The organism is Paenibacillus solisilvae, from assembly GCF_042656405.1.
In the GTDB taxonomy this organism is placed as follows: domain Bacteria; phylum Bacillota; class Bacilli; order Paenibacillales; family Paenibacillaceae; genus Paenibacillus_Z; species Paenibacillus_Z solisilvae.
In genome coordinates, this window is sequence record NZ_JBHSOW010000008.1 from 1 (window position 1) to 57,671 (window position 57,671).

Below are 57,671 nucleotides of genomic sequence, written 5' to 3' on the forward strand. Positions count from 1 at the left end.
GTACAGGACTAAGGCCGCCTAATTGCCTTTATTTATTTGTACTGTCTACTTGACGGGGTGCAGTTCAGTCTTAGACTGCTGCTGTTTACTGAACAAAAGTACCCGTTAGCATCATGCCGCCAGAGTAAAGGCAACCGATCATTCAAGTCAATTACTCATCCCATTTGGAATGAAGTACATGATGGCAAAAGTTGGGGCGCTTATATCCCGGAAGAAGCAGTTCGCATACGTCGGCGTTAATCGTTCCATATGTTGTTTCCGGTTTGTGTTTGAAGCCTTCCAAGAATGCATGTAAGATGTTGTGTTTGAACCGGTTGCGAGGAAAAGCCTCGACGACTTGCTGCCGCGCTTCTGCTGAGATAAGATCGAAGTTCTTCCCGACCACATCATAACCGACGCCAAAATTCATAAGCGCCGCTTCGGTTTCCTTATACTCGACGATTCCGATGGTTGTATGCAGGGCAACAGCATCCCATACAAGGCGAATGGAATCTTCCGGGACGCCGCGACTTTTAAGAAAATCGCGGGCAGCGTTAGCCCCATCGACCTCAAAGCGTTTGTCCGTGCTTCGGAATGCGGGAGTAAGGCCGAGATCGTGGAAAAGCGAACTGATATAAAGCAATTCAGAATCGTATTTCATTTGATTCAGGTTACCCTTCATAGCCGCGAACAGAAATACCCGGTTCGAGTGGTTCCACGGAAGGTCGTCGCCATGCTCACGCAATAATTCAGCAGCTTCAACGGCTAGTTTACTATCGGGAATCTTTATATCAGCGATTAAATTCGTCATCGATAACTTCCTCCTTAAACTTTGTTTTTAGTTTGTACATCAAAGAAGACAACTGAAGGAACATATTCAGCGATTGGTGACAAGTTTACAAAGATACGCTTTTATATTAACGATTTCACAAGTATTCTGTTGTTGTAATGCTACGAATACGTCCTGAACGATATCTTCGGCGTCCTGAGACAATCCGAGCATCCTGTAGGCGATAGAGAAAAGCAACGGGCGATATTGGTCATAAAGGGCATGGTAATCAAGCATTTCGTCTAGTTCCAATCATTCAGGATTTAAAAGCCTTTGTGTTTGAAGCGAGTAGTATCGCTCACGACTGAGAATAACACGATTCAATATAGAATTCCCAATTTTAAGGTGATTATTTTATAATAAAAACGCAGCCGATCAGATGCAGGCCAAGAATCCGTATGGGAACGCAAGCGGTGAAGGAGGAGTAGTTCAGGTGTATTTCATTGGTAATTTACTTCATAAAAAGGGTGCCTGGCAAAGAATTGTATATATAAAAATTCTCTAATACTACAAATTTCGACATACCCAGCAGAAATAACTTACTATAATCAGGTTATTACCTAAAGGAGAGGAGCGATTCCTATTACTGGAAAGGAAACACCAGTTAAACTTGATGTATTAGAAGTTGCTCAATCCATCGGTCTTGACATCGAACGTATGCTCGAATTTATTTCTAATGAAACAGCCGTTAAGGCTGGGCAACAAACCCCGCCGATTCGCAAGCAGCTTCCTTTCATGTGACGAATATCGTCTGAAGGAAGTACAGTGCTCGAATCAGGAACTGCGTACCTTTCAACTGACACACAGCTCGAGCACGCATTGTCTCCAGGCAGATGTCTACGTACATAAAAGCCCAACATAAAAGGTTTTAAAAAAGCTTGTTCTATCAGGCTTATGGCTGTCGAGAAACCTCGACGGCCATTTTTATTTTCATTTCGTTTAATCCATGACCCACCCAACGATTGGCCGCAGATCGCAGGTATCTACCCTCTAATGGATCTAAGTGAGGATACCGCCAATAACAGCAGCGGGATAAACAGCCCAAAGGTGAGGGCATAAAAAGGCCAAATTTCGGATGCGAAAATTCGAAAATAAACAATATTGGGGTAGACAATAATGGATAATACCGCCAAAATCATTCCGCATGGCACGATAATCGGCCGATAGGAGCTTAAGTTGAAGATCTGGGCCAGCCCTAGTACAGAGGCGTAGAAACAAACGGCAAGCTTGAAAAATATCGTTAAAAACCAAATGATTGCAACCAGCACCTCAATTCGCTGCAGAAATTCGCCGACATGTATCTTTTTAGCTAAGGTATAGCTTGGAAACGTGTGCCTGGAGGTGAAGTCCCAGCCAAGGACAAGAATACAGCAGAGGGTAAGGATTACAATGATGCCGCCGCCAAGGAGCCCGCCTTTGATGAGTGCTTTTCCAACCTTTTTATTTTGCCTGATGTAGGGGTAGAGCATAAGAAATACAACCATTTCTAAATACGGAATGGAAAGAACAGATAAACTGCCATGCAGGATCGACGTCATTTTGGCTTCAAAAACAGGCTGGATTCTATCGAAATCAATCTGCGGAATCAAAAAGGTAATCAAGATAAAAATAAGAAAGATAACCCAAGGAAGAAAAATCTCTGAAGCGCGTCCGATGACTTCTAATCCAAGACTGATACCCATCATGATAACAATCAGAAAGACGAGATGCACAACCTGGATAGGTGTCTCAGGCATGATGATAGTCGTTATAAAATCGCCAACATTGCGAAGAACCAGAGCTGCCAGAAGGAAGAAAAAAGAGAAAAACAGCAGTCCGACGAATTTACCGGCCCACTTTCCGAGGATCCGCTCACAATACTCCATTAATGATTGATTGGGAAATCGAGTCCCTAGGGCGATGTAGATAAGTAAAGGCAAAATGCCAAGCACGATCCCGACTATTGCAGCGATCCATCCATCCTGCTTGGCAACGGATGCAAGCGCTGACGGTACGATTAATATCGTACTCCCCAAACTGAAGAGAATGACTAATATTGTGAACTGACGTATATTGATTTTACCTTTCTCAATCATCCTCCGGCGCCCCCTTTCCATGAGCTGCTCTAGGCAGATAATATCATTCTGCTCATCGGTTTAAATATGGCGGTGATCCAATCTAACGGATTTGGGATCGGAATTTGCAAACCTTGCAGGATGCTTAACAGTAGTCCAAAAGCGATCAGGATGGAAAATACCCACAGCTCTTTATGAAGCTTTTTCTTCAAGAGCAGGGGGAATTCATATCGAATAACAAGAACAGCCGCGATGATCGTTACCAAAAGCACTTTAGGATCCTCCCATTCTCTCGAGGAAGGATTCAACTACGGAGCCGGTACGGCGGATTTTCACACGGACGGTAATATGAACAGGCAGATCGACAAACTCCTGCTCCCAATGATCCTGCAATTGACTCCATACTTTGTAATTGGCACGATGGATGGCTGTTCCAAATCCGAAGATATCGGATTGATACTTCTTTGCTTTACGAACGGCCTGCTGCATCGTTCCTTTGATTTCTGCACGTACTTTTTTCTCAATAATAGAAATGGACCGATCCGTGCCTAATTTCATCATACATTCTACTTCCCCGATGTTGCCCTCCGCGCGGACGCTTACATCTACCTCAGGATGACCGTTTACGATCCTGCCTTTTATTTTATGATGCGTCTTAAGAAGCTCAACGTTGAGATTGCCCCCATCCGGACAACTAACCCGGACGATTGTGCTCTTGATGTTTCCTTGGATGTAGTTATAGCCTTTGCTCTCTTTCGAATTGAGCCATCCAACCAATTTATCTTTACGGAAGACTGCTAGATTTTGATACTCCAACACCGTTGGAGGAGTTGCTGAATCTAAGTTGGCCCGCGTATGTCCCAGCCGGGGATTCCCTTTAATTCGAATGCCTGCCAGCACGGGATCCTTGCCTTTATCGACCAGATCAAATATGAGCTGATGCAAATCGACTTTGGAGCTTGCTCCCCAGCTATTCTCGGTAGTTTCAAGAGAGGAGAACAGTTTATTTGCAGGAATTTTTTCAAGAGGAGTTAAAATCTCTAACACTTCATTAGCAGTCGTATTCTTAGCTACTATGATGTAGAAATCCGTTCTCATTTCATGATCTCTTGAAAGTCCGTCCAGCACCTTGGCGATCCCCTCACGGGCCAGCTCCTCGCCAATGACTAGGATTCGCAAATGAGAGGTATAAATTTTTCTTGGCGTGGACCTTGTCAGCTCCCGAATGGATTCAAAGATGGTTCGCTCAGTCCCTATTTGCAGCGTAACGACAGGCAGCCGCTGACTACCCGCGTTCTTAGCTGCAATTTCACTTGGATTGATTAATTGAACAGATACATGATATCCATCCTTATCCTTATTCTTATCAAAGCCTAATGCCGTCGTAATGGACAGTTCATTGAGCTCTTTTCGATTCCAACAGCCTGTTAATATAAGTATCGCAACGGTAATAAAGGTTATTTGCATGCCTCTTCTTAACATCACCAGTTCATCACCTTTAAGTTCTATTGCAACTTTTTGCAGCTTGTATCATGTATCGATGCTAGCTTTTCGGGTTCGGTTCGGGAATGGAGCTGTTTTGTTCCCGTTTGACATGATTCGGACTTATTAGCCGTGGACGGGTAAATAACGCCCAATGCGGCAGACGGAAGATATTGTCCTTTTGATCCTCCATGATGAATGGCGCAAAGGGGGCCAAGTAGGGAGTACCAAACGAACGTAAGCTGCATAGATGGAGGACCATTGCGATTAAGCCAACGAGTATTCCATACAAACCCAAGGTTGCGGCAAGCATCATAAGAGCGAACCGTATCATTCGAATGGTTATTCCCATGTTGTAGGAAGGAATGACGAAGTTGGATATCGCAGTTATCGATACGATGATTACCATTGCCGGTCCGACCAATCCTGCTTCAACTGCCGCTTGTCCAATAACAAGAGCTCCTACGATGGATACGGCCTGACCGACGGTCTTGGGCATTCGAACGCCGGCTTCCCTCAGAATTTCAAAGGTAACTTCCATCAGAAAAGCCTCGACAAAAGCAGGGAACGGGATTCCCTCTCGCTGGGCTGCAATGTTTATAAGCAAGGATGTGGGTATCATTTCTTGATGAAAAGTCGTTACTGCGATATAGGCAGCAGGTGCAAGCAAGGCAATAAACAGGCACAGGTATCGGAGAAGCCGAAGTATTGAGCCGATATCCGCCCGTTGATAATAGTCCTCCGCGGTTTGGAGAAAATGCGTAAATAACGCAGGTACGAGGAGGACGAAGGGGGTGCCGTCTACGACAATGGCAATGCGCCCTTCCAGAAGTCCAGCTGCAACCACATCCGGCCGTTCTGTATTATAAACAGTTGGAAATGGTGTGTAGGTTTCATCTTGAATCATCTCTTCGATATAGCCGCTCTCCAATATGGCATCCAAATTAATCCGGTCCAAACGTTGACGGACTTCACCCACAACCTGATCGTTCGCGATTCCTTTGATGAACATAAGGGCTACATCAGTTTGGGTAACACGTCCGATTTGTCTGGTTTCCATCCAAAGGTTAGGGTCTTTTATTTTCCTGCGGATTAGAACTGTGTTGGTTCGTAAGGTTTCGGAGAAACCCTCGCGCGGACCTCGGACAACGGACTGGGAAGAGGGTTCTGTAACTCCTCGGTCTTTCCAGTGCGCTGTGCTTGCAGCGATACCCTCTGGACAGCCATCGAGCAGAATAACGGTATCTCCTGATAAAATCATATGGTACAAGGAATCAAAATCCGTTACGCCGGGAATGCCGCCTATTTTGAGAATGCGGTCTTTGATGATGGTTATTGGATTTACTTCCTCCGAAGCTTGGAGAAACACATCCGTTTCTTTGCTGTCTATAAGAAGTGATTCTAATATTTCTTTGGGATTTGCAAGTCCATCCATATAGATTATGGCTGCCTTAATTGGTTTGCTGCTAGACTGAAGGGTGAATCTTCTTATGACTAGGTCAGTGCTGCTGCCAAGACCGATGTTAATGATGCTCAGCGATTCTTCGATATTTGTGTTTAAAGGGTTCATAGCGGAGCTCATCGAATCACCCGACTTCTTTTTGTTCATTGTTTCCATATCGGGTGTGTATTAAAACAAAGGAGCTAATGAATGCTCCCATTAGTCAGGTTTATTCCTTCATTGATCATCAGTTCGTTCCTTTGCTCCTGAACTTCGCAATCCCCCAAAGCAGAAGCGGCATGACTAACATATGGAAGGGGAGAATGAATGGAATCGCGATCTTCTGCGGAAAAAAAACAGAGCTGTCGATAAAGTCACGGGGCAGCAGGGCAAGAATTACAGCAAGAGGTGCCACAACCCACATCATCTTCCTCCAATTGTGAACGCCGCACCACTGAGCTGTACCGTAGGTGCTGATAAAGAAATAAAGAGAGACCTTCACGAAGATGCCGATAATCCAAATGGCAATGACCAAAGAGTCCAGATTTTGTACAAAATCAAAATAGGAGAGATACCGGACCAGATTAAAATAAGGGTAAGTCAATGAGGAACTGGTAGCATGGCCTAGAGTGGACACAATTGCAAAAGAAGCCGCACATGTCAGGATGGCAGCCGTGCCGACCCCCCAAATCGCAGGTTTCATACCCTTCTTAGGATGGGAAACGAACGCAAATACCATCATCAGCAGGACACTATCTCCTAGAAAGGAGGATGTCGGCAGCGACCCTTTCAGTATGGTCATCCATCCCGAGTCCACATATATGGGAAGAATGTTCGTAAAATCCAAATCCTTAATGCTAAGCAGCAGTGGAATCAAAATGGCAAGCAAAACAAACGGACCCAAAATTTCGCTGCAGCGTGCAATCGCTTCTATTCCCGAGGCCGTCACATATACCGCAACCAAGAGCATGCCGAGGATGGGGACAATAAGGGGTGTACGGGGGAGTATAGTGCCCACAATTAATTCCGAATACTGCCGTAGTATGATTGCCAGCACGGAATACCAGAACAGCATATAAAGAAAAACGACTGTTTTACCCAACCACCTTCCTATTATTCGCTCGACATATTCAACAAAGGTTTGATGAGGAAAGATGTTACTCAGACGTGAGGAGACAAAAGCGGTGAATACACCAAATATCCCGGCTGCCGCAGTGGAAATCCAAGCATCCTGCCGCGCAATCTCTATGGCTGGATTGATCGTTAGCAATATGGTCATGCCCACTTGCATCGTAGACATTAACCAAAACAATTGATTCCCGCTAATTCTCATCTTGTTCATGGTTCAGCTTCCTCTATCAAGAAATTTACCGAGCGGGCGGAATATGAAATCCACCAATTGGGTAGGTCCTGGTAAACTCGGAACGATGAATAGCAGGACGGCGATTACCCAGCCAACAGCCAGTATGGTGAGGGATGCCACAATTTCGTTCTTTGGCGCATTCCTCACCTTCACCCAGTGGACAATCGAAAGGATCAAACAAACCGACATCAGTAATGGAAATTCTCCTTTAGTCATTTTTATCCACCTACTTAGGGGAAGTCGGTTCTACGTTTGACAGTCCTGGACGCAGAACTTTCGACTTCGCCGTAACTGTAACGTCGACTGTTGGATAGAGTTCACTCCAGTGATCCTTCATCTTCTCCCACTCTTTTGGATAGGCGCGATGAAAGACACTGGCAAAATCAAAGATATCTGACTTCATTCCCTTCTGGACTCTCTTTAAAGCGAGCTTCACCCGTGACTCAATATCAAAGTTTATGTAAGCTTCAACTTTTTTAAGGGCTTTCTCATCCGATATCAAATTTAACGATGTTTCGTTCTGAAGCGCATCTACCTCTGTATGAATGTCGACCGCCATCTTTAACTCCCCGTTAACAATGGACGGTTTCAGCTTCGTGCTGCTGTTGAGCAGCCGAAAGGATAACTCCCCGCTGCTATTTTTCGGATTTACGGTTATCACCGCGGTCTTCATTTCATTACGCAGCCACAAGGCTCCCCTTGAGATGCTGTCATTAATGCTGCCTGTCATCTTGTCTTTCTTGAAAACCGCGGTTCCTCTAATTAAGCTCATAGCTTTATCTTTCTCAGACTTGGATATGACCGGGTTCAAATATGGCAGTGCAGCATCCCCTGAATCGCTGGTCAGCATAGCAGCCAGCTCCGCTAAGGTAACGCTTATCATGATTTTGCTTTTGGATATTTCCCTTAATACTTCCGATGTATCCCGTTCGAGAATGGATTGTAATTCAAGGGCTTCACTTGCTTTTCCTTTGCTGACATAGATATAAGCCCTCTCTCTAGGCTGCGGCGCTCTCATCAAATAATCGATATCATCCCGAATTCCGTTTTTGGCTGCTGCCTCCCCGAAAATGACAATTTCCGCATGCCCCCAGAACAGCTTTCTTGGAATCTGCTCCTGGAGATTTGCAAGCGCAGCCGCGATGTTCTCACCGGTTGCGGTTCGAACAAATGTATTCTGAGTACCGGATCCGCTTTTTTTTTCCATTCCCACGCCTCCGCCGCCGCCAGAAGCACGCGCGATAAAAATCTGAACCGATAACGCGATTTTTTTTTTGGAATGATAATCGATAGCCGCTCCGGTTATGAGCGCCAAATCATTGACTTCTGTGCGGTCCCAGCATCCAGTCAGAATAACTGCATAGAAGCAAAGGAAGATAGCCAGCACAAGCGGATGGCTTCGGCTCATGCCCTTCATTGTTTCTTCCCCTTTCGAATGGCTGCCAGCACAAGAAGGAGAATAGGCAGCAGGAGCTGGAAAGTCAAGGAGTAAAAGGGTATGGTTGTTTTTAATATTTGTGTGAGCACCCCGAAATTAGGTGCTGCCCAAATACTGAAAAGAACAATGAGAAAGCCAATCGGTAAGATTAAGGACCGGTAGCTCGAGAGCTTCAGGCACTGGGCTGCTGCAAGAACAGATACATAATAGCCGACGGCTACTTTAATGAAAATACCTATTAACCAAACCGACATAAGCAAGGATTCAATATGCTCGAGAAAATCAGCCAATGAGATATAGCGTACAGCTGTGAGAAAAGGGTAGTTTAGGTCTTTGCTCAGCGTTCCGAATATAAACAGCACAGCGAAGTTGATGCTGAGCATGGTCAATACAACTACGCCAAGGCTAATAAGGCTCCATTTCAATGCAGGTTTTCCTTTTTCTTTTAGGATCGGCAGCAGGAATGCGATTAGAAAAAACTGTGAGAACCAGGAGCCGAGTATGAGAGATCCCGCGACAGAAGGGAACAGCCCATGCTCCAATATCGGCTGAATTTGCTTAAGGTGCATATCAGGAGCCATAATGACGAGCATACCGAAAATCACGCAGATTGCAGGAGGCACAAGTACTTGCGCAGAACGGGCAATAACCTCGATACCTGCATGAACCGAATAACCGCATACGGCTGCCATACAAATCATGACGATAATAATCGGTGTTTGCACCAGGAATGTTTCCACAATGAACTCCCCATACTCCCGAAGGACAATGCCGGTGGAGTAGATGAAGGAGATCAGATAGATCAAAGAAAGGGCTCTTCCCATGCAGGGTCCCAGAATCGTATCCACATATTCTACAAACGTATCGTTTGGGAATTTGCAATGTAGCTTATACATCACATAGACGGTCAACAAACCGATTATGGAGGCTAAGAAGGGTGTCATCCACATGTCCCTGCCTGCTGCCTGCATCGTTAAAGAAGGAACGATAAGCGCGGCTGTAGCCAGAATAGTCGGATGCATCAATATGGCCAATTGAAGCGGAGATATTCGACCTTTTTCTATCATGATGGTTCATTCCCTTTAGTCGGTTCTGGCTTATTTCCCGAAGGCTGGCGAATATAGTTGGTTTTCCCTGTCAAGCTGGGTCTTGTCCTCATGGACCAGATTGGAGCCCGGATCAGCACGTCTTTAAGCTCGCTCCCTTTCATCGGTGCAAGCGGCTGGAGATAAGGAACCCCAAGCGAGCGCAGGGAACAAAGATGAATCACGAGTACAATGATGCCCAGCATCAAGCCAAGCAGACCAAGCATTCCTGATAAAAGCATGATTGGAAAGCGCAGCATTCTCAGTGCAATACCTGCGGCATACTGCGGCATCATGAACGACGCGATTCCGGTTATGGCCACAACCATAACCATTGGCGAGGATACGAGTCCGGCAGAAGTGGCGGCTTGTCCAATGACAAGCGCGCCAACGATACTGACGGCTGCGCCGACCTGTTTGGGAAGTCGGACGCCGGCTTCCCGCAATGCCTCGAACGATACTTCCATCAGGAGCGCTTCGACAAGCGCAGGGAACGGAATATCTTCTCTTGATTTTGCAATGCTAAGAAGCAGCGATGTCGGTACCATTTCTTGATGAAAAGTCAGAATTGCAACATACAAGGAAGGCAGAACCAAACTAATCACAAAGAAAAAGTAGCGAAGCCACCGGATGAGCGAACCGATAACGAACCTTTGGTAATAATCCTCGGGTGACTGCAGGAGATTGAATAAGGTTGCCGGAGCGATCAGGGCGAACGGAGTTCCATCCACTAAGATGGATACCCGTCCTTCCAGGAGTGAAGCACTTACCACATCCGGCCGCTCGGTCGCTTGAATTTGGGGGAAGGGAGAGAATGGATTGTCCTCAATTAATCCCTCAATATAACCGCTCTCCAGAATACCGTCGATATCGATGCGCTCTATCCGTTCCTGTACCTCTGTAATAAGCGATGGGTTGGCGATTCCCTCCATGTATACGATGAGCACTTCCGTGCGGGTATGCCTTCCAGTCTGAAAAGGAATCATTTTCAATGATGGACTTTTGATTTTTCGCCGCAGCATAGAGGTGTTTACGCTGATCGTCTCTGTGAATCCTTCCCGCGGACCTCGGACGAGCGATTCCGCAGTCGGTTCCTCAATGTTGCGTTTTTCCCACGTGCCAAGACCTAAAGAATACCCGATTGCAAAACCGTCAATGAATAGAATCACATTGCCGCTGGAGAGCTTTGATACGGCCTCGGAGATCATCTTTATTTCACTGTATTTCACGATAGAGATGAGAGAAGCCAGTCTTTCATTGAGGAGGGAGCCATCATCTTCAGGTTGTACGACAGATAATGGGGACAGCACATTCCGATGAAGGGAATCGAGATTCACCATGCCGTCGATATAGACAAGGAATGCCTCTGTCTTTGCGCCGATACTAAAGGAGCGAAATATGACATCCTGACAGTTGTTATACAAGTTAGTAAGGATTTTATGATTCCCATCCAGAGAGGAGGAAACAGCTTCCTGCGAGTCCGTAGGCATGGAATTCATGATGAAAGGCTCCTTGTTCGTAATAAGTTTCATTTTTTCCATGTATGCCGGCCATTAAACTCACCGGGCACGAATGAAATCGGATTCAAGGCTCCCAGCGCGGCAGGGTGCAGGTTGAAAATATCACCTGTAAGCGGATTAATGAGAAATGCCTAATTGCTATTGTCAAACGCCATTGAAGAGATTATACTGAACTCAGTTCATATGGAATCGATTCCAGAACAACATCTAGCAATCTGGAATAGCTTTCAGCTATCAATATGGTATCGGTACCATATCCAAATATGGAATCGATTCCAGATAATAATCCCGAATGAATTAGGCGGTGGTAGAAGAGGTTTGTTTGCATCGACATGAACAGGATTAGTATGGGAATACTTAATCGTATGATGATCAGGATTAGCCGGATATTTACGCAATTTCAACTTTTTCGAATTCAGAATTGGGGGAACACAACAATGAAATTCAAAGCCTTGTCCAGCGCTCTGCTAGCCTTATGCTTTATTCTCGTCGTAACGGCTTGCGGTCAAAGCAAAACGAACAACACGGGTGGAAATGGAAGCGCTGCAGATCAAAAAATTACCTTGAGGCTGTGGTACTGGAATGGTGCGGTCTCCGATTCGACAATTGTGGCTGCGAAGAAGAAATTTCCAGAAATTAATTTACAGGCAGAGAAGCTTCCATCCGGAGGCGACTACCTGACCAAATTGAAAACGACGATTGCCGGCGGCGGAAGCGGTCCTGATATTGTTGCGATGGACAGCTGGATTTCATCCATGCTGGCATATAAGGATAAATTCCTAAACTTATATGATCAAGGAGCCCGAGATATTCAGCCCCAATATTTGGACTGGAAGTGGAAAATGGCAGCGACCAGCGATGATAAATATTTGATCGGTTTGCCGATTGACGTTGCACCGGTTGTCTTGTATTACCGGAGTGATTTGTTCGCGAAAGCAGGAGTGCCGAGCACGGCTGACGCTATTAAGAGCCAAGTGAAAACCTGGGATGATTATTTCAAGCTCCTGAAGCAGGTAAAGGATTCAACAGGCACACAATCCGGTACGATCGTGGATATCTTCCGAAGCCTGATTGGTCAAAACAGCAAAAGTTTCTTTGATCAGGATGGTACTTACATCGGGGATCAAGCCCATATAAAAAGTGCTTGGGATGCATCGGTAAAAGCTTATCAAGAAGGATTAACGTTCCCATTCTCAAATGATTCCGAGAAAAATGCAGCTATTAATAACGGTAAAGTTTCTTCATTTACCGGGGCTTCATGGGCGGTGGGCGATCTAATCAGCGCAGCGCCAGGCACGAAGGGAAAATGGAATATTGCTTATCCGCCGGGCGGCGTGGGCAATCAAGGCGGGTCATTCCTCGGAGTCTTGAAATCCTCCGAGCATCCGAAGGAAGCGTATGAGCTTATCAAATTCCTGGTCAGCCCAGAGAACTTAATGACCGGCTACAAAGAATTCGGCAATTATCCGTCTACGCCTGAAATTTACTCTAAACCGGAAATGGTGAACAAGAATGAATTTTTCGGCGGTCAAGATCTGAGCCCGGTATTTGCCGATGCGGCAAAAGACGTAAAAGTCGCACATACGGACTCCAGAGACGATATGGTCGCAAACGTCATTGTAGAGGCACTCGGATTCGTAGATACCAAGAAGGAAGATCCGGAGAAGGCATGGACGGACGCGCAGGAAAAAATTAAACGCCAGCTTTCGCGCTAAGTGAATTCCGCCCGGAACCGGGAATCAAATAAAGGATGAGGCGGGCATGCAGATTGAAGCCTGCCTCATCGAATTCGTGGAGGAGTAATATGGGAGGCCTTTTAAAAGACATTTACAAGAGCAGGATGCTTTATCTGTTTATTTCTCCTTTTTATATCTTGTTCCTTATCTTTTCTGTCTTTCCTATTTTCTTTTCGATTTACCTTTCCGTACATAAATGGGATGGAATCGGAGAGATGCAGTCAGTAGGGTTTAATAACTTTGTATATATGTTTAAGGATCCGAGCTTCTGGCAGGTACTAATCAACAATGTCGCGATTTGGTTATTGGCTAACGGACCTATGCTCGTTATTGCGCTGGTCGTTGCCTTTGTAATCAATATGTCGATCGTGAAATTCAAGGGAATCTTCCGAATTGCCTATTTCCTTCCGAATATTACAGCTATGGTAGCTGTTGTTATTATTTTTCAATCGATGTTTGGCAACGAGTATGGTTTGATCAACTATTTTCTAGAGAAGCTTGGCTTGGACAAAATCGCGTGGTTCAATTCCAGCGCCGGTGTCAGAGTTGTCATCGCCGCCATGATCGGGTGGAGATATATGGGCTACAATGCGGTTATTTTTCTATCCGGCCTGCAGAGGATTCCCAAAGACCTGTACGAGGCAGCGAATCTCGATGGTGCAACCACATTTCAGACCTTTACGAAAATTACGATACCTATGCTCAGACCCATCATCTTATTCTCCGTCATGATGTCTACGATCGGCGGATTTCAAATTTTTACGGAGCCACAGGTGTTAGCAGGGAATCAGTCTCCATATCCAGGCTCGGATACGATCGTTCTCTATATGTTCCGGGAAGGTTTTATTTATCAGAACTATGGATACGCGGCGGCTGTATCTTGGGTATTGTTCATTATAATCGGAATAATATCCGTATTAAACTGGAAGCTCTTCAACAGATCGGATGATTAAGGAGCATAGATAAGATGACTTCAAAAAAAATAGCCGTGCATGCTTTTTTGTTAATGGGTGTCGTATTATCCATTTTCCCCTTTTACTGGCTTGTCGTCATGTCGACGAATGAAACGAGCGCCATTTTTGCTTTTCCGCCGAAGTTGACATTCGGCAGCTATTTCATGACTAACTTCAACCATGTGATGGAAAATATCAATTTTACTCGGGCATTCTTCAATACGTTGTTTATTGCTGTATCGAGTACGGTGCTTCAGTTATTTTTCAATTCTTTGACCGGATTTACGTTCGCGAAATTCAAATTTCCAGGCTCCAAAGTGCTCTTCTATTTAATGATTGCAACGATGATGATTCCCGCTCAGATGCTGCTTGTACCGCAATTTATTATCATTAAGGAATTCGGCTGGCTGGGCAGCTATAAAGCGCTCATTGTACCGAGTATGGCAAGCGCGTTCGGGATATTCTGGATTAGGCAGTATGCACTGGCTATTCATGAAGATTTGCTGGAAGCCGCCCGCATCGACGGGTGCAGCAAATTTGGACTTTATTGGCGGATTGCGCTGCCGATCCTTAGGCCTGCGCTTGCATTTCTGGCGATCACGACGTTCATGGGCGTTTGGGAAGATTATTTGTGGCCTTTGATCGTATTGACGGACACCTCCAAATTCACATTGATGCTGGCATTGCAGCAGTTAAAATCCGTTCATACCGCCGATTATTCGATGGTCATGACAGGTACGCTCATGGCTACCGTTCCGCTGATCATCTTCTTCTTATTGGTCAGCCGGCAGTTCATAGCGGGCATCATGGAAGGTGCGGTTAAAAGCTAACGTTCGAAGGGCAGAGATAGGGCTTTAGATATTCAGAAGGCAGGGTGACAATAATGGCGCCGAAGATTAAGGATGTCGCTAAGCAAGCGGGCGTTTCCGTAACGACGGTTTCGAGGGTGTTAAACGGCGAGAAATATGTTAAAGACGATCTGAAGGCCAGAGTTAAACGGGCCATTGACGAGCTCGGATACACGCCTAGTCATATCGCCAGAAGTCTTGTGCTGAAGAAAACGAATCTTATTGGCGTAATCGTTCCGGACATTACGTCGAGCTTTTACTCTACGATTCTAAGTACAATCGAGAGAACGGCAAGTCTCAATGACTATAATCTGATGGTATGCAATATTCTCGAGGATACCGATAAAGAGCTCAAATACCTGCAGATATTCAAGCAGATGCGTGTCGACGGCATCATTATCATGCATGAAAAGTTTAGTGAGGAAATTCGCGAATTGATTCAAAGCCTGGATATTCCATTCTTATTCTCCAGCGTTAAACCGGCTGATCAACAATTTGTATCCGTCATTATTGACGATTATGCGGCAGCCTATGATGCGACTCGCCATTTGATCGGACTCGGCCATTCGCGGATCGGGTTTATCGGCGGGGACATGAGAGATGTGACCTCCGGACAAAACCGGTATCTCGGGTACAGCAATGCGCTGTCTGATTGCGGGATTAAAGTTGAAGATGATTATATCCGGTTTGGCGATTATAAGACGCAAAGCGGGTACGATTTAATGAAGGAAATATTGGCGAATGAGACGCGGCCTACTGCTGTTTTTGCGGTCAGTGACGACATGGCGGTTGGAGCTATGAACGGCATTCATGACTGTGGTCTTAAAGTTCCGGATGATCTGTCCGTCATCGGATTTGACGGAAGCCAGCTGACAGAGCAGGTACGTCCGCGCTTATCCTCCATGGAGCAGCCTATTTTGGAGATGGGTAAAGTGACCGTCGATAAGCTGCTCCGAATGATTGCAGGTAATGAAGAAGAACCGTTAAACGACGTTATTTTAAAGCATAAGCTTGTAGTACGTGATAGCTGTAAGGCTTATAGAGATCACTCATAAACGAAATTATATTGTGATTGGAAGAGGGAGAAGCAGGTTGGAAACATTCGACGCAGTTGTCATCGGGGATGCTAACATTGATCTTGTGGTAGTGGGGTGCGATCAAGTTCCAGAGCCCGGTCAGGAAGTTTTTGTGGACAGCATGATGATGCATTTAGGCGGGGGGGCCGCGCTTTTCTCGGTCTCTTTGGCCAAGCTCGGTCTGCATGTGGCTTTTAACGGGGTTTTAGGGGATGACGGCAATGGAAGATTTATCAAAGAACGTTTCGCCGCTCATGGTATCGATACCAGAATGATTCAAACGAGCCGGGTTCATCATACAGGAATTTCGATTGCATTTAATCCCGATACGGACCGGTCCTTCATTACCTATGCGGGATCGAATTTGGAACTGCAGGTGGATCAGCTGGACCTTGATCAAATCGCCCAAAGCAAGCATGTTCACGTGACAGGGTACAAAGGAAGACGGAATCATGAGCAGTACACGGCACTAGCCAAATCGCTGAAAGAAAAAGGAATCACCTTGTCCTGCGATGTAGGCTGGGATGACTCGGGGGAATGGGACAGCTGCTTGTTCGACTTCATGCGGTATTTCGATGTTTTTCTCATGAATGAGACCGAAGCTCTTCATTATACAGGACTTGAGAATGTGGAAGAGAGCCTCCGTTATATGACTGATTACTGCAATCAGGTTGTAGTCAAACTAGGCTCAAACGGAGCTGCTGCCATGAAAAACGGAATGCTGACCCGCCATCCGGCCTATCAGGTTGAAGCTGTCGATACGACCGGTGCGGGGGATTCCTTTAACGCGGGTTATCTCTACGGCTATTTGTCAGGCATGGATGTAGAAACAAGCCTTCGATACGGTAACGCATGCGGCGCTCTTTCCGTTGGCGCATATGGAGGAAGTACAGGAACGCCGAACCTTGAAGGATTGAAAGCTTTCATTCTTCAGCGCGAGAAAGATTTGACCGTATCGGAATCTGCTAAATGAAGAGGAGACACGAGAGTCCGTGGTTTGCCTGGGCTAACAGTCTATTCGGTGAATTGATTTACGGCTTGATGAAAAAACGGGTACTTTGATTGATGATTCGCTTTAACGTAAAGGAGCGGTTTCGATGATTCAAATCAACAAATATTGGGAGGATCTGAACGTTCTTCAGGTGAATAGGCAGGCACCCCGAGCCTATTACATTCCCTATGCGGATGAGCAGTCGGCGAAATCCGGAAGACGGGGTCAATCCCCGTATTACCAAACCTTGAACGGAAACTGGAAATTTCAATATCACCGTACCGTCCATGACGTGGTGGAACCCTTCTACGAGGAAGATGCGGATGTCAGCGCCTGGGACGAATTAATTGTTCCGTCCTGCTGGCAGGTGAAAGGCTATGACCAGCTTCATTATACGAATCTTAATTATCCTTTCCCATGTGATCCTCCTTATGTACCGGAAGATAATCCGGCTGGGCTTTATGTGAGGGAGTTCAACGTTTCGAAGCCGATGCCGGGCAAAGAACGGTATATCGTCTTTGAAGGCGTTAACGCTTGCTTCTACTTCTGGGTAAACGGGAAGTTTGCCGGTTACAGCCAGGGCAGCCGGATGCCGGCGGAATTCGAAGTATCCTCTCTTCTTCGGGAAGGGAAGAACCGTGTCGCCGTCATGGTGCTCAAATGGTGCGACGGCTCCTATCTGGAGGACCAGGATCTATGGCGGTACTCCGGCATATTCCGGGATGTATACCTGCTTGAGCGCGATGCCACCCATGTCCGGGATGTATGGAATAAACAGACTTTCCAAGACGGCTTCCGCAAGGCTGCCTTAGCAGCGGAGATTGAAACAACAGGCCGCCTGGAAATTCGCGCGGAATTGAAAGATGCACAGGGGACTATCGTAGGTTCGATTCAAGAGATTGTGGATGGAAAAGGAACGCTCCAATTCGAATTAAAGGATCCGGTCTTATGGAATGCCGAGAAACCTTACCTGTACCGGCTTTATGTCCACAGCGGCGGAGAAGTTCTTCAGTTCCCGGTAGGATTCAAGCAGGTTGCGATTGAAGCTGGCGTGTTCAAGGTCAATGGGCAAGCCGTCAAGCTCAAAGGCGTAAATCGGCATGACTCCCATCCGGAGCTTGGCCAGACGATTCCGGTTAAGCATATGATCAAAGACCTTATTCTGATGAAGAAGCATAATATCAATACGATCCGCACCTCCCATTATCCGAGTGACTCCAGATTTATGGAGCTGTGCAATGAATACGGCTTTTATGTGATCGATGAAGCCGACTTGGAATGCCATGGAATTGGGAGCGCCGGTGATTTTCAGGATGGGGTGTTCCATAAGCTTTCCCGTGATCCTGCTTGGCAAGCTGCGTTTGTGGACCGGGCCGTTCGAATGGTGGAACGGGACAAGAATCACCCGTGTGTCGTGATGTGGTCACTCGGTAATGAGTCTGGCTACGGGGCCAATCATATCGCGATGGCTGAATGGGTGAGATCGCGTGAAACGTCCATTCCGATTCATTACGAGGGCGCGGCTCCGCATTACGAAGGCAGCTCTCAAGTGGATTGCCTCGATTTGGAGAGCCGCATGTATGCCTCCGTACAGCAAATAGAAGCGTACGCCCGTGACGAGAATCAAAAGAAGCCGTTGTTCTTGTGTGAATACAGCCATGCGATGGGGAACGGTCCCGGCGATTTGTTCGATTATTGGGAGGTGATTTACCGCTATCCGAAGCTGATGGGCGGCTGCGTGTGGGAATGGTCCGATCATGGAATCCAGACGCAAACGGAAGACGGAACGCCTTTTTATGCTTATGGAGGAGATTTCGGAGATACGCCTAATGATGGGAATTTCTGCATCGACGGGCTTGTTACGCCTGACCGGAAGCCTCATACCGGACTGCTCGAGCTTAAGAAGATCATTGCTCCTATTCGTATCGAGGAAGAGAACCTGCCAATCGGGGAAATTAAGGTGACGAACTTATACGACTTTATCGATCTCTCCCATATCGGCGTGTTCTGGAAATTAGAAGAGGATGGCAGGATGATTCACCAAGGACAGCTGGAGTCCATCAAGGCCGGACCTCACAGCTCTCAGATTGTGAGCCTTCCTTACCTGGTGCCGGAGGCGGCGTCCGGACATTATGTTCTCACCTTGTCTTGTTGGTTGAAAGAAGAAACAGTCTGGGCGGAAGCCGGACATGAAATCACCTTCGAGCAGTTCGAATGGACAGCCGGATTGAAGAATGAGCCTGAACCTGAAGTGATGCCGAAGGGGACAACTTCTGTTCAAGCCGAGCAGAAGGGGCAGCTGCTCATGGTGGAAGGCTTTGATTTCGCTCATGTGTTCAACCTGCAAGACGGCACCCTGCAGCGGTTATCCAGGCATGGAGTGGAGATGCTTGCAGCTCCTGCCCAATTCTCGATCTGGCGTGCGCCGACGGACAATGATATGCATGTGAAGGAAAAATGGCTCGAGGAAGGTTACGACCGTGCGCTCATGAAAGTGTACCAATGCGGGTGGGAACAAACCCAGGATGGCGCAATTGAAATCCGAAGCCGGTTTTCAATAGGTGCTGTAAGCCGGTTTACCATCCTTCGGGGTGAAGCGTGCTGGAAGGTGAACCGGAATGGAGCGGTCGATCTCTTGGTGACAACCAAGATTCAGAATGAGCGTCAGTTTCCGTATCTCCCCCGGTTCGGACTCCGGCTATCCATGCCGCAGGGGATGGAAGAAGTGGAATACTCCGGTTTCGGACCGCATGAGAGCTACATCGACAAACGCCAAAGCGTCCGAAGAGGACGGTTCCTGACGACCGTTGACGAGATGTTCGAGAACTATATCATGCCTCAAGAGAACGGAGCGAGATATGGTACGCAGTGGGCTGTCGTTTCTAATGAGCAGGGCATGGGCCTTCAATTCTCGGCGCCGGGAGGCTTCTCCTTCCATGCGTCGCATTTTACACCGGAAGATTTGACGAAAGCCGCCCACACATGGGAGCTGGCCAAGCGAAAGGAAACCATCGTTCATTTGGATTATAAGATGAGCGGTGTCGGCTCCAATTCCTGCGGGCCTGAGCTGGCAGAAGCTTACCGGCTGAGCGAGAAGGAATTCCAGTTTGAGCTTAAGTTGAAGCCTGTCTTTAAAGAGGATGAATAATGCTTGTTGCAGCTTGCAAAGAGGAGGATTTAGGATGAAATATATGCAGATTGAAGGAGTAGACAAGCCGATTTCCCGTCTTATCATGGGTACTGGTGATTTAAGGAACTTAGGAGAGTCTGAGCGCAATATGCTGGATGCATTCGTTCAAGCCGGCGGCAATGCGTTTGATACCGCTCATCAATACCGGGGCAGAGAGCAGATTCTGGGACAGTGGCTGGAAGAGAAGAATTTGAGGGAAAAGGTCGTTATTCTCACCAAAGGCGCCCATCATGATGATGGGAGTCCGGGGCCGCGGGTGAATCCGCAGGCGATTAGAAAAGATCTGACGGAAAGCCTGGAAAGGCTGGGCACGGATTACGTCGATTTGTACGCTCTTCACCGCGACGATCCGGATGTAGAGGTTGGGCCGATCATGGAAGAGCTGAACGAGCATCTAAAGGCTAAGCGGATTCGGGCGATCGGCGCTTCGAACTGGTCGCATCAGCGGATCCAGGAAGCCAACCAATACGCGGCTGATCATAAGCTGACAGGGTTTGCCTTCAACAGTCCGAACCTCAGCTTAGCTAAGCCTAACGAACCTAGGTGGGCGGGCTGCGTATCCGCTGACGAACAGACCTGCAGCTGGCATGAGGCGAACCAGCTCCCGCTGCTGTCCTGGTCTGCCCAAGCGGGCGGATTTTTCTCGGGGAACTTTACCCCGGACAATCAGTCGGATCAGGAAATGGTCAGAGTCTATTACAGCAGCAGCAACTGGGAACGTTACAGACGTACTGTTATACTTGCGGAAGAGAAGCAGGTGTCGCCGATACAGCTTGCCTTATCCTATGTTCTTTGCCAGCCTTTCCCGACCAGTGCAATCATCGGGCCGCGTAATCCGGAGGAGCTTGCATCATCGATTCAGTCCATGAATCTGCCGTTAACCGCACAGGAAGTAGAGTGGCTGGATCTAAAAAGGGAGGCGATTGCACAATGATCAAACATCGGTTAGCAGCTCAGCTGTATACATTAAGAAACGAAGTGAAACAGGATTTCGAAGGGGTACTTAGAGAGCTGAGCAAAATGGGATGGGCGGCGGTTCAAATCGACGGTCTGCACGGCAACTCCGCCCGCGATCTGTCGGCTGTCATGAAGGAGCTCGGATTGAAAACCGCAGGCATGCATGTTGGTTTGGAACGGATGAAGCATGATTTGGCCGCGGTATTGGAAGAAGCCGATCTATTCGGAACCAAAGACTTCATCTGCCATTCGCTTCCGGACGGCCTGCAGAACCCGGAAGGATATGCCAGCGTTCGGCAAGATCTGCTCGAAACGGCCTCTAAAGTAAATGGATCCGGTTATCGGGTTGGCTATCATAATCATGATTTTGAATTTCATACGACCATTGACGGGAAATTCGCCCTCGAATATGTACTGGAAGATCCGGCTGTTTATGCGGAAATCGATACCTACTGGGTGATGAAAGCGGGGCAGGACCCGCTTTCGTTCATCCGCAATTACGCGAATCGGATGCCGATCCTTCATTTGAAGGACATGACGGCGGACGGACGGCAAACATTCGCTGAAATCGGAACCGGCCTTATCGATTTTGCTCCGATTCTGCGGTGGGGTTTGGATCATGGCGTTGAATGGTTTGCAGTCGAGCAGGACTACTGCCCGGGAAAACCGATGGACAGCTTAGCTCTCAGTTTGGAAAATTTGCTGAAGCTTGAGAAAACGCTCTAAAGTTGAATTCTCTAGGGAGAGGTGAGGATGACGTGTTATTTACAGAAAAGAAGCTGAGAGCGAGGCTTCACGAGATAAGCGGAACCCGCTATCGCGATGCGATGCCGCTTGTGAGCTTCTCCGCAGCAGAGGACGAGCTTGGGGCAGCAGGAGCAAGGCCGGCGGAAATTTCGCCCACCTTCGAACTGAAAACCGGCGAGACTTGGACAGGCCGCGACCGTTATATTTGGCTCTCCCGCACCGTTGAAGTCCCGCAGGAATGGACCGGTAAAACCATACTGGGACGCTTCGATTTCGGAGAGACGGGCGGAGGCAATAATGACGGCTTCGAATCGCTGCTCTATTGGAACGGGATTCCTTATCAAGGCGTCGATTCCAACCATCAAGAGGTATTTCTGCCGGAGGATGCAGCCGGGACGATCGGAAAGCTGGATATCCGGCTGTGGTCCGGGCTGGATGGGGGCGGCAGGCCGCGCGAGATGAAGCATACCGTTAGACGTGCCGAGCTATGCTGGCTGGATGACAAAATGGATGATTTCTACTATACAGGCAGAGCTGTTCTGGAAACGATTCAAGTTCTGGAGACAGGCAGCCCTGTCCGCATTAATCTAGTCAAAGCACTGGATCGCGCTTTCTTGAAGGTGGATTGGTCCGATCCTGGTTCGGCGGCTTATTATGATTCTGTTTATGAAGCAAGAGAGCTGCTGATTGCTGAACTAGGCCAGTTCGAGAAGCAGCATCCCGTTACGGTTACCTGTGTCGGGCATACGCATATCGACGTTGCCTGGCTGTGGAGGCTGAGGCATACCCGTGAGAAATCGGCCCGTTCATTTTCTACCGTCCTGAGGCTGATGGAACGGTTCCCTGACTATGTGTTTCTGCAGACGCAGCCTCAGCTGTACGCTTATATAAAGGAAGATTACCCGGATATCTATGAGCAAATCCGTGAACGGATCCGCGAAGGGCGCTGGGAGATTGGCGGGGGCATGTGGCTTGAAGCCGACTGCAATCTGACTTCGGGGGAGTCGCTTGTGCGGCAATTCCTGTTCGGTACCCGTTTCATGCGGGAGGAATTCGGCGTGGAGAGCACGTATCTGTGGCTGCCTGATGTATTCGGATACAGCTGGGCGCTGCCGCAAATTTTGCGGAAGTCCGGATTTAAAACGTTCATGACGACCAAAATCAGCTGGAACCAGTTCAATCGAATGCCGCATGACACCTTCAAATGGCGTGGAATCGACGGATCCGAGGTGCTGACGCATTTCATTACAACCCCGGATGATTGGGAAGAAGCCAATAACTTTTTCTATACGTATAACGGCTTGATCTCGCCGGAGACCGTCAAAGGCGCATGGGACGGCTATCAGGACAAAGAAGTGAATCAGGAGCTGCTGCTGTCTTACGGTTATGGAGATGGCGGCGGGGGTGTCAATCGGGAGATGCTGGAGATGCGCCGCCGGTTGGAGACGATGCCGGGACTGCCGAATGTAACGGCCGGGCGGGCGGATGATTATTTTGACCGCCTGCATCAAACCGTTGAAGATACCGACCGCTATGTGCATGTATGGGACGGCGAGCTTTACCTCGAATACCATCGCGGCACTTATACGAGTCAAGCCTATAACAAACGGATGAACCGCAAGCTGGAGCTGCTTTATCGCGAGACAGAGTGGCTGAGCGCGATGGCTGTCCTGCAGAGCGGTAATTGGGGTCATTACCCGCAGGAGCAGCTGAACAGCGGCTGGACGATCATTCTGCGCAATCAGTTCCACGATATTATTCCCGGCTCTTCGATAAAGGAAGTGTATGAGGACAGCCGTGAGGAATATGCACAAGCGATGTCAATCGCCGAGGCGGCATGGAACGGGGCAGCTGCTAGGATTGGCAGCCGTCAGGAAGAAGGCGCCTTGACGGTTCTCAACAGCTCGTCATGGGAGCGAAGCGATTTGCTGGAAATCTCGGGAGCAAACATTCCTCAGGAAAGCGCATGGACGCATCAGGATGGGCGCAGGCTGCAAGCCCAGTATTCGAATGGGCGTTGGCTCGTCGAAACGGCCGAATTGCCTCCACTTGGGATGGCAGCCATTCATTATGCGGCTGATGGCGCTCAGCTTTTCAGCGTAACGGCCGAAACGCCTTTCAAGCTGGAAGGCCGCTTGCTGAAGACGCCTCATTACGAGATTCAGTGGAATGATTCCGGTCAATTGGTCCGTATTTACGATCTGGATTATCGCCGCGATGTTCTTGCCAAAGATTCAATTGGCAATGAACTGCAGGTATTTGAGGACAAACCGCTAAACTTTGAAGCATGGGACATTGATATTTTTTATCAGGAGAAAATGCGGGTAATCTCCGAGCTGCTGTCTGCCGAGCTCGTGGAAATCGGGCCTTTGGCGGCGGTTGTTGAATTCAAGTGGCGGTATGCGAATTCTGAGATTTCACAGCGAATGACTGTGTATACAGGTAGCAGGCGGATTGATTTCCGTACGCATATCAATTGGCAGGAGCATCAACAGCTCTTGAAAGTGGCTTTCCCCGTAGATGTCCGCTCTACCGAGGCCACATATGACATCCAATTCGGAAACGTTAAACGTCCGACACATTGGAATACAAGCTGGGATTATGCAAGATTCGAATCGGTGGGGCATCAATGGGCGGATTTGTCCGAGCGCGGCTGCGGCGTAAGCCTGCTGAATGACTGCAAATACGGCTATGACATCAAGGATAATGTGATCCGTCTCTCGCTGCTCAAATCCGCTGTTAATCCGGATCCGGACGCTGACATCGGAGAGCATGATTTTGTCTATGCTCTTCTTCCGCATGAAGGAGATTGGTATGCGGGCGGAACGGTACAGGAAGCCTGGTCGCTAAATAACCCGTTGACTTGTATCGAAGGCGGGGCTGACCTGCGTTCATTCTCCATGTTCAAGCTGTCTGTTCCAAACGTGATGGTAGATGCAGTCAAAAAGGCAGAGGATGGCAGGCAGCTGGTGCTGCGGATTCACGAGTTTGCAGGACTCCGGACTCAATTCAAGATCGGGAGTGATCAACATATCCTTTCGATAAAGGAATGTGATCTCATGGAAAGGAATATTAGAGAAGAGGATTTTCAAGGTGCTGAAATCGTACTGAAACCTTATGAAATCAAAACTTTTCTTGTGCGTCTTGAAGTCTAGCAATTCAATCTACTACAAAACGAGGTATTTGCCGATGAAGACAATTCGATTGACCATGTCACAGGCTTTGCTGAAGTTTTTGGATCAACAGTATTTGTCCGTTGATGGCGAAGAGATTAAGTTTGTCCAGGGTGTCATGGGTATCTTTGGACATGGTAATGTAACGGGTCTTGGCGAAGCGCTCGAGCGTGAAGCCGGTGAACTGACGTTTCTGCAGGGCAAAAGCGAACAGGGCATGGTTCACGCGGCTGCGGCATTTGCCAAACAGAAAAATCGTCGTCAAATCTTTGCCTGCACCTCTTCAATCGGCCCGGGTGCACTCAATATGGTGACCGGCGCTGCTACGGCAACGGTCAATCGTATTCCGGTTCTGCTGCTGCCGGGAGACAATTTCGCCTCCCGCCAGCCGGATCCTGTCCTGCAGCAGCTGGAAGTTCCGAGCGACTATTCGATCTCTGCGACGGATGCATTTAAGCCTGTCAGCAAGTTCTGGGACCGGATCGTCCGCCCGGAGCAGCTGATGTCTTCGCTTCTTCAGGCGATGCGGGTGCTGACCGATCCTGTGGAGACAGGTGCCGTCACGTTGGCGCTGCCTCAGGATGTTCAGGCGGAAGCCTATGATTATCCAGCCTCTTTCTTCGAGAAGCGGGTTCAATACCTGGATCGCCGGCCGGCCGCTCCTGATGCGATTGATCGCGCCGTTAATTTGGTCATGAATAAGAAGAAGCCGCTCATCATCGCAGGCGGCGGCGTCCATTATGCAGGGGCAGCGAAGGAACTGCTCGCATTCGCGGAAGCCTGCGGCATTCCTGTAGCTGAAACACAGGCCGGGAAAAGCGCGGTCCCTTGGGATCATCCGCTTAGTCTCGGCGGAGTCGGCACAACCGGAACGCTCGCGGCCAACCGCATCGCCGCTGAAGCGGATCTGATCATCGGCGTCGGTACGCGCTTCTCGGACTTTACAACGGCTTCCAAGTGGGCGTTTCAAAATCCGGATGTCGCTTTCCTGAATCTAAATGTGAGCGCATTCGATGCGGTCAAGATGGATGCTGTGGTCGTTACGGCAGATGCGAAGGAAGCGATTGCCGCTCTACAGGAAGCATTGACCGCACGCGGTTACCGCTCCGGTTATTCTTCGCTGCACATCAGCAGCCTTAAAACGGAATGGGATCATGAAGTGGACCGCCTGTATGCGCTAGAGAGCGACGAAGGGCTGACGCAGACGCGCGCAGTCGGTGTCATCAACGGTTTCGTAGAATCGACAGATGTCGTTGTCTGTGCCGCCGGCAGTCTGCCGGGCGACCTGCACCGGGTATGGAGAACCGTAGAGCCGAAGACCTACCACATGGAATACGGCTTCTCCTGTATGGGATACGAGGTCAGCGGAGCATTCGGCGCAGCTCTTGCGGAACCGGAACGGAACGTGTATGCATTCGTAGGCGACGGCAGCTATATCATGCTGCACTCCGAGTTTGTGACGGCTATTCAAGAAGGGGTCAAGCTGACTGTGCTGCTGTTCGACAACCATGGCTTTCAATGCATTCATAACCTGCAGCGCGGACACGGCAGCGACGGATTCGGCAATGAGTTCCGCTTCCGCTCCAAAGAGACGGGCCGCCTGAACGGTTCGTATATGCCGATCGACTTTGCCGCGCATGCCCGCAGCTTGGGCGCAGCCTCTTATACGGCGCGTACCGCTGAAGAGCTGGAGCAGGCGCTCCAGCTGGCCAAAGCAGAGCCGGGACCTGTGCTCGTAGAGATCAAGGTGCTTCCGGGAACCAACACCGATGGCTACGAGTCTTGGTGGCATGTGGGCGTACCTGAAGTGTCGGTGAGCGGCAAGGTGCTGAAGGCGCACGAGCAGATGCGGAAGAATGTGAAAGCAGCGCGGCCTTATTAATTTCATCCTTTTATCTAAGCGGAAAAGTAACGGTCAAGGCCTGCCCCAGCAGGATCAGGCCTTGCCTATGATAACCAAATTTACATGCTGGGCAGTCGCTGGTATACATGGAGCTCGTGCTGTAGACAGCCGCTCTCCAACCTAACAGAAAGAAGGGCTTATGATGGAGCATGTTTCATTTGCAGCTGATAAAGCATTCGATTTTGTAGCGATCGGCCGTTTATGCATCGATTTGAATGCCAATGAAATTAATCGTCCGATGGAAGAGACGATGACCTTTACGAAATACGTTGGCGGCTCACCGGCGAACATTAGCATCGGTATGTCCCGTTTGGGGATGAAAGCTGCCTTTATCGGCAAAGTGGCCAATGATCAGATGGGGCGGTTTATTCTCCAATATCTGCAGACAAACGGCATTGAGACGTCGGGAATAACCACGGATCGGACGGGAGCCGTAACAGGCCTTGCCTTTACCGAAATCAAGAGCCCCGAGGATTGCAGCATCCTGATGTACCGCGATAACGCCGCCGATTTGCTGCTCGCGCCGGGGGAAGTCGACGAATCGCTTATTGCTGGCAGCAAGGTGCTGCTCGTTTCCGGCACGGCACTGGCGAAGAGCCCGTCCCGCGAAGCTGTACTGCTTGCGCTTAACTATGCAAGGAAACATGGAACGAAGGTCGTCTTTGATATCGACTACCGCCCTTATTCATGGGCAACGCCCGAGGAAACGGCGATCTACTACCATCTGGCAGCAGAGAAAAGCGACATCATCATCGGGACCCGCGAGGAGTTCGACATGCTGGAGCGGTTCGATGGGAATACAACCCGAAGCGACGAATTTACAGCTGCGCAGTGGTTCGGCTGTCATGCCGAAATCGTCGTCATCAAGCACGGCAAAGACGGCTCAATCGCCTACGGCAAGGATGGCAGCGCTCACCGCGGTTCGATTTTCCCGGCCAAAGTGATTAAGACGTTCGGTGCCGGCGATTCCTATGCCGCAGGCTTTATTTACGGACTTATGCAGGGATGGAGCGCCAGCCGCAGTATGGAATTCGGCAGCGCATCCGCTTCGATTGTTATTTCCAGCCACAGCTGCTCGGATGCGATGCCGACTGTCAAGCAGGTTGAGGACTATATGCTCGCTTCCAAACAAGTTTAATTCGAAAGGGGAATTTCCATTATGTCTCAAACGAAGGCACCCGCAGTATTGAAAAATTTCATCGGAGGCGAATGGGTCGCTTCCGCGTCCGGCAATACCGCCCCCGTATTCAATCCGGCAACGGATGAAATTATCGCTCACGTTCCTTTGTCATCGAAGGAGGATCTGGATCACGCTGTCCAGAACGCCAAAGACAATTTCAAAGCTTGGAGCAAAACGCCGGTTCCTCGCCGGGCTCGCATTTTGTTCAAATACCAGCAGCTTCTGGTCGATCATTGGGAAGAGCTGGCTCAGATCATAACTCAGGAAAACGGTAAAAATTATCAAGAGGCTTACGGCGAAGTGCAGCGCGGCATCGAATGCGTTGAATTCGCTGCAGGAGCACCTTCGTTGATGATGGGCAAACAGCTTCCGGATATCGCAACCAACGTGGAATCGGGGATGTTCCGTTATCCGATCGGCGTCGTAGGCGGCATCACCCCGTTTAACTTCCCGATGATGGTGCCCTGCTGGATGTTTCCGCTGGCAATTGCCTGCGGGAATACGTTCGTGCTTAAGCCATCCGAGCGTACACCGCTTCTTGCAAACCGTCTTGCCGAGCTCTTCAAGGAAGCCGGCCTGCCAAGCGGCGTCCTGAATCTGGTGCATGGTGCGAATGATGTCGTGAACGGTCTGCTGGAACATCCCGATGTCAAAGCGATTTCCTTCGTCGGCTCACAGCCGGTTGCCGAGTATGTGTACACAACCGGAACTGCGCATGGCAAACGCGTACAGGCGCTCGCCGGTGCGAAGAATCACACCATTGTTATGCCTGATGCAGACATGGACAACACCGTCACCCAAATCGTTAACGCAGCGTTCGGCTCCGCGGGCGAAAGATGCATGGCTTGTGCCGTCGTCGTTGCAGTCGGGGAAGCAGCGGATGCGCTCGTCGGCAAGCTGGTTACAGCAGCAGACGGACTTACAATCGGCAACGGAATGGAAGAGGGCGTCTTCCTCGGTCCGGTCATCCGGGGTCAGCACAAAGAACGCACACTTGGCTATATCGAGGCAGGCGTACAAGAAGGAGCGGTGCTGCTTCGCGATGGCCGAACCGATGCTGCTGTGAGCGGAGACGGGTATTTCGTTGGACCGACGATTTTTGATCAAGTTTCCAGCGGCATGAAAATTTGGAAAGATGAAATTTTTGCACCTGTGCTGTCCATCGTGCGGGTTGAAAGTTTAGAGGAAGCAATTGAGCTTGCGAATCGTTCGGAGTTCGCCAACGGTGCCTGCATCTTTACCCAAGACGGCAGCAGCGTCCGGCAGTTCCGTGAAAATATCGATGCCGGTATGCTCGGCGTGAATCTGGGTGTGCCGGCACCGATGGCTTTCTTTCCGTTCTCCGGCTGGAAGAAATCGTTTTACGGTGATTTGCATGCCAATGGAGCGGACGGCGTAGAGTTCTATACGAGAAAGAAAATGGTTACCTCCCGTTGGTAAGCTCCCTTTCTTAATAAAGACAGGGATGCCCGTTGAGGGCCATTCTACCCGAAAGGAGGAGAGGGAATTGCCGCTTGTCTCAATGACGGATATGTTGAATGAAGCCGTCAAAGGCCGATATGCCGTCGGCCAGTTCAATCTTAATAATCTGGAATTTACACAAGCCATCCTGCAGGCTGCGGAAGAGGAACGGGCACCGGTCATTCTTGGTTTGAGCGAGGGATATATCGCCTACATGGGCGGTCTGCCCTGCATTTCGGGCATTGTGCGTTCGCTCACAGACTACTACAAGATAACGGTGCCTGTTGCCCTGCATCTTGATCACGGAACATCCTACGAAGTATGCGCTGAAGCGATTCGCGCCGGCTTCACGTCCGTCATGATCGATGCTTCTCATCACGCTCTGGAGGAGAACATCCGATTGACACAGAAGGTCGCTGAAGAAGCGCATCGTTTCGATGTCTCTGTGGAGGCTGAGCTTGGCCGCATTGGCGGACGGGAGGACGACCTCGTCGTCGACGAAGCGGAAGCGATGTATGCGGTACCCGAGGAATGTGTCCGGCTGGCGCAGGAGACCGGCATTGATTGTCTGGCTCCGGCGCTTGGCTCGGTTCACGGCCCCTATAAGGGCGAACCCCGGATTGGATTCGACCGGATGGAGACAATCGGGAAGTTGACCGGATTACCGCTCGTTCTGCACGGCGGCAGCGGCCTTCCAGCCGAACAAATTCGCCGGGCGATATCGCTTGGCACTGCCAAAATCAACGTAAACACCGAGAATCAAATGGCAAACACCGCCGCAATCCGCAGCTATTTAGCGGAGAATGCCACCGAATACGACCCGCGCACCTATTTGGGTGCAGGGCGTGAAGCGGTGAAGCGGAGCGTCCAGTCCAAAATACGCGAGTTCGGTTCTTCCGGCAAGGCGTAAGAATATGCAGAAATATAGGTTCAACAACCATCAAGCAGAAAGGCGGTGCGTTTAAGATGAGTAATCTGATTGTGAAACCAAGTCAAACCCCGGATTCCGAAGGCAATCTGCTTCGGATCACTCCGGAGTCGGCGGGCTGGGAGCATGTCGGCTTTGAAGTATACACGCTGGGCATTGGTGAACGGCTCAGCCGTTCGACTGAGGAGCGGGAAGCTTGCATCGTTCTTCTCGGAGGCAAGGCGGACATTGCCACAGATAAGCTGGAATGGAAGCAGATTGGCGGCCGCATGAGCGTGTTTGAGAAAATTCCGCCGTATTCGGTGTATGTTCCCTCAGGGGACAGGTTTGCCGTAACGGCAGTCACCGACCTTCAAATCGCCGTCTGCTGGGCACCTGGGAAAGGGTCGCAGCCTGCGAGGCTGATCGCTCCCGAGCAGGTGGGCGTGGAGCTTCGCGGTCAAGGAAGCACAGAACGGCTTATCCATAACATATTGCCGGAATCGGAGCCGGCTGACAGCCTGCTGGTCGTTGAGGTGTTTACGCCGGGCGGTCATTGGTCCAGCTACCCGCCGCATAAGCATGACAGGGACTTTCTTCCGGAGGAATCGCTGCTGGAGGAGACCTATTACTATCAAGTTCAGCCGGGGCAAGGCTTCGCGGTCCAGCGGGTGTACACGGATGACGGTTCGCTGAACGAAACTCTGGCGGTGTCAAGCGGCGAAGCCGTGCTTGTACCCAAGGGATATCATCCGGTATCCGCGCCGCCGGGCTATGAAGTCTATTATCTGAACGTCATGGCAGGGCCGGTTCGTACGTGGAAGTTCTACAACGATCCGAATCACGCTTGGCTCATGCCGAGGCCGGTAAGCCGGTAGTAGTCCAGCCCCGCTGACAGAGCTGTACCGCACTCTTCTCTTCACTATGAATCAGGAAGTCGCCTGCAGGATATCCAGCCTCAGGCGGCTTTTCATCCTGTTGGATCGTGCGTCAGCTGTGTAAACCATGTCCGTGAATCTGGCATGTGCAGGTCTCAGCGAAAATAGCTCTTGTGAAAAATAAACAAATTATATAGAATCGAATAAAGCGGAGGAGCAGGGTACTGCCTCCACGTTAAATTGGGTTTTATTTTTAATCGTAATTGTAAGCGGTTACTACTGCAGGGTTCGTTAGGGTTGAACGAAAGGGGGCAAGTCGGCATGATTCTCTGGTATCGATACCAGAGAACGTAATTACTTTGCTGCAGAGAAGGATGGACGGCCATGGGACTTACTTTTAATCCGGCTATTTGGCATATAAGTTATGCAGAGATGACCCTTAGAATGCTGCTTGCGCTGGCGCTCGGGGGATTGATCGGTCTTGAACGTGAATTAGGCGGCCATTACGCCGGTTTTCGAACTCATATTCTCGTATGCCTCGGTTCCGGGGTCATTATGCTGTTATCGATGTACGGATTCTCCGCCTTTGCGTCGGAGCCGAATATACGGCTCGACCCGGCGCGGTTGGCGGCGCAGGTCATTAGCGGGATAGGCTTTCTCGGAGCAGGTACCATCATGAGAACCGGGCTTGGTGTATCCGGATTAACGACTGCCGCTTCTTTATGGGTGTCCGGGGCGATCGGTTTATCCGCCGGCGCCGGATTTTATTACGCTGCTGTCATATCGACATTATTCGTCGTGATTAGCTTGTTTGCTCTGAATAAAGTGGAGAAGCTGTTCTCCCGAACGAAAAAGATCCGCGAAATCGTAATCAAAATGGATAAAACATCCTCCGGCTTGGGGCATGTACTCACCCACTTGAACCGGAGCGGAATGCAAATCAATAAGCTTTCCGTAGATCATGATGATGTCACGGATAGGCCCAGTGATTGCCTCCTGCTCGTTCGAATTCAATTGAAATTGAAAAAGATCCAAAAATACGAGGATGCAATCGCTGCGCTTATTGATATGGACGGCGTCCTGGGATTGGAAACGACAGGTGTTACGGTATGAGCGAAATACAGATCAAGATGAGAGGAAGTCTGCGATGGGCAAAACATTAGTCGCCGCCCACACGGGATGCGGCATTCACCCTGACAATACGTTGGCATCATTCCTTGAAGGCATTCAGCTTGGCGCAGATATCGTGGAAGTTGACGTACGTGTATCCCATGATGGCACTCCAATTCTGCTGCATGATGATTCGCCGTATCTTCTCAGCCACACCTATGAACAATTGAATCGATACCCGGATATTCAGGTCATGATGAATACCCCGGACGAGCTGCTGCCGCAGCAGACCCGGCAGTATGAACAGTTTGCGGAGTCGGTATGCCGTGATGCAAGGGAGCAGGGCTATGCGGGATTGAATATGAATGCCGATACCTGCCGTCAGCAGATCGTGGACCTGGCTCATACGATGGGACTGAAGGTATGGGTCTACACGGTGAACGAACGCAGCGACATGGAGCGGTTTGTGAGAATGGGAATCGATGCGATTACATCCCGTAAACCGCTAATGCTAATCGAATTATTAAAAGTTTGTATGGATTTAAAAAAACCATAGCAACCAGAAAAAAAAGTTGCTATAATCAGGTCGTGGAAAACGCTTTCGTATACATCATGAGTGGAAGCGTCATTTTTTTCGCTCAGTATGGAAACGTTACCAGAAAACAAGTTCTTGTTATTCGCATTCATCACAATTTTAAAAAAGAAGGTGATCCCAAGCTTATGGAACCATCCACTTCACCGCTGTTGAAACTGAGAAATCCTAGAAGTACGTTATGGAAAAGGATCCTGCTGCATCGTTATCTGTATCTCATGCTTCTGCCCTGTATTGTATTCTTCATCATTTTTGCTTACATCCCAATGGGCGGATTGCTGCTGGCTTTCAAGGAATACAAGTTTAACGAAGGCATACTTGGCAGCCCTTGGGTCGGTCTTCAATACTTCAAAACCTTCTTCAATTCTTATCAAAGCACCGAATTGATCAAGAACACGCTTATTATTAGCGGCATGAAGCTGTTTCTTTACCTGCCCTTCCCGATTATCTTGGCGCTGATGTTTAACGAGGTCCGCACCAAATGGTTCAAGAACGTTTCACAAAGTGTATTATATCTGCCTCATTTCCTGTCATGGGTCGTCGTTGTCGGATTGATTCAGCGGATATTGGCGCCGGATACCGGTTTATTGAATCAGGTTATCGCTGATATGGGCGGGGACGGCAGCATTTTTTTCATGATGGAGCCCAAATATTTTTACGGGATCATGTTCGGAAGCCATCTATGGAAATCAATTGGCTGGGATTCCATCATTTATATGGCAGCGATTTCAGGAATTAATCCCGATATGTATGAAGCAGCCAAGATAGACGGAGCCGGCAAGCTGCGGGAAATTTGGAGCATAACGCTTCCGTCCATTATGCCGACGATCGTGATCCTTTTCATTTTATCGCTTGGAAATATATTATCCGCCGGATTCGACCAGATTTACTTGCTGCGAACGCCAGGTAACATGCAGCTTTCCGATATATTGGATACGTACATCATCAGGATGGGCTTGCAGAGCGGTCAATACGGATACGCAACGGCAGTTGGCATGATGCAGGGCTTGATTGGTCTAGTACTGGTTATTGTAGCGAATCGCATTTCGCGCCGCGTTTCTGAAACCTCTTTATGGTAACGATACCAGAAGCGGAGCATCACCCACTTATTGTTGGGAGACACCAAATGGGTGTTTTTCATAAAAAATCGTTGAAAAGGGGAAAGCACATGAACAAGAAATGGGTCAAATTGTTCACAATTTCACTTCTCGTGGTTTTACTGATTACCGGCTGCACCAGCAACAATGCCAACAACACGGAAAAGGCAGACGGCGGCAAACAAAATGTATCCAATGCAAATGATGGTGCAGGTGCAGATGCAGGCAAACCGGCGACTTGGATTGCCGACCGGAAGATTAAAGGGCTCGTGTTTATGGGAACCGATGATTACACCGAGGATATGAACCCGGAGATCAAAGCGAAGATCAAAGAATTGACGGGTGTCGATTTCGAAATCCAAATCATGAAAGCAGACCATTCCATCGACGGCTTGGTGGCTGGTCTTGCATCAGGCGACTTGCCGGACTTTATCGCTTTTTACTTAAATAACAGCGGTCGTCCTGAAATGCCGGTCGTGCTTAAGGCGGCTCGCGAAGGCATGTTTACAGATCTGGCACCGCTTATGAAAGATACGAAAGTGTACAGCAAATATTTGCAAGACGGCTACTTGCCGCTGGACACGCAGTTTGGCGTCATGTTCCGTCCTGAATTTAACGGTTCCGCTTATTTCGCTCATATGAACATTAACCGCGAAGCCGGTTACACAGGTATACCTCTGGTCGGCGGCCCATACATCCGCAAAGATATCGCGGAAGCGCTGAAAGTTGATCCGCGCACGATCACTTCGACGGATCAATTGTATGAACTGGCTAAGAAAATCAAAGCAGGAAACTTCAAGGACAAAAACGGTAAAGACGTAACGCCGATCGGCCCTGGTTACTGGGGAGGCCACGAGATCGGAAGCCTGTTCCAAGATTTGGAATGGGGCGCCGACGACCAGCGCATCAAGCAATCCAAAGACGGACAAATTCTCCATGAGGCTGAGACGCCGTATGCTTTGAAAAAAGTGGATTTTGTTAAAAAACTGCTGAGCGAGAAATTGCTGCAGCCCGAATTCTTCACCATGGATGAGAGCCGTGCGACAGAAGGCGCGCTGAACGGTTCATGGGCTATCATCGCAGATATGCACAGCATGCAGGATTTCGAGCAGGATGGGCACTACTTGCCGCTTGGTCCATTGAACAACGTCGATGGCCCGTATCAAATGAAAGTCGACTTCAAATCCGGTTATTCCGCATGGGCGATTCCGACTACGACAGAAAATCCGGAGGATATCGTGAAGTTTGCCGACTTCCTTTCAAGCCGTACCGGCAAGCTGCTGTGGAAATACGGTTTGGAAGGCCGCGATTACACATTGGATAAAGACGGCAATCCGCTCGTTAAACAAGAAGTCATCGATTTGAAAGCGAAAGATCCGAACGAAGCGAAGAAACTCGGGTTTGACGGTGTAGGCAACAGCTGGGGCAATATTCTCGGCAGCACCGATAACGACAATTTGGCTGACTTTGGCGAAGACCAATGGGGAGATAAGCTGAACCAAGGCAAGAGCAAAGGCGCGAAAATCATCGCGGATTACTGGAAATGGGACGAAAAGCGGAAAAATGCAGAAGTCATAGACGCATACACGCCAACTTCATTCCTGGGCGAGTTCGCAAATGGCACGGAATTGAAAGCTGCGTTCGATAACTACAACGACAGTCTGGTTCAGGCTTATTACAGCAAAAGCGCGGATGATGCGAAGAAAATTTTGGATAACGCTTTGAAACAGCTCAAGGCTGCCGGGTTGGACGATTACCTGAAGCTGGTCGGAGATAAAAATGCCGATCCAAAAACAAAAGTGAAATTCTAAGAATCGGAATCATCCTTATGATGTCAAGTGGCTGGGCGGTTTTATCTGCAGGTGGGGGTAGCCGCCCTTCCTTCTTAAGCTTCTGCTTGCGAAGTGAGTTACTCACGGGTTGTATAACAAGCAGTTTCGTAAAAAGTTCTTAGCAGGAGGGATAACATGGGTAACGAATTTTATAAACTAAGCGCCTCAGAAAAAACGTTCAAAATCATCAACTATGTGCTCATTATCGCTTTATGTCTGTCGATCATACTTCCCTTCCTGAACATTATCGCCTTGGCGTTTAATCCCGGTAAAGATGCTGAAAAGGGAGGCATTTTCTTCTGGCCGAGAACATGGTCGCTGGACAACTTCAATCATGCGTTTCAAACGGCCAGCATTGGCACGGCATTCTCGGTTTCCCTGTTCCGCACATTCGTAGGCACGATTGCGAGCGTATTTCTGACAGCAATGGCAGCTTATGCGCTGAAGAGCAAGACACTGCCAGGCGGAAAGTTCTTCATGATGATGATTTTCTTCACGATGCTGTTCGGCGGGGGGATCATCCCGTATTATATGCTGCTTAAATCGCTGCATTTGACGGACAACATATGGGTGTATGTCATTCCAAGCCTGTATAGTGCATGGAACTTGATCATATTCCGGACGTTCTTCCAGCAGCTTCATCCGAGCTTGGAGGAATCGGCGCGAATTGACGGCTACAATGATTTTATGATCTTTATGCGGATCATCATGCCGCTCAGCAGACCGGTAATCGCGGTCATCTCTTTATTTTCCGCTGTCTCGCATTGGAATGACTGGTTCACCGGCGCATTCTTCATCCGTAAAGAAAGTCTGCGGCCGCTATCCACGCTGCTGCAGGAAATGCTGATGAGCGCGGAGGCGATGAGGGATACCTTGAATCAGTCTGCGGGGGTCAAATACGAGATGCTCCAAAAAATTCAAGTGACGAGCAACTCGCTGAAAATGGCGACGATCGTCATCGTCGTCACGCCGATTATTCTCATTTATCCTTTCGTACAGAAGTATTTCGCGAAGGGCGTCATGATCGGTTCCATGAAAGAATAACAGTCTCGAAAGAGGGCGGAGCGCAGTGATGAAGATTAACAATCCTTATGAACAAACAGGCATTTGGCTTAAAGGGAGCTTCCACAATCATACCTCGAACAGCGATGGATGGTTTCCGCTGGAAACCGTATACAAAATGTACGGGGGATATGATTTTCTTGGCATTTCCGATCACGATAAAATTACAAAACACGAAGGCGAGAGGGAGATCCCTACTGTTTTCGAGGCGATTGAAGTCAGCAGCCGGCAAACACATATGCTGCTTGTACAGCCGCCCCACAGCATCATGGAGAATTATGGCAGCGAATTTACGATTGAAAACTATCAGCGTTTTGTCGATATGACGACTGATAGCGGCGGATTTGCCGTGCTCGTTCATCCGAACCGGTTCTTCTCGAATTATTGGACCTTGGAAGATATGCTGAAGATGGAACGTTATCTCGGGGTTGAAGTCTATAACGGAGACGGCAATCCGGAGTACGATATTGCTTTTGACAAGTGGGATGCCCTTCTCTCGGCAGGACGGAAGGTGTGGGGGTTCGGCAATGATGATTCCCATGTATACGGGCAGGAGAAGCAGGCGTGGAATATGGTGCAGGCTGCAGCAAACACGAATGAGGCGATCATTGACGCCATCTGCAGCGGTAACTTTTACGTATCGACCGGTTATGGTTTTGATGCCATCAAGGTGGAAGGAAATACGGTCATAGCCGATCTCCGTTCGAATGATTTGCTGGATAAGATGTATAAATACGTCACCTTCTTCGGCAAGGACGGACGGGTGCTGCATGAGTCTACCGGGCGGATCAAGCAGGCGGCGTACACCTGCAAAGGCGATGAAGGATACGTCCGCATCGCTGTCTATCTGGAAGGCGGTTATTCGGCGTTCTCGCAGCCACTATTTGTAACGGAAGAAGCTTAGAAACAGGAAATTCAATATGTTTGGCGAATCTATATCTTCGGATGTTTTAACCGTTATAGATGAGGTGAGCAGGATGCAAGTCAAAATCAAAGACGTGGCGAAGCTGGCCGGGGTTTCAGTAACCACCGTCTCCAGGGTCCTGAATGGAGAAAAGTACGTCAAAGACGATCTCAAAGAAAAAGTGAACAGGGCCATCGAAGAATTGGGATACGCTCCAAGTCAAATCGCCCGTAGTTTGGTTCGCAAAAAAACGAACCTCATCGGCGTCATCGTGCCTGATTTAACTTCAAGCTTCTATTCGACGATTCTCAGCAGCATTGAAGAGGTGGCAAGCGCCAATGACTTTAATCTGCTCGTTTGTAATATTAGTGAAGATATAGACAAAGAGCTCAAGTACTTAACTGTGTTTCAGGAAATGCGCGTCGAGGGCATCATCATCATGCACGAAAAGATTAATGAGCAGATTCGAACGCTCATCCATAAAATAAAGATTCCTGTCATTTTCTCCAGCGTGAAGCCGATGGATCAAAAATTCATATCGGTTATCGTAGACGATTATCAAGCGGCTTACGACGCGACCCAATATTTAATTGAATTGGGTCATGAATCGATCGGATTCATCGGCGGTGACATGCGGGACATCACATCCGGCCAGAACCGCTACAGCGGTTACCGGAACGCCATGTCAGAGAGCGGCAAGAAGCTGGTCTATGAACATATTCGCTTCGGCGATTACAAGGTAAGAAGCGGTTACGATCAGATGCACGAGATACTGAGCACGAAGAATCCGCCAACCGCAGTGTTTGCGGTCAGCGACGATATGGCTGTCGGCGCGATGAACTGCATCCGCGACCATCATTTGCAGGTGCCGGGGGATATTTCGGTTATGGGGTTTGACGGCAGCCAGCTGACTGAATTAGTCCGTCCGACGCTTACCTCCATGGAGCAGCCGATTCATCAAATGGGTAAAGTGACGATGGATGTACTGCTGAAGCAAATTGCCGGGGACATGATCCCAGATGAAGATATCGTGCTCGAGCATCGGTTGGTTGCCCGTGAAAGCTGTCAAAACAGGAAGCAGGATTTTTAAGAGCCATCTAGGTAAACGCTGTCATGAGGATGTGTATAGCAATGAAACAATATGATGCTATCGTAATAGGAGATGCCAATATCGATTTGGTCGTTGCAGGGTGCAGCGACCTGCCAAGGCCTGGTCAAGAGGTGCTGGTTCACAATATGACCCTTCATGTAGGCGGCGGTGCGGCTTTGTTTAGTTTGACGCTCGCAAGATTAGGGTTGAAGGTTGCATTCAACGGCATTCTCGGTAAGGATGGCTTCGGGCAGTTTGTGAGGGATCAGCTTGCCGATTCTGGTATCGATACCAGATTTATTCGGACAAGCAGCTTAAACAACACGGGGATCTCTATTGCCATCAATCCCGAGAAAGACCGTTCTTTTATTACGTATATGGGTTCCAATGCGGAATTGGATTTACAGCAGCTGGACATGAACAGCGCTGCTCTGGGAAGGCATGTTCACTTGACAGGCTACCGCGGAAGCCTTAATCATGAAGAATACATGGAAATGACACTCCGGTTGAAAGCGCTTGGATTAACGACTTCACTTGATGTGGGATGGGATGATACCGGGGAATGGTATACAGGCATATTTGAGCTGATGAAAGTGGTGGATGTCTTCTTCATGAATGAGGTCGAGGCGCAGCATTATACAGGCTGCTTATCGGTGGAGGAATGCATGGCGGAACTGTCGCGGCACAGCCGCCATATCGTGCTGAAACTGGGAGCAGCAGGCGCAGTCGCAGCGGTTGGCGGCAAGATGATGTACAGGTCCGGATTCGAGGTGCCTGTCGTCGATACGACCGGTGCTGGTGATTCCTTCAACGCAGGTTACATGTATGGGTTCTTGACCGGCCAGCAAACGGAGCAGTGCTTGCTGTATGCCAATGCCTGCGGCGGTATATCCGTAGGCCGGTTCGGCGGCAGTCCAGGATCGCTGGACCGGAACGCTATGGAAATTTTTATAGCAGAGAAGGTTGGACATACAACGGATGAGTGGCAGATTGCACGATAAAATCTGGGTGTGAGGAGTGCTTTGATGAAATTCGAGATAAGCGGTGCATGTTCCGCAGAGACGTTGATCGTACCTGTTTTCCTTGAAAGCCTGCCGGATTTGCCGAAAATCCAGCAAACATTGGAACCCGCGAAGATCATGCCGTACATGGGAGCCAGACATGCTGTAACTTGGTTCTACGGCAGCAGCGGGCAGCCTGACCTGATGCTTGTCGGCCTTGGAGAAAGGGCTAAATTCCGATCCTCCTTCATTCGTGAAGCAGCGGGCAATGCAGGCCGTGCATTGCGGAAGGAGAAGCGGCAATCGGCTGCCGTGTCCTTCGAAGCATTGGCAGCTCATGAATCGTTTGGCGGCTGCCGGGCTGACGATATTGCGGCATGGGTTGAAGGCTCGCTGCTCGGAACTTATTCGTTCGATAACTATAAAGCCAAACCGGTTGAGGATATGGGTGTGACCATCTCCTTTGTTGGCCAAGAGAGCATAGCGTGGACAGAAGCTGTACGTCTTGGCGAATTGCGCGCGCAGAGCACGATGTGGGCGCGCGATCTGGCCAATGAGCCGCCCAATTGTCTGAGGCCCCGCAATTTGGCGGAGAGAGCGGCGGAGCGGTTCGCGGGCACGCCGGCACAGGTCACTGTCCATGAGGGCGGGGAGCTGGAGCGTCTTGGCTTTGCCGGACTGGCGGCGGTCGGCAAAGGAAGCGTGCATCCGCCCGTATTTCTTGAGATCCGCTATTGCTCGGATGCTTCCAAACCGCTCGCTGCTTTGATCGGCAAAGGCATTACATTCGATACGGGAGGCATCAGCCTCAAACGGGATAACGACATCAGCGATATGCGGATGGATATGGCAGGAGCAGCAGCGGTGCTTGGAGCGCTCGATATTATGGTCCGAAGCGGCGCAGCTGTGAATGTGGTAGTGCTCATTCCTTCCGCGGAGAATACGCCTTCCGACCGTTCGATGCTGCCGGGTGAAATAATCCGCTATGCGAACGGCTTAACCGTTCAAGTAGGCAATACCGATTCTGAAGGGCGGCTCATTCTGGCGGATGCCTTAATTTATGCTCATCGCCTAGGCGCTTCTCAAGCAATCGACGTGGCCACGCTGACATATTCCGTCGTTGGCGCGCTTGGCTCTAGGGTAGCCGGCATCTTGGGAGATGACCGTTTGGTGGAAGCGATTAAGACTGCAGGTGAACCGTTTGGCGAGAAGGTATGGCAGCTTCCCTTGGTGGATGAATACGAAACCTATATGGACAGCGACTATGCCGATGCCTGCAACATCAGCCGGGTAGGCGAAGCGGGTGCCATTACGGCTGCATTATTTTTACGCAAATTCGTGCATCCGGAGCTTACTTGGGCGCATATCGATATGAATGGTTCGAAGGACTCGTCCGCCGCCAAAGGCGAACTCGCTGTCGGAGCGACGGGCTTCGGCGCACGCATGCTGGCCGCTTATCTGACGGAGCAGGCATTCGAATAATGCTGTTTGGCAAAGGGGATGGATAGAAGGATACAGGAAGCTGCACAGGTAACACCCTCGGAGCGTCAGCTCGCCTGGCAGGAGATGGAGTTCTATGGCTTCATCCACCAGAATGATACCGGGCGGATGAGGGAATCATCAAGCTTACGATTGCGGAATCCAGATGGTTCCCCGCTCTGAACAGTTTTCAAGTATATTTGAGTCATTAACCGGCTTTGAGAGCAAACGCCACGCAAAGTTCATGACACGCGAGACTAGGAGGAGTTAAAATGGCACGCCCTAAACTGAAGTACCGGCCGGATGGCACATTCCATATCCTGCAATTCACCGATATGCATATTAAAGATGGATTTGAAGCGGAAAAGGATGTTCAAACACTGGCGCTTATGCAGCATATGATTGCGGATCAGCAGCCCGACTTAATCGTCCTTACAGGCGATGTTATCTCCAGCTATGATGTTGAGGATCAAGAAGGAACGTTTCGCCGTGCGATTGCCGGTGTCGTACAATCAGGAATTCCGTTTGCCGTTATTTATGGGAACCATGATTCGGAGAAAGGGATCACGCGTCAGCAGTTGAATGGGATTTTAGCTGAATGTGCTTCGAACATGTCTGAGGATGGCCCGGAGGACATTCATGGCATAGGCAATTATATATTGACCATAGAAGGCTCAGCGGCTGAAGCCGATGCGGCGTTGTTGTACTTCTTTGATTCGGGAGACTATGCACCAGATCCTATCGAGGGATATGGCTGGATTCATCCGGATCAGGTCCACTGGTACTGCACGGAATCCGGCAAGTCGATCCAGAAGAATGGCAGAACATTGCCGGCGCTCGCGTTCTTTCACATCCCCATTCCAGAATACGAGCAGGCTTGTCAGCAGGGCACGGTAACAGGCATTAAAGGCGAGGACGTGTGCTGCCCTAAACTCAACAGCGGCTTATTCACGGCTATGCTGGAGATGGGGGATGTTATGGGAACCTTCGCCGGTCATGATCATGATAATGATTATGTTGGTGACCTCTACGGCATTCAATTATGCTATGGACGCGTTACGGGTTACAATACTTACGGGAAGCTGGAGCGCGGAGCGAGAATCATTACCCTGCAGGAAGACAAACGATCGTTCGAAACTCGGGTAGAGCTGGAAAAGAAGCTTGAAGTCCTGTAAAGTCAGGCATTTCATCCATTGCAATTATTCATAAAAGCAGTCAGCGGATACATGGGGATAACCTGTGTGAAGCGGGCTGCTTTTTCTATATTTAATTCGCTGAGAGGACATTCTCGGTTATATTGCGGCACCAGCAATTCCGATTATAATGAAATAAAAGAAGAGACAATGAGAAGGCGTAATTCAGGAGGCGGCAGCATGAACGATAATGTGGAGCAGAGACTGCGCACGATGCTCAGAAACTGGCAGACGATGTCCGTCTCGCCAAACGAGGAAGCCGAGTCGACGGCTGATGAATTCGAGGCTTCGTTTTACCTTTTTATCGATGCTCTGCGTGAATGGGTCTATCAGCTTGATCCCCAGCCGCAAACCTTGGAAGAGTTATTCGAACTGCCCGCAATTCAAGGGCTGATCGACCAGCTGCCAGGACCGCTGTATTTGAATTTTGAAACGGAGGCGGAGCTCATACTAGAGAACAAGCTGAGAATTGAAGAGGATAAATACGATTAACTGTTTCATCAAGGAGACAGCATAGATATTAGTTCTTGAAGAGTGAAATAGATGCAATTGCAGCAAACCGTTAGCGGCAGCTGCAGCTGCAGCGAACAAAGAGCCATTGCCGCGCAGGCAGTGGTTCTTTGTATGTCGGAAGAAGAAGAACTTAAACTGAAAGGTGGATTAACTGTAATGACATATAAACTTAATGAGCTGATTATTTATTAAAGGAGCTTATAATGAATGATGTATGCAGTTTTATAATTCCAGCCTTCATCTTCTCTGTTCTCGTATTGGGATTAACAGATTCATGGAGATCAGACATTCTCAGCATTATCCTGATCGATGTCCAGGAGGTTATAGAGCTTGGGAGGTCATATTTATGCAGGAGCTTGTTGGCCGCTGCAAGGAATGTAAAAAGCAAATTTATTGCAATGATGGATTTATTAACGGCGTCGTATTAGAAGACAAATCCTTAATATGCTTCGATTGTTCCGATAAAGAACAAGAACGATCCATATATGGGAATGGATAAAGGGAGTGATGCTTTGTTGCGAATCTATGTCGCCGATCGGAGAGATACTCTACAAGACATTGCGGCCAAAATTCGGATCCCTGTAGCAAGATTATTGGAGCTAAATCCCGAGTTGATCGACCCTGGTATAGTAATCGGCGGACATTGCGTGCGAATCCCTCTGCCTGCGGCGGACGTATCGGCAGCACTGGACTTGCCTGATTGCAGCTCGTCCAAGCCTGTTTCTTATATGGATAATTGGATTCCTCACATTCCGGTAGAGAAGATGGCTGAGAAGGAATATGACGTTCTTATTGTCGGCACGGGGGCCGGCGGAGGTGCCGTTCTCTGGCGTTTGTGCGAACAATGGGGATTCAGCGGAAAACGGGTCGGGATTGTGGAGGCGGGAGGGCTGATGCTGCCCAACCATTATTGGAACATTCCGACGCTGGGCAGTGCTATTTCCGGCGACTATTTTCTCAATCCGAAAATTTCACATCCCATCGGACAAATGCTGCCCGATTTGCCGGCTGCGCGAGAGGTCATTGCGCTTGGTGGAAAAACGTTGTTTTGGGGAACCATCAGCCCGCGCGTTCTTCCTTCTCTAATGAAAAAGGAATGGCCGGTAACCCCGGAGGAAATGGAGCCCTATTACAATTTGGCTGAAGAAGTGATGAGTGTCTCAAAAGGCTATACGGAAGGATCGACGATTCAGCAAATTTTGCTGGAACGGCTTCGTTTCAAAGGGTTTCCGAATGTCACGGGTCTCCCGTTCGCGGTTGATCTGCAGCCAACCCGATTTGGCGAGATCCATTCGAGTCCAGCGTTTAGCTCTATTCTTTTTCTAGCCAAAGCCATGAATCTTGGAGCATTTGATTTGGCCATTCATGCCAGAGCCGTTCAAGTGCTGACCGATGGGGCAAAAGCTGCCGGAGTAAAGGTGATGACACCGGGTGGAAAGCCATTTGTAATCCGAGCAAAGACAGTTGTGTTGTCCGCTAACGTTTATCAAACACCGCGTTTGCTTCTCAACTCAGGCATTCCTGGACATGCAATTGGTCATTATTTGAGTCATCAATCCTTTCTTTCGACAAACATCCGTTTGGATACCTCGGCTTTTCCGGAAATTTCCGGCGTTCTCGGCATACTCATTCCGCAATCGGAGGATCGGCCCTATCAAATTCAAATCCACGGTCCCGGGGGAGAGGTTTGGTACAACTGGTACCAGCAGTTTCAGTTTAAACCTTCGCAAACAGAGTGGAAAATCTCCTTACTTGGTTTCGGTCAAATTGGAAAGCCGTTACGAGAATCAGGTATTCCTCGACCCTTCAGACAAAGATATCTATGGCGTACCAACCATTAAAGCCCGACTGACTTATTCCCCTCGGGATCTCGAAGTGATCCGGCGTATGGAGGCTGGTATGCGGCAAGCTTCCATCGCGTGTCAACCTAATTGGACTGGAACTAACGCAGAACCCGACATTTGCCGGATTCTGCCCGGCGCCGATTACCATGAGTTCGGAACCAGCCGCATGGGAGACGACCCTTTAACCTCCGCTGCCGACCGGTATGGACAAATTCACGGGATAAGCAGTCTATATGTGGCGGATAACAGTGTTCTCCCTCCCATAGGAGGCGCCAATCCAACACTTACTACCGTCGCACTCGCCATTCGTACGGCGGACAATATCCGAAGCCGGGAATAACAAGTTCACTGCAGGACTCTGAGTGCAACAGCGGCATAATGGCTTAACCAAGCAAGCTGTTACACATAGGATAAGAAGAATCCCGTCTAATTTTAGACGGGATTCTGGTGTGTGTGATAGGTGCGTGCCTAATCTTCATAAACCCAACACGAGCGAGAACTATTCACATTTAACGTAATCTCTCCACTTATGCTTAGGCTGCCAATTCAAGAGCTTTTTTGCTTTCTCACTGCTGAGAAGTGTTTCATAGCCATCAAGCGGAGTCTTGAAGTCCACGACTTCCGGATATCGCGCCGCTAACAATTCTCTGCTCTTAACCGCCATGCTCGTATCCTCCGAAGCAATATTCAACGCCACGGAGCCAAGCCCTTCAGCTTCAATCGCAAGCTGACATACCTCAGCGGCATCCCGCGTATCAATGTAGCTCCACAAAATCCGATCACGCTGCGCAGGATCGTGAATGAACGATGGGAATCGCTCATAGGAGGCCGGATCGATGACATTTCCAAGCCTAAGCGAGACAATCTGCATACCCGTACGCCTATGGAACATATCGGCTGTCAGCTCATTAACGACCTTTGAGAGGCCATAGCTGTCTTGGGGAAGCTGGGGATGCGATTCATCAATGGGGACATATTGGGGGCCGAAGCGGTTAACCGCAAAAACGATCCCGTATGACGACTCGCTGGAAGCAATAACTGCTTTCCGGATGCCTAGCCCAGCCGCAGCTTCCAATATGTTGTACGTTGACATCACATTATTTTGAAAAGTGACTTCACTGGTCTTAATGTGCGCAGCCGGTATAGCAGCCAAATGAACAACTGCCTCAGCGCCTGATAGCGCACCGTAAACTTCTCCTAGATTGTTCAGATCAGCAATTATCGTGCGACATATCGGATCTACAGGTCTGTGTGTATCCACATTAACAACCTCGTATCCATGTTCGACAAAATGCTTGACCACCCATTTGCCGAGCATACCGCTCCCGCCTGTAATAACGACCTTAGTCATGGTGAGCCTCCTGAATGATAAATAAAATACGTTTAAGATGCCAAATGAGCATTAAACCAAACGGTATCTGTCCTGTATGACGGATTAAGCAAGTACGGCTTCGATTTTCGTAAGGATGTCATCGGAAAGCGTAACACCGGAGGCTTGGATATTTTCCTTCACCTGCTGGGGCTGGCTCGCGCCAACGAGGGCGCTGGCTACATTAGGCTGTCTCAGAATCCAGGCCAGAGCCAGCTGTCCTACTGTAATGCCGATCTCTGATGCGATCCTGTCAAGCTGCTGGACCTTGCCGATCTTCTCTTCGGTAATCGCTTTGCGCATCCCATCTAACTTGGCTGCACGGCTTTCTACTGGAATATCAGAGGATGAACTGTATTTGCCGGTCAGCAGTCCTTGAGCAAGCGGTGAAAATACGACTTGTCCAATACCTTTGCGCTCGCCCAGTGGAATAATCTCCTTCTCGATATACCTCTCGAACATATTATAAATGGGTTGATTGACGATAATACGATCGAGGAGGGAGCGGTCTGCTATAGCAAGAGCTTCTTCCATTTGAGATGCTGTCCATTCACTGATGCCAATGTATAATACTTTGCCTTGACGAACCAGATCATCAAGCGCACGTAACGTTTCTTGAAGCGGGGTCCCCTTATCGTAACGGTGACAATAGTAGATATCCACGTATTCGGCTCCGAGGCGTTTCAAGCTGGCATTACACTGCTCTGTAATATGCTTGCGTGAAAGCCCGCGATCGTTTGGCCCGTCACCCATCGAACCGAACACCTTCGTTGCAAGTACATATGACTCTCGGGGATATGCGCGCAAGGTTGCGCCGAGTAAAGTTTCGGCAGCTCCCTTCTCATACACATTAGCCGTATCAAAAAAATTAATCCCTAGATCGTAGGCGATTTCAATTGATTTAACAGCGTTCTCATTTGCAACGTAACCGCCGTAGGTTAACCAACTGCCCAGACTAATTTCACTGACCTTGAGTCCACTTCCGCCTAATTGCCGAAACTTCATACGTTCAGCCTCCTCTGATTGTGCTTACAACAACCATTGTAACCAAAGCACTATCAGAAGAATAGTAGTGAATATTTGATTACTATATTATAAGAATTATAATTACTATACTTTTATGTAAGCAAGCCCCCGGATATCCGGGGGCTTGCTGCTGCAGGATTTAACCTGCTTTTATAAAGGAATTGGACGTTCTGGTTTTTACTTTCCATTCGAATGATTGACTTTTCACTTGTGTGAATACCGGTCCGTTCGAAGTGGGAATAACCCAGATCGTTATATCTTGAAAGGAGGCCTTGGGGAGTTTATAGCCGGCTTCCCAGAGGTTTTCCTCCACTAGCTCCATCGTAAAGGGAACGTAAAGCTCAAGCCGGATCTGACCGGCTACCTTGAAATGATTGCTGTATTCCTCGGCTTCAGCAGCCTCCCAATGGACAGCTTCAATTCGTTTCACTTTGAATGATTTCCCTGCGCCTTGCTCGTTAATCAGCTGGATCTGATCCATCACAATCGTCTCCTCATTAATCTGAAAGTCAGCCGTTTTTAAAGCATGTGTCCTGCTCTTGGCCTTAACCAGGTGAGAAACCGTCGCATTCAGCGTTACATTAACAAAAATATCGTTTCTAATCATTGTGTAGATAACAAACCCCTTTTCAGCTTCCAGTATTTTGTTCCGGTTATTATTATAGCTAGTGATGAAGGAGAAGTTTGTTAGTCTTTAGATGATTTTCATGAATGATTTTGTCAGATCTCCGCCTATAGTCGTAGTTTCTGGCGTGAAATCTTTTCCAGGCACGAGTGCGGTACTGACTGCCTGAAAGCAGTCGCTTGATTTTCAGTAAAGCTCCTTTATTGTTTTATAAAACGCTGTATTGTATGATTATTTTTTATAAGAAGGGATCTATTCTATTTCATGCGATGAGAGGGAACAAACAACATGTCAGCCAAAACGAAGCAAGGGACGAATCAGGAAGATGTGCAGGAAATGAATCGTTCCCTGGTTATTCGACTCCTGCGGAAACGAAAAGTCTGCTCTAGAGCGGAATTAGCGCAGGCATCCGGCCTTAATCAATCGACGATCACACATATAATTAACGAGTTTATGAGTTGGGGACTTGTCGTGGAGACAGGTATGATGGATGGCAAGAAGGGCAGGCGTTCCATAGGGGTTAAATTAAACAGCGAATCGTATAAAATCATCGGTGTCAGACTTGCCCGCAAATCGACTGCCGTTGGCCTGTATGATCTTGACGGGAACGAATACAGCTGCAGGCAAAGCGCAGTTTCTGCCGCTGACGGTTCTTCCAAAGGGCTGAACCAGTTGAAGAAGTTAATTGCCGAAGCGATGAAAGGTAACGCATCCGGCCAGGTTATTGCAATAGGACTCGCAGCTCCAAGTCCGCTGCAGCATCATGAGGGCAAATTAGAGCTGGCTGCTTCTCCTCCCGGATGGGAGCGGGCTAACATCCAGGAGGAGCTGAAGACGGTATTTGAGCTTCCGGTCTATACCGAGTATGATGCGAAGGCCGGCGCGTTAGCCCACTGGTGGCTCGAGGAAGCTCATCAGGATCATGGCGTCATCATCTATGTGGAAGCGGGCCAAGAGCTGAGAGCCGGAATCGTCATGGATGGCAAGGTGTATCCGGGTTCGCTTGGAGCAGCCGGAGAGATAGGCCACATGAGCATTGATTATAAAGGGCCTGCATGTGAATGCGGTCATACCGGATGCCTGGAGCTGTATAGTTCCACTTCGGCGCTCCTGAAGAGTTTGGATAAGGATCACACCGCTCTAAAGTCTGTCTGGAAAGACTTAAGAGATCAGGATGAATTGACGGTGGAAGCCGTACGAAAGGCAGCTTGGTACCTCGGATTCGGTCTCGTGAATCTTGTGAATTTGGTTAATCCGGATCGGATTATTCTAGGGGGCGAGCTGTCCTCGGCCGGAGATTTGTGGATAAATACCATTCAGGAGGTTGTTAAGGAGCATGTACGGCCTGCGATATCAAGCGAATTAACGATTGAGCTGACTTCCTTCGAACAAGACGATATATTGCTCGGTTCCGCGACGATTGCGATAGATCGTATATTGGGTCAGCCCTCCAGCATCTTGTCTCCAGTCACACCGGAATAAAGCAAAATGATGATAGGGAGAGGCTGCCCCAAAAGGGTAGACTCGTTAGATTCAATCGCATTATTCATGCAAAAGAGCCCTAAGAACCACTGTGAAAAGTGGAGCTTAAGGCTCTTTTGCATGTTAATCGAAGAGAGCCCCTTATTTAACTGCCGCATCATTCTTTATACTTATTGGCACTGGACGAATGGTGTTTGGTCTTGTCCTTCTGTTTCTCATCTTCATTCTGAAGCTTCAAATCTTCAACTGGGATAGCGTCAACCGTCTCCTCGCTTTTGTACAGGTCAAACAAGCTCTTCTTCTCCGTAGGATACTGCTCTGCATGATCGCGCAGATTCGTCTTTTTGCCGCTCGAGGCAGCCTTCTCGAATTCATTCATGCTCATCCACCTCGCTTCCATAGCTTGTACTTATATGTACCCGGACGGATGAACATTCTAACCAAGAAGGGGGGAAATGGGAAACAGGATCAGAGGTACACGCTCCGGCACGGGGTTGTTTAAATTCGCGGCCAGCTTATGAAAGGATGCAACCTTTTCCAGACGAGCAGCGTCTGTGTGATTGTCAACATAAACCAATGAACGCTTATAAGTGTTCGGGAGGAGATTATACAGATGAAGAAAAAGAATAAGATTATTATGATGACCATGCTTGGATTGATTGGAACAACGACGGCTGTCGGCGCAGCTGGGTATATGGACAAGGTAAGCGGCATACTGCGCAGCGATATGACCGTAAAGGTCAATGGGGAATCCACTTCTATGAAGCCGGTATTCATTAACGGACAAGCCTATTTGCCGGCGCGCAGCGAAGCGGCAGCACTTGGGTATCAGATCACTTATAACGCGAAGGACAAAGAAATTGAGATAAACAAACCGGGTCAGGAGGAAACTGTGAACTATTTGCGGACTTCGGGAGTCATCGTTAGTGTAAAAGAGCTCGGCAGCGGGCAGTATCAGCTTGAAGTGCTCGGCAAAGGCGAGAACAAATGGATCATACTCAACGCGGACAAGGATACGGTGATTAAGGATGGAAGCGGCAACACCGCCGCACTGCAAGATCTTAAAGCAGGCACGCAAATCGAGGCCGAATACGGACCGATCATTGCGATGAGCTACCCCGGCCAATCCCATGCAGCGGCAATAACAGTGGGAGCAGAGCGGCTTATTAAGGAAGATGTCATTCAATCGGTGAAACATACGGAAGACGGATGGCAGGTTCAGTTCGGTGAGACCAAAGACGGCGCTGTCGTACCGACTCTTGTGCTGAATGCAGGCAAAGAAACGAGTGTGCTTACTGCTGAAGGTCAGCCGGTTGATTGGGCCGATTTGAAAGAAGGCACCAAGGTTCGCGCTTACTACGGTCCGATGGCAACTAAGAGTATTCCGCCGCAAAGCCCGCTCTTTTATTTGGTCGTCCTAAGCGGTGAAGGTACAGAGCAATTAGCTCCGGCTGCCGCTCAAGAATTCCGCGATTTAAGCTGGAATCAGCTCACAGCCGAGCAGAAGGCCCATGTAACGACAAAGCAAAATGATGCATCGGTTGAAGTCGTTGATGCTGTAGGATCGGGAGTGCTCGCAGCAACGGATGAGCAAAAGAAGCTGCTCTCCAGCATTCAGGCTGCTGGCGGCAAGCTGGTTAACGTCACCTATTCGACGGATCAGGATGAGCTGCTAGGACCGTTGACTGTTGTTTTCGATCTGGATACCAAGGCATTTGTAGGATTTAACGCTAGAAGATAAGCAGGTTTCGACCAAGCTGATTAATTGTAATATCCTGATGCGCTGCTGGAATCCGGCAGCGTATTTTTCTTATGCAAGCCGGTTATGCGTTGATCATATAATCCATTAAACGAATTATCGATTCCATGGTTTATCGTCTGAGGAGTGTCTATAGTTGACATATAGGAAGACGTTATACCAGAACAGCTAAGGGGGATATTATGAAACTCGGAATAAGCTCATACAGCCTGTATCAGGATCTTCAAGCCGGTAAAATGACCATATTGGATGCTTTACAATGGTCAGCCGACATTGGGGCGGACCATATGGAGATTGTGCCGCTTGGTTTTTCATTAGTGGAACAGCCGGAATTGATTGACGCCATTGTCAGCAAAGCTGGTGAAATCGGGATCGAACTGTCCAATTATTCCATTGGGGCCAATTTCATTCAGCCTGACGAAGAAGCGTTTGAAGCAGAGATCGCGCGTGTTCGCAATGAAGTCGACATCGCACATCGTCTTGGCTTAAAGCTGATGCGCCATGATGTGGCTTCTCGTCCGATGAAGGAATGCTCCATTACGAATTTTAATGCGGATTTGCCGCGTTTGACCGAAGCCTGCCGGAGAATTGCTGATTATGCAAGCGGTTATGGAATTACAACCAGTGTCGAAAATCATGGATACTACATCCAGCACAGCGAGCGTGTGCAAACGCTTGTCCACGCAGTGGACCGGGCTAACTTCAGAACGACGCTTGATGTGGGCAATTTCATGTGTGCAGATGAGAATTCGGCAGCAGCTGTCAAGAATAATCTCCCTATTGCCTCTATGATCCATCTTAAAGACTTCTACCTCCGCCCTTCTTATCGCTTCCCAGGAGACGGATGGTTCCGATCCTTAAGCGGCAATTACCTTAGAGGGGCTATCGTCGGACAAGGGGACATTGATATGTGGGATGTGATTTCCACCATCAAACGTTCCGGCTATGACGGGTATATTTCCATCGAATTCGAAGGGCATGAGTCTTGTACGTTCGGCTCCAAAGCCGGATTCGATAACGCCCGCCGGATTTGGAATGAGAGCTAAATAACGGAAGGCAGCCGGAATAAGAAACTTCATCATTCATACTTAGCATATAGTCAGCAGATAATAACGAGCCGCTAGAATTTCTTCTAAGGCTCGTTTTGTCTGGGAAGCGGGATTTCATGATTCTTGAACCGTACATTGTTCTAATTGACTTGGCGGTGAAATATTGCTAAACTCAACATGTCCGGTATTTGAAGAGGATGTTGTTTTTTATTCAAGTGAGAATCAATTTTCCGCAGCAGAGCTATTTTTAAAATAATGTGCTATAATACAAAGAACGCAGGTCCGTAGCTCAATGGCAGAGCAACCGGCTCTTAACCGGTAGGTTGTGGGTTCGACCCCCACCGGGCCTATACATGAAGGAAACCATCCGCTTCGGCGGGTGGTTTTTTTTGTTTACAAGCCATATTGACGCTGCACCCGGCGCAAATTCAGGCTCGTGAATCAGGTGAATGATAGCAGCAACAATAAAGACGTACCTTTGAATTTCATCGGAACCTGAGAACTAAAGCTAAGTCTCATTAGCCGCTGCTAATGAAACTTAGCTTTTTTTCATTGTCTCTTAATCGCTTCAGAAGAATACGGCAGTACGATCAATATAACTAATAATAAATATAAATTTATATTTAAAATAAATTCATTGACAAGCTGATGAAATTACTTTAAAGTATCAATACAAACATTTTATCTCTATCACTAATATTATTTTGGAGGGTAAAGGATCATGGTTAAAACATCTGGAGTAACGACCCTAATGAGAGTCGTATTGGGAATATTATTCCTTGCGCACGGCATCAACAAGTTCCAAATGGGACTTGGCAATGTCTCCGCTTGGTTTGAAAGCGCCGGAACGCCAGGGTATCTGGCTTATATTGCAGGATGGCTTGAAGTAATCGGCGGGATATTGCTGATTGTCGGTCTCTTCACAAGATATATATCTGCGCTCTTCGTCGTTATGCTGATTGGTGCGGTCTTCACCATGAAGCTGACGGCAGGTTTGCTTGGCAATGGACAAATGGCAGGCTATGAGCTGGACTTGGCTTACATCATGCTGGCAATCTATTTGATCTTTGCCGGACCGGGACTGCTGTCGATCGATAAGGTGATTTTCGATAACCGCAAGCAAGCCTAACGGAAATACCCGATTGACGCAGAGCGGCGCTATTTGCTTGGATTAACTATCGAGGACGTTTCGGTTTTTATTTCTCTTGGCGAATACGATTCTGTTTTTACAAAATTAATGATGGGGACCACACCTACAGAAGTAGCTGCGGTCCTATTTTGCTGTACTAATTGCCAAGCGGTATATCAAATGTCGACTTTTTTGATGCTGCGAAGGATGCATTTTCTTGTGAAATTGAACAAAATACTGCAACATTCCGCCAATGAACAAATTAAGCCTAATATTTTTGTATAATAATGAAGGTGGACAATTTATTGAATGAAAGGAATAAATAAGGAGGTCATCGGGAACGTAAAAATAATACACTAAATCCAAAAATAAAAACATTATATAAGTCTCTCTGCTTCTGTAAGATTGGTAAAAAAAGCACAGTTATTTGAGTGGCGAATTGAATGAGGAGGGCACTGAAAATGATAAAACTCATGGTAGTCGATGATGAGCGTTGGATTCGGGAAGGATTAAAGCAGACTATTGATTGGAGTGCGCATGGGGTTCAGTTTATCGGCGATGCCGAAGATGGATTGAAAGCGCTGGAGCTGATTGAAGCTAATGTTCCGGATATCGTGATTTCTGATATTAAGATGCCCTCCATGGATGGAATGGAATTAATTGAAGACATGAAAAAGCGTGGATTCGACACGAAGGTCATTTTTATTAGCGGCTTCAGCGATTTCGTTTATGCTCAGAAGGCAGTCAGGCTGGGTGCGTTTGATTATATTCTTAAGCCAATCGAAGAGAATGTGCTGCTTGAGATTGTTGACCGCTGCGTCAATGAAATTACACAGAAGCGAGAAATAAGATCCCGGCTGGAGGAATTGTCAGGCCGTGTTAGAGAGAGTATGCCCCTGGCTAAACAGAAGCATCTGGAAATGTGTTTGTCCGAGCCGATTGCCGAGCCTGAATTACAGTCCAAATGGGATGCTCTTAGCATTGACTTGAACCCTGACCGGCTCGTCGTCCTGTCTGCCGTCGTCCACGAATGGGGTGAGCGAGGGATGAATGAAAGAGGATGTTCGTTAATGAGGTATGCTCTGGGCAATCTCATGGAGGAAATCCTCACGGAAGAAGGTATGCGATGCCAGGCATGTCCGCTGCATGAGAATGATTTTGCGGACGTGGCGCTTATTGCCTCCCCTTGGATGCAGGCAGATCCTGTCAATTACGAGGACCTGCATCGCGGTGCGAATCGGGTCATTAAACGGGCGCATCAAGTTCTTGGCATCCGGATCAGCATCGGAATCAGCAGCGCTGGGGAAAGAAGGAAGCTTTTTTTCGCTTTTAAGGAAGCGCTTACATATAGTGCGGAATATCTCATACATGGACCGGGCGGTGTTTACGGTGCAGCCCACATGGGCAGCAGCTCAATGGACAACGAACATGAAGCTGATCCATTACATACAGAACCTAAGGATTACCAGCTATCTGGCGTGAATCAAACGGTATCTTTTGCCGCAGGTATGCCTTACACGACGATCAAATCCGAACCTCTCGACGCGGCATGGTCTAATCGGATTATTCATGCCTTGAAGCTGGTGGATAAAAACAGGTTATCCGACCTGCTTCAAGATCAAATGAAGCTGCTTCAAGAGCTGGTCAAACAAAGCTCACCGCTTGCCATTCGCTGCGAGATGAACCTGCATATTGATTATCTTCTGTCCAAATGGCAGGAGCTGTGCAGGGCGAAGGACAGCTCGAAGCCATACACGGTTACGCATCAGCTGAAGCTTCAGCTTTATCGGTGCTCGCTTCGGGACTGGAAGCAGTCGATCATGAACGTCTTTCTAATGAAGGATACGGGTGCTGCTGCATTTGGACAGAAACGTACCATTGAGAATGCGCTTCGTTACATCCATGATAACTTTCACCTTGGCATCAGCCTCAATAACGTAGCAGAAACGATCTACTTGAATCCCTCCTATTTCAGCAGGGTATTCCATGAAGAGGTTGGCGAAACGCTCAGCCGTTATCTCATTCGCATTCGGATCTCCAAAGCAAAAGAATTGCTGGAGCAGACCCCCCTTAAGATTTATGAAGTCGCGGACCGTGTCGGCTATAAAGACTTTCGGCATTTCGTGAAGACATTCAAGGAATGGGAAGGGATGACTCCTGCCCAATTTCGTAACTACGGCGCATAGAAGAGAGGTCATCATGATGCTGTCTTTCATTAAGAAATCAAAGCTTACTTCGGTTGGTGTAAAAGTATTTGGATTCTACGTTGCCAGCATGCTGATCATTATTACCGTGATGGGCTATCTCTCTTATGATAAATCCGCAGAGATGATGGAAAACAAAATCGGAGGCATGGCGCTCCAGAACGTTCAGCAAATGAGCAAGCGGATCGATACCATTCTAGCCGGCTATGAGGACCGCTCCCTATTGGTCTTAGGCAACAAAGATATTCAGAAGCAGCTTAGCGGAGAGTTTCAAAGCGAGCTGGAGAAGTTTGAGAATAATAATGCGAATACGGCATTCCTCTCGAATCTGGTAAATTCGAGAAATGATATTGCAAATATTTACTTGCTGGGAGAGAAAGGCTTCTCCTACCGCTATTCACCGAGGGACACCTTTCCGGTCTATAATCCATATCCGTATGGCTATTCTACGGAATCCTGGTATAAACGCATTCGTGATGCCGACGGGCAAGTTGTTTATTTTGGTATTGGCCCTTCACTGATAAGAGGCTGGGATGGGGATTCCGGACCCGTATTCTGCTTTGGCCGTGCGGAGAAAAATGTCAGCAGCCGCGGAGAAATTATTGGGGTGCTGTTATATGAGATCGATCCAGCGGAGATTATGAAGATTCTATCGGAAATCGATTATGACGGATCGGGTATGAATGTCATTATCGACGAAACCGGTCAGATTGTCGGTGACAAGGATGGAATCCGATTATCAAGCATCCTTGGCGTTCAGATGAAACAAGAGAATATGGGAATATTCAGCAAACCGATGGGCGGGGAAAGGATGCTGGTTGTCTACAATCGGCTGGAATCAGCGGATTGGACGCTTGTAGGCATGCTCCGGGGCGCGGATTTGATGAAGGAAGCCAATGATATCCGCTGGTATATGCTATCGCTTGGAGTCGTATTTTCTTCAATAGGTATTCTGCTTGCAATCATTATTGCTTCGTCCGTGCATCGGCCGCTTCAGAAGATGATTCGAGCTATGCGCAGAGCCAAAAACGGTGATTTTGACATTCGCATCGTGGACAAGCGTGAGGATGAATTCGGCTATCTGTTCATTCATTTTAATGAAATGGTATCCCGCATAAAAGAGTTAATTAATGAGCTCTATGTCCAGAAGCTGTTGGAGCAGGGGCTTCAGCTTAAAATGCTGGGCTCCCAGATTAATGCTCATTTTCTATATAACACCCTCGATTCCGTCCATTGGATCGCCCGCATTCATAAGGTAGACGACATCAGCACCATGATTTTCGGACTGTCCAAGTATTTGAGGCTAAGTCTTAGTGAAGGCATGGATGAGGTGCGCATCAATCAGGTTGTGCATTTACTCGACAGCTACATTATGATTCAGAAGGTCCGTTATCAGGATAAGTTTTCACTTCACCTTCATGTGGACGAGACGCTTGCGGACTACAAGGTACTGAAATTTATTTTTCAGCCTATTGTAGAGAATGCAATCTATCACGGGCTCGAGAAGAAGTCAGGTAAAGGTCGGCTGGATGTTTCCTTTATTCAGGAAAACAATTGTTTGAAATTTATCGTTGTGGATGACGGTGAAGGGATTTTGCCGGAAAAATTGACTGAGCTTCAGCTGCTGTTACGTGGTGAGGACCACGACGAGGAGAACAATTTTGCGCTGCGGAATATTAATTCACAAATCAAAATTGCTTACGGTGTTCAGTATGGAATCGAGATTGACAGCAGCTACGGGAAAGGCACCAGCGTAGTCATGACGATCCCGCTCTTGAAGATAAATCCTGCTAAGCATGTCAGCTGAATGATTCAATCATAAGGGAGTAGAACTAACTGATTACACAAGGCATATTAAAGGAGGATTTATGTAACGATGAAAGAGCTTTTGATTCGTAAAAAGAAGCCTGTTTCTTTCATGCTTGTCCTCATGATAGTTGTAATCATGTTATTAAATGCCTGCGCCAGCAAAGAAATTGGCACTGATTCTGAAACAAACGTGGGGTTAACGGAGGAAAATGATCATTCAAATGTGAAGCAAAGCAGCGATCCTGTAACGATCAGTTTCTGGTTCCCATGGGGCGGGGGATTTAAGAAAGAATTTTATAATACGGTTGTGA

The 57,671-nt window shown here is 48.5% G+C and carries 49 protein-coding genes, 1 tRNA gene and 1 pseudogene (1 of these 51 running past the window's edge); 36 read left to right on the forward strand and 15 right to left on the reverse strand.

Translation table 11 applies throughout. From position 1 onward, the window contains the following. Nucleotides 1-151: 151 nt before the first annotated feature. The 11 genes and pseudogenes from ACFPYJ_RS01805 to ACFPYJ_RS01855 form a co-directional block, all read right to left on the reverse strand. Nucleotides 152-790 (reverse strand): HD domain-containing protein, encoded by a 639-nt coding sequence (locus tag ACFPYJ_RS01805; RefSeq protein WP_379186334.1) that lies wholly within the window; start codon nucleotides 788-790, stop codon nucleotides 152-154. Between the two features lie 69 nt (nucleotides 791-859). Beyond that, a pseudogene (locus ACFPYJ_RS01810) lies at nucleotides 860-1,045 on the reverse strand (sigma factor); the annotation flags it as partial. Between the two features lie 746 nt (nucleotides 1,046-1,791). Continuing rightward, entirely contained in the window at nucleotides 1,792-2,883 is a 1,092-nt protein-coding gene (locus tag ACFPYJ_RS01815) for a GerAB/ArcD/ProY family transporter (RefSeq protein WP_379186335.1), read from the reverse strand. Nucleotides 2,884-2,912: 29 nt separating this feature from the next. Further along, on the reverse strand, nucleotides 2,913-3,134 hold the full coding sequence (locus ACFPYJ_RS01820) for a hypothetical protein (protein ID WP_379186336.1): 222 nt from the start codon (nucleotides 3,132-3,134) through the stop codon (nucleotides 2,913-2,915). A gap of 1 nt (nucleotide 3,135) precedes the next feature. Continuing rightward, nucleotides 3,136-4,344: a Ger(x)C family spore germination protein gene (locus tag ACFPYJ_RS01825; RefSeq protein WP_379186408.1), complete on the reverse strand. Its 1,209-nt coding sequence runs from the start codon at nucleotides 4,342-4,344 to the stop codon at nucleotides 3,136-3,138. 61 nt (nucleotides 4,345-4,405) lie between these two features. After that, nucleotides 4,406-5,914 (reverse strand): spore germination protein, encoded by a 1,509-nt coding sequence (locus ACFPYJ_RS01830; RefSeq protein WP_379186337.1) that lies wholly within the window; start codon nucleotides 5,912-5,914, stop codon nucleotides 4,406-4,408. Nucleotides 5,915-6,032: 118 nt separating this feature from the next. Beyond that, nucleotides 6,033-7,127: a GerAB/ArcD/ProY family transporter gene (locus tag ACFPYJ_RS01835; RefSeq protein WP_379186338.1), complete on the reverse strand. Its 1,095-nt coding sequence runs from the start codon at nucleotides 7,125-7,127 to the stop codon at nucleotides 6,033-6,035. A gap of 3 nt (nucleotides 7,128-7,130) precedes the next feature. Continuing rightward, complete coding sequence (locus tag ACFPYJ_RS01840) at nucleotides 7,131-7,364, reverse strand: hypothetical protein (RefSeq protein ID WP_379186339.1); 234 nt, start codon at nucleotides 7,362-7,364, stop codon at nucleotides 7,131-7,133. Between the two features lie 10 nt (nucleotides 7,365-7,374). Beyond that, a complete protein-coding gene (locus ACFPYJ_RS01845) occupies nucleotides 7,375-8,565 on the reverse strand; it encodes a Ger(x)C family spore germination protein (protein WP_379186340.1) in 1,191 nt (396 codons plus the stop codon). Further along, nucleotides 8,562-9,653, reverse strand: a complete 1,092-nt coding sequence (locus tag ACFPYJ_RS01850; RefSeq protein WP_379186341.1) for a GerAB/ArcD/ProY family transporter — start codon at nucleotides 9,651-9,653, stop codon at nucleotides 8,562-8,564. The genes ACFPYJ_RS01845 and ACFPYJ_RS01850 overlap by 4 nt, the downstream gene beginning before the upstream one ends. After that, nucleotides 9,650-11,170 (reverse strand): spore germination protein, encoded by a 1,521-nt coding sequence (locus tag ACFPYJ_RS01855; protein ID WP_379186342.1) that lies wholly within the window; start codon nucleotides 11,168-11,170, stop codon nucleotides 9,650-9,652. The genes ACFPYJ_RS01850 and ACFPYJ_RS01855 overlap by 4 nt, the downstream gene beginning before the upstream one ends. 458 nt (nucleotides 11,171-11,628) lie before the next feature. Here ACFPYJ_RS01855 and ACFPYJ_RS01860 point away from each other — a divergent pair, with 458 nt between their 5' ends. The 28 genes from ACFPYJ_RS01860 (at nucleotide 11,629) to ACFPYJ_RS01995 (ending at nucleotide 45,248) form a co-directional block, all read left to right on the forward strand. Continuing rightward, entirely contained in the window at nucleotides 11,629-12,906 is a 1,278-nt protein-coding gene (locus ACFPYJ_RS01860; protein ID WP_379186343.1) for an ABC transporter substrate-binding protein, read from the forward strand. A 236-nt stretch (nucleotides 12,907-13,142) separates the two neighbouring features. Continuing rightward, nucleotides 13,143-13,880 carry a carbohydrate ABC transporter permease gene (locus ACFPYJ_RS01865; protein ID WP_379186344.1) on the forward strand — a complete coding sequence of 246 codons (738 nt, stop codon included), beginning with the start codon at nucleotides 13,143-13,145 and terminating at the stop codon, nucleotides 13,878-13,880. Between the two features lie 14 nt (nucleotides 13,881-13,894). Next, the gene (locus ACFPYJ_RS01870; protein ID WP_379186345.1) at nucleotides 13,895-14,710 is read left to right on the forward strand and encodes a carbohydrate ABC transporter permease; all 816 of its coding nucleotides are present in this window, start codon (nucleotides 13,895-13,897) and stop codon (nucleotides 14,708-14,710) included. Between the two features lie 53 nt (nucleotides 14,711-14,763). Next, entirely contained in the window at nucleotides 14,764-15,783 is a 1,020-nt protein-coding gene (locus ACFPYJ_RS01875) for a LacI family DNA-binding transcriptional regulator (protein ID WP_379186346.1), read from the forward strand. Between the two features lie 37 nt (nucleotides 15,784-15,820). Then, a complete protein-coding gene (locus ACFPYJ_RS01880) occupies nucleotides 15,821-16,777 on the forward strand; it encodes a carbohydrate kinase family protein (RefSeq protein ID WP_379186347.1) in 957 nt (318 codons plus the stop codon). A gap of 124 nt (nucleotides 16,778-16,901) precedes the next feature. Then, nucleotides 16,902-19,943, forward strand: coding sequence for a glycoside hydrolase family 2 TIM barrel-domain containing protein (locus ACFPYJ_RS01885; protein WP_379186348.1), 3,042 nt, complete (start codon nucleotides 16,902-16,904; stop codon nucleotides 19,941-19,943). Nucleotides 19,944-19,977: 34 nt separating this feature from the next. Further along, nucleotides 19,978-20,919: an aldo/keto reductase gene (locus ACFPYJ_RS01890; RefSeq protein WP_379186349.1), complete on the forward strand. Its 942-nt coding sequence runs from the start codon at nucleotides 19,978-19,980 to the stop codon at nucleotides 20,917-20,919. After that, nucleotides 20,916-21,668 carry a sugar phosphate isomerase/epimerase family protein gene (locus ACFPYJ_RS01895; RefSeq protein WP_379186350.1) on the forward strand — a complete coding sequence of 251 codons (753 nt, stop codon included), beginning with the start codon at nucleotides 20,916-20,918 and terminating at the stop codon, nucleotides 21,666-21,668. Before ACFPYJ_RS01890 ends, ACFPYJ_RS01895 begins: the two co-directional genes overlap by 4 nt. Nucleotides 21,669-21,700: 32 nt before the next feature. Beyond that, nucleotides 21,701-24,844, forward strand: a complete 3,144-nt coding sequence (locus tag ACFPYJ_RS01900) for an alpha-mannosidase (RefSeq protein WP_379186351.1) — start codon at nucleotides 21,701-21,703, stop codon at nucleotides 24,842-24,844. A gap of 34 nt (nucleotides 24,845-24,878) precedes the next feature. Further along, nucleotides 24,879-26,744: a 3D-(3,5/4)-trihydroxycyclohexane-1,2-dione acylhydrolase (decyclizing) gene (gene iolD / locus ACFPYJ_RS01905; RefSeq protein WP_379186352.1), complete on the forward strand. Its 1,866-nt coding sequence runs from the start codon at nucleotides 24,879-24,881 to the stop codon at nucleotides 26,742-26,744. Nucleotides 26,745-26,907: 163 nt separating this feature from the next. After that, nucleotides 26,908-27,903 carry a 5-dehydro-2-deoxygluconokinase gene (gene iolC / locus ACFPYJ_RS01910; RefSeq protein WP_379186353.1) on the forward strand — a complete coding sequence of 332 codons (996 nt, stop codon included), beginning with the start codon at nucleotides 26,908-26,910 and terminating at the stop codon, nucleotides 27,901-27,903. A gap of 21 nt (nucleotides 27,904-27,924) precedes the next feature. After that, nucleotides 27,925-29,385: a CoA-acylating methylmalonate-semialdehyde dehydrogenase gene (locus ACFPYJ_RS01915; protein ID WP_379186354.1), complete on the forward strand. Its 1,461-nt coding sequence runs from the start codon at nucleotides 27,925-27,927 to the stop codon at nucleotides 29,383-29,385. A 67-nt stretch (nucleotides 29,386-29,452) separates the two neighbouring features. Next, the gene (fba, locus tag ACFPYJ_RS01920) at nucleotides 29,453-30,316 is read left to right on the forward strand and encodes a class II fructose-1,6-bisphosphate aldolase (protein ID WP_379186355.1); all 864 of its coding nucleotides are present in this window, start codon (nucleotides 29,453-29,455) and stop codon (nucleotides 30,314-30,316) included. 56 nt (nucleotides 30,317-30,372) lie between these two features. Continuing rightward, complete coding sequence (gene iolB, locus ACFPYJ_RS01925; protein WP_379186356.1) at nucleotides 30,373-31,191, forward strand: 5-deoxy-glucuronate isomerase; 819 nt, start codon at nucleotides 30,373-30,375, stop codon at nucleotides 31,189-31,191. A 384-nt stretch (nucleotides 31,192-31,575) separates the two neighbouring features. Continuing rightward, complete coding sequence (locus ACFPYJ_RS01930; protein WP_379186357.1) at nucleotides 31,576-32,304, forward strand: MgtC/SapB family protein; 729 nt, start codon at nucleotides 31,576-31,578, stop codon at nucleotides 32,302-32,304. 34 nt (nucleotides 32,305-32,338) lie between these two features. Beyond that, nucleotides 32,339-32,857: a glycerophosphodiester phosphodiesterase gene (locus ACFPYJ_RS01935; protein ID WP_379186358.1), complete on the forward strand. Its 519-nt coding sequence runs from the start codon at nucleotides 32,339-32,341 to the stop codon at nucleotides 32,855-32,857. A gap of 164 nt (nucleotides 32,858-33,021) precedes the next feature. Continuing rightward, entirely contained in the window at nucleotides 33,022-33,972 is a 951-nt protein-coding gene (locus ACFPYJ_RS01940; protein WP_379186359.1) for an ABC transporter permease, read from the forward strand. Between the two features lie 89 nt (nucleotides 33,973-34,061). Continuing rightward, the gene (locus tag ACFPYJ_RS01945) at nucleotides 34,062-35,801 is read left to right on the forward strand and encodes a type 2 periplasmic-binding domain-containing protein (protein ID WP_379186360.1); all 1,740 of its coding nucleotides are present in this window, start codon (nucleotides 34,062-34,064) and stop codon (nucleotides 35,799-35,801) included. Between the two features lie 156 nt (nucleotides 35,802-35,957). Continuing rightward, on the forward strand, nucleotides 35,958-36,866 hold the full coding sequence (locus ACFPYJ_RS01950; protein WP_379186362.1) for a carbohydrate ABC transporter permease: 909 nt from the start codon (nucleotides 35,958-35,960) through the stop codon (nucleotides 36,864-36,866). Between the two features lie 28 nt (nucleotides 36,867-36,894). After that, the gene (locus tag ACFPYJ_RS01955) at nucleotides 36,895-37,788 is read left to right on the forward strand and encodes a PHP domain-containing protein (RefSeq protein WP_379186409.1); all 894 of its coding nucleotides are present in this window, start codon (nucleotides 36,895-36,897) and stop codon (nucleotides 37,786-37,788) included. Between the two features lie 73 nt (nucleotides 37,789-37,861). Beyond that, on the forward strand, nucleotides 37,862-38,878 hold the full coding sequence (locus ACFPYJ_RS01960; RefSeq protein WP_379186364.1) for a LacI family DNA-binding transcriptional regulator: 1,017 nt from the start codon (nucleotides 37,862-37,864) through the stop codon (nucleotides 38,876-38,878). A 41-nt stretch (nucleotides 38,879-38,919) separates the two neighbouring features. Continuing rightward, complete coding sequence (locus ACFPYJ_RS01965) at nucleotides 38,920-39,879, forward strand: carbohydrate kinase family protein (RefSeq protein WP_379186365.1); 960 nt, start codon at nucleotides 38,920-38,922, stop codon at nucleotides 39,877-39,879. 24 nt (nucleotides 39,880-39,903) lie between these two features. Then, nucleotides 39,904-41,361: a leucyl aminopeptidase family protein gene (locus ACFPYJ_RS01970; RefSeq protein WP_379186366.1), complete on the forward strand. Its 1,458-nt coding sequence runs from the start codon at nucleotides 39,904-39,906 to the stop codon at nucleotides 41,359-41,361. A 269-nt stretch (nucleotides 41,362-41,630) separates the two neighbouring features. Continuing rightward, nucleotides 41,631-42,533 (forward strand): metallophosphoesterase family protein, encoded by a 903-nt coding sequence (locus ACFPYJ_RS01975; protein WP_379186367.1) that lies wholly within the window; start codon nucleotides 41,631-41,633, stop codon nucleotides 42,531-42,533. A 198-nt stretch (nucleotides 42,534-42,731) separates the two neighbouring features. Beyond that, on the forward strand, nucleotides 42,732-43,043 hold the full coding sequence (locus tag ACFPYJ_RS01980) for a hypothetical protein (RefSeq protein ID WP_379186369.1): 312 nt from the start codon (nucleotides 42,732-42,734) through the stop codon (nucleotides 43,041-43,043). A gap of 51 nt (nucleotides 43,044-43,094) precedes the next feature. Then, on the forward strand, nucleotides 43,095-43,256 hold the full coding sequence (locus ACFPYJ_RS01985) for a hypothetical protein (protein WP_379186370.1): 162 nt from the start codon (nucleotides 43,095-43,097) through the stop codon (nucleotides 43,254-43,256). 323 nt (nucleotides 43,257-43,579) lie between these two features. Next, on the forward strand, nucleotides 43,580-44,905 hold the full coding sequence (locus ACFPYJ_RS01990) for a GMC family oxidoreductase N-terminal domain-containing protein (RefSeq protein WP_379186371.1): 1,326 nt from the start codon (nucleotides 43,580-43,582) through the stop codon (nucleotides 44,903-44,905). Then, a complete protein-coding gene (locus tag ACFPYJ_RS01995) occupies nucleotides 44,832-45,248 on the forward strand; it encodes a GMC family oxidoreductase (protein ID WP_379186372.1) in 417 nt (138 codons plus the stop codon). Before ACFPYJ_RS01990 ends, ACFPYJ_RS01995 begins: the two co-directional genes overlap by 74 nt. Nucleotides 45,249-45,407: 159 nt before the next feature. On the opposite strand, the gene ACFPYJ_RS02000 is transcribed toward ACFPYJ_RS01995, so the two are convergent. From ACFPYJ_RS02000 to ACFPYJ_RS02010, 3 genes are all read right to left on the reverse strand, one after another. Continuing rightward, nucleotides 45,408-46,259, reverse strand: a complete 852-nt coding sequence (locus ACFPYJ_RS02000; RefSeq protein ID WP_379186373.1) for an NAD-dependent epimerase/dehydratase family protein — start codon at nucleotides 46,257-46,259, stop codon at nucleotides 45,408-45,410. A gap of 84 nt (nucleotides 46,260-46,343) precedes the next feature. Then, nucleotides 46,344-47,282, reverse strand: coding sequence for an aldo/keto reductase family protein (locus ACFPYJ_RS02005; RefSeq protein WP_379186374.1), 939 nt, complete (start codon nucleotides 47,280-47,282; stop codon nucleotides 46,344-46,346). Nucleotides 47,283-47,442: 160 nt separating this feature from the next. Further along, on the reverse strand, nucleotides 47,443-47,910 hold the full coding sequence (locus ACFPYJ_RS02010; RefSeq protein ID WP_379186375.1) for a hypothetical protein: 468 nt from the start codon (nucleotides 47,908-47,910) through the stop codon (nucleotides 47,443-47,445). A gap of 306 nt (nucleotides 47,911-48,216) precedes the next feature. Between ACFPYJ_RS02010 and ACFPYJ_RS02015 the strand changes: the two genes are divergently transcribed. Further along, the gene (locus tag ACFPYJ_RS02015) at nucleotides 48,217-49,410 is read left to right on the forward strand and encodes an ROK family protein (protein ID WP_379186376.1); all 1,194 of its coding nucleotides are present in this window, start codon (nucleotides 48,217-48,219) and stop codon (nucleotides 49,408-49,410) included. Nucleotides 49,411-49,567: 157 nt separating this feature from the next. Here the strand turns inward: ACFPYJ_RS02015 and ACFPYJ_RS02020 are convergent, their stop codons facing one another. After that, on the reverse strand, nucleotides 49,568-49,789 hold the full coding sequence (locus ACFPYJ_RS02020) for a hypothetical protein (protein ID WP_379186377.1): 222 nt from the start codon (nucleotides 49,787-49,789) through the stop codon (nucleotides 49,568-49,570). A gap of 234 nt (nucleotides 49,790-50,023) precedes the next feature. Here ACFPYJ_RS02020 and ACFPYJ_RS02025 point away from each other — a divergent pair, with 234 nt between their 5' ends. The 7 genes from ACFPYJ_RS02025 to ACFPYJ_RS02055 form a co-directional block, all read left to right on the forward strand. Continuing rightward, nucleotides 50,024-51,151: a stalk domain-containing protein gene (locus ACFPYJ_RS02025; RefSeq protein WP_379186378.1), complete on the forward strand. Its 1,128-nt coding sequence runs from the start codon at nucleotides 50,024-50,026 to the stop codon at nucleotides 51,149-51,151. A 200-nt stretch (nucleotides 51,152-51,351) separates the two neighbouring features. After that, nucleotides 51,352-52,215, forward strand: coding sequence for a sugar phosphate isomerase/epimerase family protein (locus ACFPYJ_RS02030; RefSeq protein WP_379186379.1), 864 nt, complete (start codon nucleotides 51,352-51,354; stop codon nucleotides 52,213-52,215). A gap of 281 nt (nucleotides 52,216-52,496) precedes the next feature. Continuing rightward, nucleotides 52,497-52,568 (forward strand) — tRNA-Lys (locus tag ACFPYJ_RS02035). 368 nt (nucleotides 52,569-52,936) lie between these two features. Further along, nucleotides 52,937-53,347 (forward strand): DoxX family protein, encoded by a 411-nt coding sequence (locus tag ACFPYJ_RS02040; RefSeq protein ID WP_379186410.1) that lies wholly within the window; start codon nucleotides 52,937-52,939, stop codon nucleotides 53,345-53,347. A 461-nt stretch (nucleotides 53,348-53,808) separates the two neighbouring features. Continuing rightward, entirely contained in the window at nucleotides 53,809-55,533 is a 1,725-nt protein-coding gene (locus ACFPYJ_RS02045) for a response regulator transcription factor (RefSeq protein WP_379186380.1), read from the forward strand. A gap of 13 nt (nucleotides 55,534-55,546) precedes the next feature. Further along, on the forward strand, nucleotides 55,547-57,358 hold the full coding sequence (locus tag ACFPYJ_RS02050) for a cache domain-containing sensor histidine kinase (RefSeq protein WP_379186381.1): 1,812 nt from the start codon (nucleotides 55,547-55,549) through the stop codon (nucleotides 57,356-57,358). Nucleotides 57,359-57,427: 69 nt separating this feature from the next. Then, nucleotides 57,428-57,671: the 5' portion of an ABC transporter substrate-binding protein gene (locus ACFPYJ_RS02055; protein WP_379186382.1), read on the forward strand. Its footprint extends 1,169 nt past the window's final position; only the first 244 of its 1,413 coding nucleotides appear in the window; the start codon lies at nucleotides 57,428-57,430; the stop codon falls past the right edge of the window.

Coding starts and splice junctions, on each gene's coding strand:
- ACFPYJ_RS01805 (WP_379186334.1), bottom strand. CDS start 790: ATGACGAATTTAATCGCTGATATAAAGATTCCCGATAGTAAACTAGCC.
- ACFPYJ_RS01815 (WP_379186335.1), bottom strand. CDS start 2,883: ATGATTGAGAAAGGTAAAATCAATATACGTCAGTTCACAATATTAGTC.
- ACFPYJ_RS01825 (WP_379186408.1), bottom strand. CDS start 4,344: ATGTTAAGAAGAGGCATGCAAATAACCTTTATTACCGTTGCGATACTT.
- ACFPYJ_RS01830 (WP_379186337.1), bottom strand. CDS start 5,914: ATGAACCCTTTAAACACAAATATCGAAGAATCGCTGAGCATCATTAAC.
- ACFPYJ_RS01835 (WP_379186338.1), bottom strand. CDS start 7,127: ATGAACAAGATGAGAATTAGCGGGAATCAATTGTTTTGGTTAATGTCT.
- ACFPYJ_RS01840 (WP_379186339.1), bottom strand. CDS start 7,364: ATGACTAAAGGAGAATTTCCATTACTGATGTCGGTTTGTTTGATCCTT.
- ACFPYJ_RS01845 (WP_379186340.1), bottom strand. CDS start 8,565: ATGAAGGGCATGAGCCGAAGCCATCCGCTTGTGCTGGCTATCTTCCTT.
- ACFPYJ_RS01850 (WP_379186341.1), bottom strand. CDS start 9,653: ATGATAGAAAAAGGTCGAATATCTCCGCTTCAATTGGCCATATTGATG.
- ACFPYJ_RS01855 (WP_379186342.1), bottom strand. CDS start 11,170: ATGAATTCCATGCCTACGGACTCGCAGGAAGCTGTTTCCTCCTCTCTG.
- ACFPYJ_RS01860 (WP_379186343.1), top strand. CDS start 11,629: ATGAAATTCAAAGCCTTGTCCAGCGCTCTGCTAGCCTTATGCTTTATT.
- ACFPYJ_RS01865 (WP_379186344.1), top strand. CDS start 13,143: ATGCAGTCAGTAGGGTTTAATAACTTTGTATATATGTTTAAGGATCCG.
- ACFPYJ_RS01870 (WP_379186345.1), top strand. CDS start 13,895: ATGACTTCAAAAAAAATAGCCGTGCATGCTTTTTTGTTAATGGGTGTC.
- ACFPYJ_RS01875 (WP_379186346.1), top strand. CDS start 14,764: ATGGCGCCGAAGATTAAGGATGTCGCTAAGCAAGCGGGCGTTTCCGTA.
- ACFPYJ_RS01885 (WP_379186348.1), top strand. CDS start 16,902: ATGATTCAAATCAACAAATATTGGGAGGATCTGAACGTTCTTCAGGTG.
- ACFPYJ_RS01890 (WP_379186349.1), top strand. CDS start 19,978: ATGAAATATATGCAGATTGAAGGAGTAGACAAGCCGATTTCCCGTCTT.
- ACFPYJ_RS01895 (WP_379186350.1), top strand. CDS start 20,916: ATGATCAAACATCGGTTAGCAGCTCAGCTGTATACATTAAGAAACGAA.
- iolD (WP_379186352.1), top strand. CDS start 24,879: ATGAAGACAATTCGATTGACCATGTCACAGGCTTTGCTGAAGTTTTTG.
- iolC (WP_379186353.1), top strand. CDS start 26,908: ATGGAGCATGTTTCATTTGCAGCTGATAAAGCATTCGATTTTGTAGCG.
- ACFPYJ_RS01915 (WP_379186354.1), top strand. CDS start 27,925: ATGTCTCAAACGAAGGCACCCGCAGTATTGAAAAATTTCATCGGAGGC.
- iolB (WP_379186356.1), top strand. CDS start 30,373: ATGAGTAATCTGATTGTGAAACCAAGTCAAACCCCGGATTCCGAAGGC.
- ACFPYJ_RS01930 (WP_379186357.1), top strand. CDS start 31,576: ATGGGACTTACTTTTAATCCGGCTATTTGGCATATAAGTTATGCAGAG.
- ACFPYJ_RS01935 (WP_379186358.1), top strand. CDS start 32,339: ATGGGCAAAACATTAGTCGCCGCCCACACGGGATGCGGCATTCACCCT.
- ACFPYJ_RS01940 (WP_379186359.1), top strand. CDS start 33,022: ATGGAACCATCCACTTCACCGCTGTTGAAACTGAGAAATCCTAGAAGT.
- ACFPYJ_RS01945 (WP_379186360.1), top strand. CDS start 34,062: ATGAACAAGAAATGGGTCAAATTGTTCACAATTTCACTTCTCGTGGTT.
- ACFPYJ_RS01950 (WP_379186362.1), top strand. CDS start 35,958: ATGGGTAACGAATTTTATAAACTAAGCGCCTCAGAAAAAACGTTCAAA.
- ACFPYJ_RS01955 (WP_379186409.1), top strand. CDS start 36,895: ATGAAGATTAACAATCCTTATGAACAAACAGGCATTTGGCTTAAAGGG.
- ACFPYJ_RS01960 (WP_379186364.1), top strand. CDS start 37,862: ATGCAAGTCAAAATCAAAGACGTGGCGAAGCTGGCCGGGGTTTCAGTA.
- ACFPYJ_RS01965 (WP_379186365.1), top strand. CDS start 38,920: ATGAAACAATATGATGCTATCGTAATAGGAGATGCCAATATCGATTTG.
- ACFPYJ_RS01970 (WP_379186366.1), top strand. CDS start 39,904: ATGAAATTCGAGATAAGCGGTGCATGTTCCGCAGAGACGTTGATCGTA.
- ACFPYJ_RS01975 (WP_379186367.1), top strand. CDS start 41,631: ATGGCACGCCCTAAACTGAAGTACCGGCCGGATGGCACATTCCATATC.
- ACFPYJ_RS01980 (WP_379186369.1), top strand. CDS start 42,732: ATGAACGATAATGTGGAGCAGAGACTGCGCACGATGCTCAGAAACTGG.
- ACFPYJ_RS01985 (WP_379186370.1), top strand. CDS start 43,095: ATGCAATTGCAGCAAACCGTTAGCGGCAGCTGCAGCTGCAGCGAACAA.
- ACFPYJ_RS02000 (WP_379186373.1), bottom strand. CDS start 46,259: ATGACTAAGGTCGTTATTACAGGCGGGAGCGGTATGCTCGGCAAATGG.
- ACFPYJ_RS02005 (WP_379186374.1), bottom strand. CDS start 47,282: ATGAAGTTTCGGCAATTAGGCGGAAGTGGACTCAAGGTCAGTGAAATT.
- ACFPYJ_RS02010 (WP_379186375.1), bottom strand. CDS start 47,910: ATGATTAGAAACGATATTTTTGTTAATGTAACGCTGAATGCGACGGTT.
- ACFPYJ_RS02015 (WP_379186376.1), top strand. CDS start 48,217: ATGTCAGCCAAAACGAAGCAAGGGACGAATCAGGAAGATGTGCAGGAA.
- ACFPYJ_RS02020 (WP_379186377.1), bottom strand. CDS start 49,789: ATGAATGAATTCGAGAAGGCTGCCTCGAGCGGCAAAAAGACGAATCTG.
- ACFPYJ_RS02025 (WP_379186378.1), top strand. CDS start 50,024: ATGAAGAAAAAGAATAAGATTATTATGATGACCATGCTTGGATTGATT.
- ACFPYJ_RS02030 (WP_379186379.1), top strand. CDS start 51,352: ATGAAACTCGGAATAAGCTCATACAGCCTGTATCAGGATCTTCAAGCC.
- ACFPYJ_RS02045 (WP_379186380.1), top strand. CDS start 53,809: ATGATAAAACTCATGGTAGTCGATGATGAGCGTTGGATTCGGGAAGGA.
- ACFPYJ_RS02050 (WP_379186381.1), top strand. CDS start 55,547: ATGATGCTGTCTTTCATTAAGAAATCAAAGCTTACTTCGGTTGGTGTA.